Here is a 56,985-nt window from a genome sequence, read left to right on the forward strand (position 1 = left end):
TACGACCCGGCGTTCTCCTACGAGATCGCGCACATCGTCAAGGACGGGCTGCGCCGGATGTACGGCGGCACCGACGGCGTGGACGGGTTCGGCGGCGAGGACATCTTCTACTACATCACCCTCTACAACGAGCCCTACTCCCAACCCGCCGAACCCGCCGACCTCAACGTCGAGGGCCTGCTCAAGGGCATGTACCTGTTCAAGAAGTCGCAGGCATCGGGCCCGAAGGCGCAGATCCTGGTCTCCGGTGTCACCATGCCCGAGGGGCTGCGGGCGCAGCAGCTGCTCGCCGACGAGTGGGGGGTGGCCGCCGACCTGTGGTCGGTCACCTCCTGGGGTGAGCTGCGCCGCGACGGCATCGAATCGGAGCGGCAGGCCCTGCGCGACCCCGGCACCGACGCCCCGCTGCCCTATGTCACGCAGGCGTTGTCCGACGCCGCCGGCCCGTTCGTGGCGGCCTCGGACTGGATGCGCGCGGTGGCCGATCAGATCCGGCAGTGGGTCCCCGGCTCGTACACCACCCTGGGCACCGACGGGTTCGGCTTCTCCGACACCCGCCCCGCCGCCCGCCGGTACTTCAACGTCGACGCCGAATCCATCGTCGTCGCCGTCCTGTCCGCCCTCGCCGGCGAAGGCACCCTCGACCGCTCCAAGGCCGTCGAGGCCGCCAACCGGTACCGCATCGACGACGTCCGCGCCGCGGCCGTCTCGTACACGGATACCGGTAGCGCGTAACGCGGAGATCCTCACCCACCGCCGCCCGTGTGTCCGTCGGACAACACGGGCGGCGGTGGGCGTAGGTTCTTGACTATGGTCGAGCAGAGTCCGTTGGTCTCCCGCAGACGACAAACCCGGGATCCGTTGCCCGACGCACTGTTGCGTCGCGTCAAACAGTTTTCCGGTCGCCTCTCGACCGAGGCCGTCACGACGATGCAGGATCAGCTGCCGTTCTTCGACGACCTCGACGCCGCTCAACGCTCCAACGTGCAGTTGCTGGTTCAGACGGCGGTCGTCAACTTCCTCGAGTGGCTCAAGAACCCGGACAGTGACATCCGGTTCAGCCTGGACGCGTTCCAGGTGATTCCGCAGGATCTCGCGCGCAGGCTCACCCTCAGCCAGACGGTGGACATGGTCCGCGTGGCGATGGAGTTCTTCGAGCAGTGGCTCCCGGCGCTCGCCCGCAACGACCAGCAGCTGATCGCCCTCACCGAGGCCGTCCTCCGTTACGGTCGCGAACTGGGTTTCGCGGCCGCCTCGGTGTACGCGAGTGCCGCGGAGTCCCGCGGTGCGTGGGACACCCGGCTCGAGGCACTGGTTGTCGACGCCGTGGTCCGTGGTGACACGGGTTCCGACATGTTGTCGCGGGCGGCGACCCTCAATTGGGACGCCACCGCTCCCGCCACCGTCATCGTCGGCACTCCCCCCGAGGACGAACGGGTCTCCGTCGTCGGCACGGTCCACACCATCGCGCAGAAGCACGGGCGCGCCGCCCTCGCCGTGGTACAGGGTTCCCGGCTCGTGATGGTCGTCAGCGGCGAGCTCCAGGAGGGGTCGGGGCACTCGAGTTTCATGACCGACCTGCTCGGCAAGTTCTCGGACGAGCCGGTGATCATCGGACCGACCACGCCGACGCTGGGCGCGGCTCACTTCAGTGCCGTCGAGGCGCTCGCCGCGATGCAGGCGGTCGCCGGCTGGCGGGGCGCCCCTCGGCCCGTCCACGCCGCCGAGTTGCTACCCGAGCGCGCACTGCTCGGGGACAACGCCGCAGTCACCGCTCTGAACGACCATCTGGTCGCGCCGCTGGCGGCCGCCGGAGGTGTTCTCACCGACACTTTGGACGCATATCTCGACTGTGGAGGTGCGGTTGAGACTTGTGCCCGGCAGCTGTTTGTTCATCCAAATACTGTGCGGTATCGACTCAAGAGAATCGCCGAAGTCACCGGTCGCGATCCGACGAATCCGCGGGATGCGTATGTACTCAGAGTGGCCGCCACGGTGGGTCGATTGACACATTCCCATAACGAACCCATATCACGTTTAACACCAGTCACACCCTTCCCATTCGGAGAAGCAGGGCTGTAACGAACGTCTGTCCAGATTCGATGCGAGGACCCCACGTGCAATTTTGTGGGAACCCAACAAATCCGCCGACAAAGGTTCATCCGCAACGACATCTCGCAGCACCCGGTTGACGGTGTTCTCTTGAAGAGTGATTTCGTTGCTCGCCCCGGGTCAGGGCTCTCAGACTCCCGGCATGCTCATCCCTTGGTTGGAGCTGCCGGGTTCTCATGACCGTGTCGCACTGTGGTCGAAGGCTGCCGGCCTCGACCTCGTCCGCCTCGGTACCACCGCGACAGCGGAGGAGATCACCGATACGTCGGTGACGCAGCCTCTCGTCGTGGTCGCCGCACTCCTCGCCTTCGAGGAACTCGACGCGCGTGGCCTGGTTCCCGCAGACACCGTCGCGGCCGGGCACTCGGTCGGTGAACTCGCCGCAGCCGCTGTCGCCGGAGTCCTCTCCGCCGACGACGCCGTCGCCCTCGCCGCCGTCCGCGGCGCGGAGATGGCCAAGGCCTGCGCACTCGAGCCGACCGGCATGTCCGCGATCCTCGGGGGCGACGAGGCCGAGGTGCTCGCCCGCCTCGACGAACTGGGCCTCGAACCGGCCAACCGCAACGCGGCGGGCCAGATCGTCGCGGCAGGTCTGCTGTCGGCGCTCGAGGAACTCGCGGCCAACCCGCCGGAGAAGGCGCGGGTTCGCGCTCTTCCCGTCGCAGGCGCGTTCCACACTCGGTTCATGGCTCCCGCGCAGGAGGCCGTCACCGAGGCTGCGTCCAAGATCACACCGGGTGAACCCACCCGCACTCTGCTCTCCAACGCCGACGGCGCACCGGTCGCATCCGGAGCCGACGCACTGACTAAACTAGCCGCGCAGGTAACCCGACCTGTGCGTTGGGACCTGTGTACCGCAAGCCTGCGGACCGCTCAGGTCTCCGCGATCGCGGAACTTCCACCAGCCGGAACCCTCGTCGGTATCGCCAAGCGTGAAATGCGCGGCACGCCGACTCTGGCTCTCAAGACCCCGGGGGATATCTCCGCGCTAGCCGAACTGACAGAACTCGGCTAGTTTGCTGCGCGCACCTCGGTGCGTGCAGGGCCCGCAGGCGCGGCCGATGGGGACGTGCCTGCACAACTCCAGATACATCTACACCGAATCAGAAGGGAGCCACTCAGTGGCCGCCACCCAGGAAGACATCATCGCCGGACTCGCGGAGATCATCGAGGAGGTCACCGGTATTGAGCCGTCCGAGGTGACCATCGAAAAGTCTTTCGTCGACGACCTCGACATCGACTCCCTCTCCATGGTTGAGATCGCCGTCCAGACCGAGGACAAGTATGGCGTGAAGATCCCCGACGAGGATCTCGCCGGACTGCGCACCGTCGGTGACGCCGTGTCCTACATCCAGAAGCTCGAAGCAGAAGGTGGCGCCGACGCGGACGCTGTGAAGGCGAAGCTCGAAGCTGCCAAGAACGACGAGGAGTGAGCTCAGCCGTGACTTCCGCCTCGACCAACGGGAAGCAGTTCCCCAACATCGTCGTCACGAGCCTCGCGGCCACGACGTCGATCGCTGGTGACGTGGATGCCACGTGGAAGGGCCTGTTGGCCGGCGAGAGCGGCATCGATACCATCCGGGAAGCCTTCGTCACGGAGAACGACCTTCCGGTGACGATCGGCGGCAAGCTCAAGGTGTCGCCCGACGAGTCGCTGTCCCGGGTCGAGATCCGCCGGATGAGCTTCGTCGAGCGGCTGGCGCTCGTCCTGGGCCGTCAGGTCTGGGAGAACGCCGGCAGCCCGGAGGTCGACAAGGATCGCCTCGGCGTCGTGATCGGCACCGGACTGGGCGGCGGCGAAGCTCTGATCGACGCCGTCGAGAAGATGAAGGCCGGTGGGTACCGCAAGGTGTCGCCGTTCGCCGTCCAGATGGTGATGCCCAACGGCCCGTCGGCCACCGTCGGACTCGAGCTCGGGGCCCGCGCCGGAGTGATCACTCCCGTGTCGGCGTGCTCTTCGGGTTCGGAGGCCATCGCCCATGCGTACCGCATGCTGGTGATGGGCGACGCGGACATCATCGTCGCCGGTGGTGTGGAGGGTTACCTCGACGCCGTGCCGATCGCGAGCTTCGCGATGATGCGCGCGCTGAGCACCCGCAACGACGATCCGAAGGCGGCTTCGCGGCCGTTCGACAAGGATCGTGACGGCTTCGTGTTCGGTGAGGCCGGAGCGATGATGGTCCTCGAAACCGAGGAGCACGCCAAGGCTCGTGGTGCCACCATCCACGCCCGTCTGCTGGGCGCGGGAATCACCTCCGACGGGTTCCACATCGTCGCTCCCGATCCTTCGGGTTCGGGCGCTGCGCGGGCCATGACGAGGGCGATCGAGACTGCTGGATTGACGAAGTCGGACATCCAGCACATCAACGCGCACGCCACGGCCACGCCGATCGGTGACACGGCAGAGGCGAACGCCATCAAGGCTGCCGTCGGCAACCATGCTGCGGTGTACGCACCGAAGTCCGCGTTGGGGCACTCGATCGGCGCCGTCGGTGCGCTCGAGGCGGTGCTCACGGTCCTGAGTCTGCGTGACGGAGTAATTCCGCCCACGCTGAATCTCGAGAATCAGGATCCAGAGATCGACCTGGATGTCGTCAAGGGCGAAGCCCGTTACGGCGAGATCGATTTCGCGATCAACAACTCGTTTGGTTTCGGTGGGCACAACGTCGCGCTCGCCTTCGGCCGGGCCTGACAGCCGGTCCTGCTAGATCGCGGGTGGAGACCCCTTCTCTGAAGGGGTCTCCACCCATCGACAGCCCACCCGGGCCCGCCACAAGGAGGACGCGATGACAATCTTGGCACCCGCGACGAAGTCCGATGCGTCGATCGATCCGCGCGATCCCCTTGCGCGCCTGGAGAAGCTGTTCGACGCCGGGACGGTCGTCCCACTCCATCCGCGTGACAAGTCCGGTGTTCTGGCCGCGTCCGGCAACATCGACGGTGTCCGCACCATCGCCTACTGCTCCGATGCCACCGTCATGGGCGGTGCCATGGGTGTCGAAGGCTGCAAGCACATCGTGACGGCGATCGACACCGCCCTCGAGGAAGACGCCCCGATCGTGGGTCTCTGGCACTCGGGTGGCGCGCGTCTCGCCGAGGGTGTCGAGGCCCTGCACGCCGTCGGACTGGTCTTCGAGGCCATGGTCCGCGCGTCCGGCCGCGTCCCACAGATTTCCGTCGTCCTCGGCTTCGCAGCCGGCGGTGCGGCGTACGGTCCCGCGCTGACCGACATCGTCATCATGGCGCCGGAGGCCCGCGTCTTCGTCACCGGACCGGACGTGGTCCGCAGTGTCACCGGTGAGCAGGTCGACATGGTGTCCCTCGGTGGTCCCGACACGCACACGAAGAAGTCGGGTGTCGCGCACATCGCCGCCCACGACGAGGGCGACGCCCTGCACCGGGCACGCCGCCTGGTGTCGATGTTCTGCGAGCAGGGCGAGTTCGATCAGGCCGCGGCCGCGCACGGCGACACCGATCTCCGCGCGCTCATGCCCGAGTCGGCGAAGCGCGCCTACGACGTCCGCCCGATCGTTCACGAACTTCTCGACAACGTCGAGGGTGAGTCGAGTTTCGAGGAACTGCAGGGCAATTACGCCCGCAGCATCGTGACCGGTCTCGGACGCCTCGGTGGCCGCACCGTCGGTGTCATCGCCAACAATCCGCTCCGCCTGGGTGGCTGCCTGAATTCGGAGAGCGCCGAGAAGTCGGCTCGTTTCGTCCGGCTGTGCAACGCATTCGGCATCCCGCTCGTCGTGGTCGTGGACGTTCCCGGATACCTCCCCGGCGTGAGCATGGAATGGGAAGGCGTCGTGCGCCGCGGCGCCAAGCTGCTGCACGCATTCGCCGAAGCCACCGTTCCCCGCGTGACTGTCGTGACCCGCAAGATCTACGGCGGCGCCTACATCGCCATGAACTCCCGCGCGCTCGGCGCCACCGCCGTCTACGCGTGGCCCGATGCCGAGGTCGCCGTCATGGGCGCCAAGGCCGCCGTCGGCATCCTGCACAAGCGCGCCCTGGCGGCAGCGCCGGAAGAAGAGCGCGAGGCCCTGCACGAGCGTCTGGCTGTCGAGCACGAGAGCATCGCCGGTGGCGTCGACCGCGCCGTCGCGATCGGTGTGGTGGACGAGGAGATCGACCCTGCCAAGACGCGCAGTGTCATCACCGCCGCCCTGGCCGCCGCTCCACCCGGCCGCGGTGACCACAAGAACATCCCGCTGTGATCTGAGCTCTGTTCGAGAGAAGGCCCCCGCCGTTGTTGTGGCGGGGGCCTTTTCGCGTCCGTGAGCGGGGTGTCAGCCGACGTCGCGGCGTAGCCAGGTGACCTCGGCGCCTTCTCCGCCGCTGCGGAACGGCTCGAGAGCCTCGTCCCAGGCGGTTCCGAGCGCGTAGTCCAGTTCGGCGGCGATGTCGCCCCCCGCTTGCATCAGTGCCCGCAGGCGCATCTCCCCCACGACGACATCGCCGTTCGCGCTGGTGGACCCGTGCCACAGGCCCATGCCGGGCACGTGGCTGTACCGTTCGCCGTCCACGCCCTCACTGGCGTCCTCGGTGACCTCGAACCGCAGCATCGGCCAGGCGCGGAGCGCGTTGACCAGCCGTGAGGCGGTGCCGACGGGCCCCACCCAGCTGGTGGTCGCGCGCAGAACGCCGTTGGAGGCCGGCTGCGAGGTCCATTTCAGGTTGGCTCGGCAGTCGAGGGTCGCGGTCAACGCCCACTCGATATGGGGGCACAACGCGGCGGGCGACGAGTGTATGTAGACAACACCATCCGTCGCGTCCGCGAACTGATTCAATGCGCGCACTCGAGCCTCCTGCTTCGACGAGGGACGTCTTCCCCAACGGCCTCAGTCGGTGTGTGCAGCACGCTCGGTTGACCAGTGTGCCTTGTGATGCCTGTGTTGCGCCAGTGATTCGAGCAATCGGTGTGTCATCACCTTCTGCGTTCCGAGAGGATACCGTCGCTCAGCTCAGTCCACAGGGGCTTGGCCCAGTCGCCGAAATCCCGGTCCGTCAACGCGACGCACGCCAGTCCGGCGGCCGGATCGACCCACAGGAAAGTGCCGGACTGACCGAAGTGGCCGAACGTCTGCGGCGAGTTGCTCGCGCCCGTCCAGTGCGGGCTCTTGCCCGAACGGATCTCGAATCCCAGACCCCAGTCGTTGGGCCGCTGTGAGCCGTATCCGGGCAGAATTCCGTCCAGCCCGGGAAACTGCACGGATGTGGCGTCCGCGAACGTCTGAGGCGAAATGAGGGCCGGGCGGAACAGTTCTGCTGCGAACCGGCCGAGATCGCCCGCCGACGCCTGCGCTCCGTGCCCGGCAGGCCCGACGAGCGCGGACGTGCCCATCGACAGCGGGGCGAAGACGGATTCCGCGACGTAGTCGGCGAAATCGATCGAGGTCTCGGCGGTGAGGAAGTCGGCGAGCACCTCGTAGCCGGCGCTCGAGTAGATCCGCTTGCGCTCCGGTGCCGTCTGCACACGGTTCGCGTCGAACGCGAGACCCGACGCGTGCGCCAGCAGATGACGCACGGTCGAGCCCTCCGGGCCTGCGGGCTGGTCGAGTTCGACGGCCCCCTCCTCGGTGGCCACCAGGACTGCGTACGCGCAGAGCAGTTTGGTCACCGAGGCCAGGGGGAAGACGCGCTGCTGGTCGCCGCACTCGCCGATCACCCCTTCGTCGCGCGACAGGACCACCGCCGCAGCGTTGTCCACGGGCCATCGGGCAATCTGATCGAGACTCTGCACCCGGTCAGCCTACGAGAGCGGCCCGCGGTCAGCCGCGGCGAGCCGTCACCAATCGGCTTCGGTGTACCGGATGACGCCGCGAATGTTCTTGCCGTCGAGCATGTCCTGATACCCGTCGTTGACACCTTCGAGGGTGTAGGTGCGGGTGATCATGTCGTCGAGGTTCAGCTGCCCCGACTTGTACATGGCCAGCAGGTTCGGGATCTCGACCCGGGCGTTTCCGCCGCCGAAGATGGTGCCCTTCAGGTCCTTCTGCAGCATCGAGAAGAGGAACAGGTTCAGCTTCACGTCCATGTCGGTCATCGCGCCCATGGCCGTGACGACGCACGTGCCGAACTTGCTGGTGAGCAACAGGGCTTCCTCGACGTATTCGCCGTGCATCTCCCCGACCGTGATGATCGTCTTCTGCGCCATCAATCCGTTGGTGAGCGCGATGATCGGCTCGATTGCGGCCGCGGCACTCTCGAACGCGTGGGTGGCCCCGAACTTCAGCGCCTGTTCCCGTTTCCACGGCACCGGGTCGATGGCGAAGATCTGACGCGCTCCGGACGCCACCGCGCCCTGCAGTGCGCTCATGCCGACGCCGCCGACACCCATGATGACGACGGATTCGCCCGGCTTCACCTCAGCCATCCGCGTCGCCGAACCCCACCCGGTGGGAACGCCGCAGCCGACGAGGGCGGCGACGTCGAAGGGAATGTCCTTGTCGATCTTCACGACCGACGTCTCGTGCACGACCATGTAGGGCGAGAACGTCCCGAGGAGACACATCGGGATGACGTTCTCGCCGCGCGCGTGGATGCGGAAGGTGCCGTCACTGATCGCCAACCCGCTCAGGAGCCCCATTCCGAGGTCACAGAGATTCTGATGTCCCGCCGAGCACGCCGGACAGCGTCCACACGCAGGCACGAACGAGAGCACCACGTGGTCGCCGACTTCGAGGTCCTTCACCTCCGGGCCCAACTTGGTGATGACGCCGGACCCTTCGTGGCCGCCCATCACCGGGAAGGACGCCATCGGCATCGAACCGGTGACGATGTGATGGTCGGAGTGGCACATTCCGGCGGCTTCCATGCGAATCTGCACCTCGCCCGCAACCGGATCGCCGATCTCGATCTCCTCGACCGACCACGGCTCGTTCAGGCCCCACAGGATCGCACCCTTGGTCTTCATGTGACTCCCAACCCTTCATTCATGTCTGCGCATCTGCTGATGTGACGATAGACACAAACGGGCCGAATTGGAACACGTTCTACCGAATCGGGTCCGGGAATCCGAAACTGTTACCCCGACACGTCGTGGAGGTGGTGGATCGGATCGTGGACGAAGTATTTGGCCAGCGACTCCACCGTGAACGACGCGCCGTCGCTCCGCCGTCCGGTCCGCACCCGCAATTCCGGCGCGACGGCCTCGAAGTCGTCCGCCACCGCCGCGCCTGCCGCACGCAGTTCGGCGTCGACGACGGCCGGATCCTGCTCGTTGTAGCGCTCGGCGACCGCGGTCTCGTCCTGATCCCAGTTCGGGAACAGTGGATCCGTCTCGTCGAGCACGATCCGGAGCCGGACGTCGAAGATCCGGAACACGTCGCGAACGTGTGCGGCGTACTCGAGTGCCGACCACGTCTGTTCGTCCGGCCGGACCGTCACGTCGGGGCGAGTGAGGACCGGCGACCAGGCCTCCACGTTCGCCCGGACCAGGGCCGGAATGTCCTCGTACCGGGTTGCCGCCGAGTCGAACCCGCAGTCGGGGCATGCCCGGTCGAGGACCCAGGTCCAGTTCTTCGTGTCGGGAGTGATCGCCATGGCGGTCATCGTAGAACGGCCACACGATCCCGCCGTCAGAGTGCCGCCCACCGGTACGGTCGCGAGCATGCACGCCACCTTCCTCGGTGTTTCCACGATCCTGTTGTCCGACGGCGAGACGTCGCTGATGACGGACGGGTTCTTCTCCAGACCTTCGCTGCTGCGATCGGTACTCCGGCCGCTGCGCCCCGACGGTGCCGCCGTCGACCGGGCCTCACGCGAACCCGAACCGACCGCCTGGCCGCCGTCCTCGTCGCGCACTCGCACTACGACCACGCGATGGACTCGCCGACGGTGGCGGAGCGCACCGGCGCGGAACTCGCCGGTTCGCCGTCGACGCGTCACATCGCCGAGAGTTACGGGTTCGCGATGGACCGGTTCCGGACGATCCAGGTGCGGACTCCCCTGAGGTACGGCGCATTCGAGGTGACGGCGCTGCCCGCCGAGCACAGCCCCCGAGCGAAGTTCCCGGGCACGATCGAACATGCGGTGCACCCGCCAGCGTCGATCGGCGAATACGCGCAGGGCGACTGCTTCTCGTTCCATTTCGCGCACCCCGACGGCCGCGTCCTCGTCCACGCCAGCGCGAACTTCGTTCCCGGAGCGCTCGACGGATACGACGCCGATACCGTCTATCTCGGCATCGGCACGCTCGGCAAGCAGTCCGACCGGTTCCGCCGCGACTACTGGGACGCACTCGTGACCCGGACCGGAGCACGTCGCGTGATCCCGATCCACTGGGACAATTTCTGGAAGCCGCTCGACCGGCCGCTGACGCCGCTCCCCCGCTTCGCCGACAACTTCCGGCGGTCCCTGCGGTTCCTCACCGAGAAGGGCCGGGCCGAGGGTGTCGACGTGCGACTCCCGGTTGCCTGGGAACGCATCGATCCGCTGGCCTAGTCCGGGCTCCGCCCACTCATAGCTTGTAACCGATCGTCCGGAGCAACGCCTTACGGTCGGCGACGTCGGCATCGGCCTCGACGCCGGCAGGCGGGCGGCCGTCGATCACGCCGGCGATGCCCCGGCCGAGTTCCGTCTCGGCCACGATGATTTCGAGGGGGTTGGCGGTGGCGCAGAAGATGCCGCACACCTCCGGCACCTGCTTCAGCGTGTTCAGGACGTTCACCGGGTAGCCGTCCTCCACGAACACGAAGAACGAGTGTCCCGCTCCGACCGCGACGGCGTTGCGGGTGGCCAACTCGACGAGACGGTCGTCGTTGCCGGAACAGCGCACGAGGCGAGGCCCCGAGGCTTCGCAGAACGCGATACCGAACCGGAGGTGGGGGCTCACTCCCACCAGCGCCTCGTGCACGTCCTCGACGGTCTTGATGAAGTGGGACTGACCGACGATCACGTTCATGTCGTCGGGCTTGTCGATCGCCACGATCTGCAGCTCCACGATGGCCTCCTCGGATGACCTTTCAGTCTGCCCCGCTGCGGCGCGGAGAACAACGACGGAGCGGGCGTTCGACCACCTGGGATCCGCGGAAAACGGTGGGGCGGGCGGGGCTCGAACCCGCGACCAATGGATTATGAGTCCACGGCTCTAACCGACTGAGCTACCGCCCCATCGCCGCACTATTCGCGATCGCGGCGTGCCGATGTTACCGTGCGCCCGCCGTGGGCGCGTAGCCGGGACGAAGCCCGCCCTGACAGGACTTTTCGTGGTCGGCGGACCGAATCGTGTCCCGACGTGGACACTGCCCCGTCGCCGTGTGTGCGAACGCGTCTTCCGGGGTACGCGTGTGATCCGCACTGCGGAGGATCACGAGACGGGAGCACAGGATGAGCGTCGAACGACCAGGACCGGAACCGGACGATGCACCGGCGCTCGACGACGGAGGGGGCGTTCAGCCGGGTGACACGCCACCGGATGCCGGCCAGACCTCGGGGTTGTCGCATCCGCAGCCGATGCCGGGCCGGACGGTGCCGATCCTCGCGTTCATCGTGGTGGGGCTACTCGTCCTCGCGGTCGCGGCCTTCTTCGTCGCCCGCGTGTTTGCGTTGTTCGACTGAGGTGACCGGCGCCGATGCGTCTGCGACCAGTTCGTATCGTCGCCCGTACGTTTCGACGAGGGCCTGGATCGCGGCGACCACCGGCACCGACACCAGGGCGCCGACCGGGCCGAACAGCGAGGCGCCCACGATCACCGACCCGAACGCGACCGCGGGGTGGATCGAGACCGTCGCGGACGTGATGCGCGGGTGCAGGACGTAGTTCTCGATCTGCTGGTAGACGGTCCCGAACACGATCACCCACACACCGTCCATCGGCTGGGACGCCGCCGCGATGATCGCTGGGAGGGCGATCGCGAGGTAGGTGCCCAGGGTGGGGACGAACTGCGAGACGATGCCGGTCCACAGTGCCAGCGGCAGCCAGTAGGGCACACCGATCACCACGAGGAAGATGCCGGTGGCCACCGAACTCACGGCAGCGAGGATCAGCCGCGACACCACGTATCCGCCGGCCTTCTCGACCGAGATCTCCCAGACCACCGAGATGACCCGCTGTTGCCGCGCCGGAAACCAGCTCGAGATCGTGCGGCGAAGCGCCGGCCCCTGCGCGGACATGTAGAACACGAACAGCAGCAGCGTCAGCATCTGGAACACGACGCCGAGCAGCGAGGACAACACACCCAGAACTCCCGGCGTGAACCGCTCGGCGAGGTCTCGGATGGTCTCGGGCGTGAGGTGGATCAGAGCCTCGCCGGTCGCGAAGTCGGTGTCGAACACACGATTGGACCAGTCGGTGACCGAGGACAACGCGCCCGGCAGGGCCTTGAGGAGCTGGGCGAGTTGCTGGGCGAGCAGTGTCCCGAAGAGTGCCAGGAATCCGATGGCGAAGACGAACAGCGCCAACAGCACGAGTCCGGTGGCGGCGCCGCGCCGCAGCCCCCGGCGCTCGAGCCAGTCGACGACCGGTTCGATGGTGATACTGAACAACCACGCGAGGAACAGCAACCCCAGAAAGCTCCGCAGGTTGACGAACAGCCAACCCGACAACTGGTAGGCGGCGACGGCCAGCAGAACGTAGAGGATCGAGGGCGCCAGCCACCGCGGGGCGTCGCTCGTGCCGAAGCGCCCGATCGACCGTGCCCGCTCGGTTTCGCCGCCGTCCTCGCTCATCGCTCACCCCGCGGTCGATTGCTGCCGATACAGCCGGAATGTACTCGCCCGCGAGTGTGCACCGATCCGAATTGGCCGGGCGCAGCAGAAAACCCCGCCCGGATGAACCGGACGGGGTTTCGATGCTCCCCCGGCTGGACTCGAACCAGCAACCGTCCGATTAACAGTCGGAAGCTCTGCCAATTGAGCTACAGGGGATTATTCTGCTGTGCTTCGCCGTTCCCGGCGATGCGAGAGAAACTGTAGCGCATAGCCCCACCCCAGTACCAAATCGCCTGCCTGTCGACGCATCAGGCAGGATGGGTGCAGGTCGTTGTGCGTCGGGAGGAAGCGGGAATGATGCGGTTGTTGATCGGTATCGCTGCGGGGTACGTGCTGGGTACGCGAGCAGGACGTGCGCGCTACGAACAGATCAGCCGGGCCACCAAGGCCGTGGCCACCAGCCCGGCCACGAAGAAGGTGTTGCAGATGTCGCGGCAGAAGCTGTCCGACTCCCTGAACACTCAGCCGAAGCTCGAGCCCATGAAGCCACTCGACGAGGAAACGACCATCCTGGTTCCCCAGGATCAGCTCAAGAAGAAGTAGCCGGCAGTGGCCGGTTCAGCCGGCCATCCCGTCCCGGTTGGTGTCACCGATCGCCTGATCGAGCAGGCTGCGGCGGTACTGCTCCAGGGCGACGAGGTCGCCGAGCAGCGAGTGGAACTCGTCCGACGCCGTCGCCGGCGAGATGCGCTGCAGCTTGGATTTCAGTTCCGCCACCTGCTCTCCCACCCACACCTCCTGCAGGCGTGCGATCACTCCGGAAATGTATCTCGGCACGGTGTCCTCTTCGGCGGGCAACGGCTCGACGGCGAGTTCCGACACGAGGGACGCCGCGGTGACGTCGTCGACACCGCGGCTGACCGCGTCGACCCACTCGCCGCCGCCGAGGCCCGCGCTGGTGCCGCCGGACGCGATCATCGACTCGCGGATCACGACGTACGTCGGATGCGTGAACGTCTCCACCGGCAGCGAGTCGAACACGGTGCCCGCGATCGACGGGTACTGCAACGCGCCCTTCAGCGCCTCCCGCTGCGCCCACAGCGTCGGATCGTTCGGCCGGGGCCGGGTGAGCCCGACCGGCAACTGTGGGGTGTCCTGGTCCTCGCCCCGGGAGGCCTTCTTCTTCAGCGGCGCAGGCAGCGACCCGCGGGTGGACGCCCGTTTGCGCGCCTCGTCCCGCACCCGCTGCCGGACGGCGGCGATGTCGTCCCAGCCCACCCAGCCCGACAACTGGACGGCGTAGCTGTCACGCAGCGTCGCTTCCTTGATCTGCGCGACCACCGGCACGGTGCGCCGCAGCGCCTCGACCCGGCCCTCGGCGGTCTCGAGGTCGTGCTCGGTGAGGATCGACTTGACCACGAACTCGAACATCGGTGTGCGACGCGCCACCAGGTCGCGGACGGCGGCGTCACCGGACTTCTGCCGCAGCTCGCACGGGTCCATGCCCTCGGGTGCCACGGCGACGAACGTCTGCCCGGCCATCTTCTGGTCGCCCTCGAACGCCTTCATCGCCGCGGCCTGGCCGGCGGCGTCCCCGTCGAACGTGTAGATGATCTCGCCGCGAAAGTAGCTGTCGTCCATCAGCAGTCGCCGCAGCATCGCGAGGTGGTCCTCACCGAACGCGGTGCCGCAGGCGGCGACGGCGGTCTTGACCCCGGCCACGTGCATCGCCATGACGTCGGTGTATCCCTCGACCACCACGGCCTGATGTCCTTTGGCGATGTCACGCTTGGCGAGGTCGAGCCCGAACAGCACCTGAGACTTCTTGTACAGCATGGTTTCCGGCGTGTTGACGTATTTGCCGGGCATGGTGTCGTCGTCGAACAACTTGCGGGCGCCGAACCCGATGACGTCGCCGGACAGGTTCCGGATGGGCCAGAGCAGGCGCCGGTGGAAGCGGTCGATGTGACCACGCCGCCCGGCTTTCGACAGGCCCGCGGCCTCGAGTTCCTTGACGTCGAAGCCCTTGCCCAGCAAGTGCTTCGTGAGGATGTCCCAGCCGTCGGGTGCATACCCGCACCCGAACTGCTGCGCGACCTGCGCGTCGAAGTTCCGTTCCGTCAGGTAGTCGCGGGCCGCCTGCGCGTCGGGTTCCTGCAAGCGCGCCGAGTAGAACTCCTGCGCGGCCGCGTTGGCCGCGACCAACCGGGAGCGGGTGCCGCGGTCGCGTTGCACCGAGGTGCCGCCACCCTCGTACGAAATGGTGTAGTTCAACCGGTCGGCGAGCTGCTCGACGGCCTCGACGAAACTGATGTGGTCGATCTTCTGGAGGAACGAGTAGACGTCGCCGCCCTCGCCGCACCCGAAGCAGTGGTAGTGCCCGTGGTTGGGGCGGACGTGGAACGACGGCGACTTCTCGTCGTGGAACGGGCACAGCCCCTTCATGGAGTCGCCGCCCGCGCGCTTGAGGGAGACGTACTCCCCCACGATGTCCTCGATCCGTGTGCGCTCGCGAATGGCCGCAACGTCACGATCAGGGATTCTGCCAGCCACGAACGACAGTCTAGGCGCTCCGCCGCAGCCCGAACTTCCGCCTCTGGGTCAGCAGTTCGACGGGGCGGGAATCCCGGCGAATCGGTCGCCGAGATAGCCGAATGCGGGACCGGCACCGAGCATGGTGGCGGTGCCGTGGTCGGCGCCCGGGATCACGTCGAACTGCACGCGCGCACCCTGTGAGCAGTACCGGGCGACGGTGTTCTGCACCGGCCCGATGGCGACGAGAGGGTCCGCGCTGCCGTGCCAGACGAACATCGGCGTCCTCGGGACTCCCGGATACAGTTCGACGCTGTTCTCGTCCATCACCGCGCGGCCGGACGGGTCGGCGAGGATCCCGGGACCGTTGGTCAGGTCGGGCAGCGACTTCCCCGCACCGGCGCCGAGGATCGAATCGGTGCACATGTTGCTCATCTGTGTCCGCAGGGCGAGTCCGTCGCCGTTGAGGCCGTCCCCCAGCGGTGAACGCGTCGGGTATTCACGCTCGAGACCGATGGCGGCCGCGAAACCCAGGCCGAACGCCTGCGAGCGCGTGCTACCCAAACGGTCGGCCAGTTCACCGATGTTGACCGGTGTGCCGCCCTCGGCGGCGCCCACGATGTTCAGTTCCGGGGCGTAGGTGGGTGCGAGTGCCGCGGCCCAGTTGGTCGCCATGGCACCGCCCGAGTAGCCGGCCAGCCCGACCGGACTGCCACCGAGACCCGCTTCCGGGAGCCGCTGCGCGGCGCGGACGCCGTCGAGCACGAGCCGGCCGCCGAGTTTCGCGGCCCCGTATGCGCTGGTCGGTCCGAGGTGGTCGGGCACGGCGACGGCCCACCCCCGCGCGAGCAGGGCGTTGAGGGCGGGCCCCTCCTGAATTCCGCCGTTGAACAGCTGATGCGATGGCGCGCACTCGAGCCCGAGCGCGTTGACGAACGGCTGATAGGACACCAGCGGCCGGTTCGCGGGAGTGCCGCGGGGTACCAGCACCGTGGTGACCGCGGCGATGGGCGCTCCGGCGGAGTTGGTCGACCTGTACTTCACCTGCCAGGCGTCGGCGGTGGGGAAACCGGTGGCGGCGACCGGTCGGCTCGCCAGCACGTCACCGTCGGCGCGTGCCCCGACGTCGGCGGGCGCACCGTAGAACGGGTCGGAGTCCGCGAACGGATACGCGGGCGCGGCCTGCGCCGCGGGTGGGGCCAGCAGGGCGGCACCGACCGCCACCGCCAGCGCTGCGGACGTCGAACCGATGACCTTGCGCACTGCAGACTTCATCCGGTCTCCCTGACCATTGGGTGCGAGCTGTCTGTAGACCTATTCGTAGCACCGCGGCGGCCGGATGGGTCCGACTTCCGGCTTTGTCAGCCCCAGCTCGCCTGGGCTCCGAGACTGGACTTGTCGACGCGTTCGAGCCGGCTCTCGGTGTAGGAGGCGATCTGGTCGACAACGACCCGGACCCGTGCGGGGTCGTCGGCCGCGGCGTTCCAGGCGGGAACCAGGATGGGGTCGAGACCGGCGGGTGCGGTCACGAGTAGCCATTCGGCGACGCGGTGGACGCGGTCACGCTGGCGTGCCTGCCGTGCCCGGTGGCCGGCATCCGACATCACGTAGTTCAGTGCGAACGTCTTGAGCAGCGCCACCTCCGCCGCGACCACCGGCGGGACCACCAGGTCGGCGTCGTACCGGGCGACCGGCTTGTCGCCGTGGACGTCGCGGGTCCCGATGATCGCGGCGGTCGCGAACCGGCCGACCAGTTCACTGGTGAGATTCTTCAGGGCGACCGAACTGGTGAGCGTGCCGTCGTAGCTGCCCACCTCGACGACGACGGGCAGAAGGCTCAACCGCGTCGCGGCCTCGACCAGTTCCTCGACGTCGAGTCCCGGGAACTCCGACGCTCCGAACTCGGCGAGCGCCCGCTGATCCACCGGATCGGCCAGCGAACGTAGATCGATGCGCCCGTCGATCACGCCGTCCTCGACGTCGTGCACGGAGTAGGCGACGTCGTCGGCCCAATCCATGACCTGCGCTTCGAGACACTGGTGGCCGTCGGGGGCCCCCTCGCGGATCCACGCGAGCACGTCGGCGTCGTCGTCGTAGGCCCCGAACTTCGCGCCGGGTCGCGGCCGGGTCCACGGATACTTGATCGCCGCGTCCAGCGACGCGCGGGTCAGGTTGAGCCCGGCACTGCTTCCGTCGGGGTACAGCACCTTCGGTTCGAGGCTCGTGAGGATGCGCAGATTCTGGGCGTTGCCCTCGAACCCACCGCAGCTTTCGGCGACCTCGTCGAGGGCCTTCTCCCCGTTGTGGCCGTACGGCGGGTGACCGATGTCGTGCGCGAGGCCGGCGAGGTCCACCAGATCGGGATCGCAGCCGAGACCGTCGGCGATCCCGCGGCCGATCTGCGCCACCTCGATCGAGTGCGTCAACCGCGTGCGCGGGGTGTCGCCGTCCCGGGGGCCGACCACCTGGGTCTTGTCGGCGAGTCTGCGGAGCGCGGCCGAGTGCTGGACGCGGGCGCGGTCGCGGGAGAAGACGGATCGGTGTTGCGCGGCCGCGATCTGGCTGCCCGGGATTCCCGCCCGTTTCGGTGCCTCGCGGACCCGGCGGGCGACGTCGTGCGCGGAGTACACGTCGCCGAGGGGTGTCGTGTGTGCTGTCATCGATGTCTACTGTCCCGCCGTGTAAGGGAAGTCGGCCGAGAAGTGGGTGAGCTGGTACCAGATCAGCGCCCCTGTCTCCCGGGCGATTCCGTGCAGCTGGGATTCGCGGGTGAACACGGCGGGCCCCTGCCGGGTGGGCGCCGTCCAGACGTCGAGACCGGCGTCACGTGCCATCGTCCGGGTCCGCAGCGAATGCCAGGGGTCGCTGACGAGGACCGCCGAATCGATGCCCTGCTCCCCCATCGCCTCACTCACCGCCTCGATGCTGAGCAGGGTGTCGGACCCTTCCTCGACCGCGGTGATGCTGTCGGCGGGGACGCCGCGCGAGATCAGATAGTTCTTGCCGGACGCCGCCTCGGTGTACTCGTCGCCCTCCTGCTTGCCGCCGACCGTGATGACCTCGGGGGCCACCCCCCGCTCGTACAGCTTGTATGCCTGCTCGAGCCGGGCCTCGAACACCGACGACGGGGTTCCCGAATACTGGGCGGCGCCGAGCACGACGATCGCGTCGGCGGCGGACGTGTCGTCGATCCGCGCGACCTGCCACACCCGGACCGCGGTGCCGAGCACCAGCGCTGCGGCGAGGAGGACGACGCCGGCGATGATCCGGCGGGTCCACCGGGCCAGCGTGCCGGCGAACCCCAGGCGCGCAGAACGGCGCGGGAGGTCGTGGCGTTCACGGCTCGGTGCAGAATTCACTCCCTGATTCTGCCAGCTGTCGCCGAACTGTCCCGATGACGACTCGCCACACCCGATAGATTTGCTGCCATGCCACTCGCAGCGCGCCTCGAGCAGACGCCGTCGTCCCGCCCCCGACTTCCCCGTGCTCGGCGGTTCGCCGCCCTCGGCGCCGTCTCCGCACTCCTGACTCTCGTGGCAATCCTGTTCTCTCCCGCGATCGCGTCGGCGGACGCACCGTTCCGTCTTCCCGGCCAGATCACGGACACCGTCGGCGTGCTCGACGCCGACCAGCAGAGCGACGTCCAGGCCGCGATCGACCAGCTCTACGACGAGCACAAGGTGCGGTTGTGGGTGGTGTACGTTCCCGACTTCAACGGGCTCGGCGCCGGTCCATGGGCGGATCAGACGGCGCAGGCCTCCTCGCTCGGCGACCGCGACGCCCTGCTCGCGGTCGCGACCGTCGACCGCGAGTACGCCCTCATCGCACCGGACGGACTGTCGGAGATCACCAGCGACGAGGCCGAGTCGATCCGCGTCGATGCGGTGGAACCCGCCCTGCGCGAGGAGGATTGGGCCGGCGGCGCGATCGCCGCGGCAGGCGGCCTTGGCGACGCGATGAGTCCGGGCGAAGGAATGTCCGTGCGCACACTGCTGATCGGCGGAGGTGTGGTAGTCGTGGGTGCGGGTGGCCTCGTGCTGTATTCGCGGAAGAAGAAGCACGACCGCTCCCGGGCCGGGGTCGAGGCGGCGCGCAGCATCAGCCCCGAGGACACCGCCGCGCTGACGGCGCTCCCGCTGCCGACCCTGGACGAGCGCGCCAAGGAGGTGCTCGTCGAGACCGACGACGCGCTGCGCACGAGCCAGGAGGAACTCGAACTGGCCCGCGGCGAGTTCGGCGAGCAGGCCACGGCGTCGTTCACGGCGGCGTTCGACACGGCGAAGGCGACACTCGCGGCCGCGTTCACCGTCCGTCAGCGACTCGACGACGCGATCCCCGAGACCCCAGGGCAGCAGCGGGAGATGCTCATCGACATCATCACCTCGTGCGGGCGCGCCGACCGCGAACTCAACGAGAGGGTTCAGGAGTTCGACGGGCTCCGGGACCTGCTGATCAACGCCCCCGACCGACTCGACGCGCTCACCCGGGACATGGTCGCGCTGACCGTGCGCATCCCCGATTCCACGCAGACCCTCGCCACCCTGCAGACCGAATTCCCGGCCGCCGCACTCGCTTCCGTCGCCCACAACGTGACGATGGCGGAGGAGCGGCTCGCGTTCGCGGAACGGGCCGTGGCCGACGGCAGGGACGCGATCGCGCTGCCGCCCGGGAAGCAGGGGCCGGCGGTGTCGGCGATCCGCGGAGCCGAGGGCGCCCTCGAACAGGCCCGGACGCTACTCGACGCCGTCGACCACGCCGCGGAGGACATCCGGCACGCCATCGCCACGCTGCCGGCCGCGATCACCGACGTGGAGGCCGGGATCGCGGCCGCGGGCCAGTTCACCGAGCAGGGTGGGGACCGGCTCGCGTCGGCCCGCGCCGCGGCCGAGGCAGCACTGGCGGCGGCCCGGACCGCCGCGGACACCGACCCGCTCGGCAGCTTCACCCAGATCGTCAAGGCCGACGCGGAACTCGACGCCGTCCTCGCCGAGGCGCAGGAATCCCGGCAGCAGGCCGAGCGTGCGCAGCAGCGCCTCGAGCAGGACCTCATGGCCGCGCAGTCGCAGGTCACGGCGGCGTCGGACTTCATCGGCACCCGACGCGGCGCGGTGGGAGCGGACGCCCGGACCCGCCTGACCGAGGCGCAGCGGCACCTGGCGGGCGCGCAGCAACTGCGCGCCACCGACGCCTCCCGCGCGCTTCAGCACGCTCAGGCGGCGGCCGGCCTGGCGGCCGACGCACTGCGCCTGGCGCAGAACGACGTGAGCCGCTGGGAGTCCCGCCGGCGCCCCGGGCCCGGAAGCGGTGGCGGGAATGCCACCGGAGCGATCCTCGGCGGCATTCTGATCGACAGCATCCTGCGCGGCGGTTTCAGCGGCGGCGGCAACTGGGGAAGCCGGGGCTCCGGCGGCGGTCGCAGCAGCGGCCCGCGGTCCTTCGGCGGGCCGAGCAGCTCCGGCCGGATCAGTGGGGGCGGCCGATTCTGACGTCCTCCCCAGTCTTCGTCGCACTCGCCTGCGTCGCGGCCGCTGGCTGCGGCGCCCTGTCGGGCTGCGCGGGCGGGGACCCGCCCGCGGACGACGCGATCCCGCTGTCGGCGGAGGCCTATCGCAGCCGGGAGGACGACGCGGCGGGCGGGCGGATTCACGTGCGGATAGCGAACACCGGCGATGCGCCCGTCGCCGTGACCTCCGTGGCATTGGACAGTCCCGGTTTCGAGGCGGCGCCCGAGACCCGGCGCGAGGTCGAACTCGGCCCCGGCAACCGGATCGATGTCGAGGCCGAGTACGGCCCGGTTCGCTGCGACACTCCCCCGGAGCCGGCGTACGCCCTGATCGGTGTGGCCGGCGCGTCACCGGTGCGGGTGCCGCTCGCCACCCCATACGACGTCCTCGGCCGTATCCACGACGGCGACTGCGCCGCAGAGGATCTGGCGCGGGCCGTACCGGTGACACTGATCCCGGCGGCGGGACCGCCCGAGCCGACCGCACCCCTGCCCGCCCAGCTCGTCGTGAGCCGGGGAACGGCGTCGGGTGACATCCGGCTGGACGAGATCGGCGGCAGCGTCCTGTACGCGCTGCACGGCGCACTGCCCGCCACCATGCGGGCGGACGAGGACCGGCTGAGCGTGGACATCACGATCGACGCGGCGCGCTGCGACCCTCATGCCCTCACGGAAGCGAAGAAGCCCTTCGTCTTTCCGCTGTGGATCGCCGTCGGCTCCTCGGAACCGGAATACTCGCGCATTCCGGTCTCCGAGGAGAGCCGGCGAATCCTGACGAACTATCTGACCGCCACCTGCGACGCGCGCAGGTGACGGCGGATCAGGAACCGATGAGGCGCTGCGCCAGGTAACCCTCGACCTGGTCGAGCGCGACCCGCTCCTGAGCCATGGAGTCGCGCTCACGCACGGTCACGGCGTGGTCTTCGAGCGTGTCGAAGTCCACGGTGATGCAGAACGGGGTGCCGATCTCGTCCTGACGGCGGTAGCGGCGGCCGATCGCGCCGGCGTCGTCGAACTCGACGTTCCAGTGCTGACGGAGCGTCGCGGCGAGATCCTTGGCCTTGGGCGTCAGGTCCGCGTTACGCGACAGCGGCAACACCGCTGCCTTCACCGGAGCAAGACGACGGTCCAGACGCAGAACGGTGCGCTTGTCGACGCCACCCTTCGCGTTCGGCGCCTCGTCCTCGGTGTACGCGTCGACGAGGAACGCCATCAGCGAACGCGTGAGACCGGCTGCCGGTTCGATGACGTACGGCGTGTACCGCTCCCCGGTGGCCTGGTCGTAGTAGTTGAGGTCGGTGCCCGAGTGCTTCGAGTGGGTCGACAGGTCGAAGTCGGTGCGGTTGGCCACACCCTCGAGCTCGCCCCACTCACTGCCCTGGAAGTGGAAGCGGTACTCGATGTCGACGGTGCGCTTGGAGTAATGCGACAGCTTGTCCTGTGCGTGCTCGTACAGGCGCAGGTTGTCCTTGTTGATGCCGAGACCGGTGTACCAGTCCATGCGGTAGTCGATCCAGTACTGGTGCCACTCTTCGTCCTCGCCGGGCTTGACGAAGAATTCCATCTCCATCTGCTCGAACTCGCGGGTGCGGAAGATGAAGTTTCCGGGCGTGATCTCGTTGCGGAAGCTCTTGCCGATCTGGCCGATGCCGAACGGCGGCTTCTTGCGCGACGTGGTGAGCACGTTGGCGAAGTTCACGAAGATGCCCTGCGCCGTCTCCGGGCGAAGGTAGTGCATGCCCTCTTCGCTCTCGACCGGGCCGAGGTACGTCTTGAGCATCATGTTGAAGTCACGGGGCTCGGTCCACTGACCGACCGTGCCGCAGTCGGGGCAGCCCACGACGTCCATCGGGACGTCGTCCGGGTTGTCGAGGCCCTTCTTCTCCGCGTACGCCTCCTGCAGGTGGTCCTGACGGTGACGCTTGTGACAGTTGAGGCACTCGACGAGCGGGTCGTTGAACACGCCGACGTGACCGGACGCCACCCACACCTCGCGGGGCAGGATGACCGAGGAGTCGAGGCCGACGACGTCCTCGCGGCTGGTGACCATGTTGCGCCACCACTGCTTCTTGATGTTCTCCTTGAGCTCGACACCCAAGGGGCCGTAGTCCCAGGCCGACTTCGTGCCTCCGTAGATCTCACCGCACGGGTAGACCAGGCCACGACGCTTGGCGAGATTGACGACGGTTTCGACTTTGGACTTCGGTGCCACTCGGGTGCTCTCCATCTGGGTAATAGATGCATGGTTCACGTGCGCTTTTCGGAGCCCAGCCTATCTGCCCGATCACAGTCGGTTCACCCACCCGGTTGACATGCGTATTCGTGCATATCAAAATGGAATCGATTTGCAATAAGGTGAGGGTGATCCTCACGGGGCCGACGGCCTCGCGGCCACGGTCCCGTCCATTGTCCGGCACACCGAAGGAGATCACTGGTGAGCGTCATCGATCCCGGGGATCTGCATCCGTTCGAGGCGGCGGCGCCCGCTCCCGTGCCGTCGAAGGAGACGCTGGCAGCGGCCGGCGACATCCTGCGCGCCCTCGCGGCCCCCGTCCGGATCGCGATCGTCCTCCAGCTCCGCGAATCGGAACGGTGCGTGCACGAACTCGTCGGCGCACTCGGAGTCACCCAGCCACTGATCAGCCAGCATCTTCGCGTGCTCAAGGCCGCGGGAGTCGTGCGCGGCGAACGCACCGGACGTGAGGTCCTCTACCGCCTGGTGGACGACCACCTCGCCCACATCGTCGTGGACGCCGTCGCGCACGCCGAGGAAGGATAGAAGCCTTGACCCAGAACACCGGCCAGCGCAAACCCGTCGTCGTTGGAGTACGCGCGACCAAGCAGCGCAGCGCCATCTCCGCGCTCCTCGACGACATCGAGGAGTTCCGGTCGGCGCAGGAACTGCACGACGAACTCCGCAAGCGCGGCGAGGGCATCGGGCTGACCACCGTCTACCGCACCCTGCAGACGCTCGCCGACGCCGGAACGGTTGACGTCCTGCGCACCGACACCGGCGAATCCGTGTACCGGCGCTGCTCGTCCGGACATCACCATCACCTCGTCTGCCGTGCCTGCGGTTACACCGTCGAGGTCGAGGGACCGACCGTCGAGCAGTGGTCGCAGTCGATCGCCGACGCCCACAGCTTCTCCGACGTCAGCCACACCATCGAGATCTTCGGTCTCTGCAAGGACTGCACCGCGACGCAGTGAGCGTCAGGGGATCAGTCCCTGCCGGGCGGTGTCCGCGCCGCTCAACGCGAGAAGCAGCATCGTGGTCAGCGCCTCGTCCTGGAGCCCGGCCGCCGGGAATGTGTACCGCAGGATGACGTCCGCGAGCCGGCCGTGACCGAACACCGCGATCGAACCGAACTGCAGTGCGCTGTTCCGCTCCGCGACCTTCTTGTGCAGCGACGCGCTGACCGGGCGATCCCAGGCCAGCACGCACGTCATCGACAGCACATCGAGGCCCTCGGTGAGGGTCATCGCACTGATCGAGCACAGCGCCCCGGCGTACTCGAAACTCAGCGATCCGTCCTCCGCCCGGGCGACGGTGGCGAAGTGCTCGAGCGCGTCCGCCGCCCGTCCGAGCAGCGCGGGCGCCCCGTCGACGGTCATTTCACCCCACCGAACCGACGGTCACGCGACGCGTACTCGACACACGCCGCCCACAGGTCCCGGCGGTCGAAATCAGGAAACAGCTTCTCCTGGTACACCATCTCGGCGTAGGCCGACTGCCAGATCAGGAAGTTGGACGTACGCTGCTCGCCGGACGGCCGGAGGAACAGGTCGACGTCCGGCATGTCCGGCTCGTCGAGGTACCGGGCCACGGTCGCCTCGGTGATCTTCTCCGGGTCCAGTAGCCCCGCCGCGACCCGCCTGCCGATCTCCTTCGCCGCGTCGGCGATCTCCGCGCGCCCGCCGTAGTTGACGCACATGGTCAGGTTCATGACCGTGTTGTGCTTCGTCAGCTCCTCGGCGATCTCGAGTTCCTTGATGACGCTGCGCCACAGCTTGGGACGGCGACCCGCCCACCGCACGCGCACCCCCATCTCGTGCATCTCGTCGCGGCGACGCCGGATCACGTCGCGGTTGAATCCCATCAGGAAGCGGACCTCCTCGGGGCTGCGTTTCCAGTTCTCGGTGGAGAACGCGTAGGCCGACAACCATTCGACGCCCATCTCGATGCACCCGCAGACGGCGTCCATCAGCACGGCCTCGCCGCGTTCGTGGCCCGCGGTCCGGGGAAGTCCCCGCTCCTGCGCCCAGCGGCCGTTGCCGTCCATCACCAGCGCGATGTGCCGGGGAACGAGTTCGGTTTGCAGGCCGGGCGGGCGGGCGCCCGAGGGGTGCGGGTCCGGCGGCCGGATCTGGCGCTCGGCCCCGGAATTATGCGGGGCTCGAGGTTCGCGTCGTCGAATCACGGTCCCCATCCTGCCTGACCGAATCCTCCACCCGTACCGCCGCATGCGGTCGTGCTCGTTCGATCAGCGGGAGAGTGCGGAGTTGCCGTTCGAGGTGCCACTGCAGATGCGCCGCGACGAGACCGCTGGCCTGCCCCCGCAACGACTCGGGCACTTCCTCCGTGCTCGCCCAGTCGCCGCGAAACAGCGCATCCATCAGGTCGAGGACCCCCGGTGACGGCGTGGCGGCGCCCGGCGGCCGGCAATGGACGCACACCGCTCCCCCGGCCGCCACGTGGAATGCCCGGTGCGGCCCGGGTGCGCTGCATCGCGCACAGTCGTCGAGGGCGGGAGCCCACCCCGCAAAACCCATGGCCCGCAACAGGAAGGCGTCGAGGATCAGCTCGCACGGGCGGTGGTGCTCGGCGACGGCCCGCAGCGCCCCGACCGTCAGGCGATGCAGTTGCGGCGCCGGGGCCCGTTCCTCACCGGCGAGCCGCTCGGCGGTTTCGAGGATCGCGCACGCCGTCGTGTACCGGGAGTAGTCGTCGACGATGTCGGTCGCGAACGCATCGACGGTCTGGACCTGGGTGACGATGTCGAGGTTGCGGCCCGGGTAGAGCTGCACGTCGATGTGCGCGAACGGCTCGAGCCGGGCACCGAACTTGGACTTCGTGCGTCGCACCCCCTTGGCGACCGCGCGCACCAGACCGTGCTGCCGGGTGAGGAGTGTGACGATACGGTCGGCCTCGCCCAGCTTGTGCTGGCGCAGGACCACCGCAGTGTCTCGATACAACCTCACCGGTCCAGTCTCCCACGTCGAGGCGACCACATTCCGCAGGCCGAGCCGCGGGCGACGGTCAAGGCTGGGTGCGCCCGTCGCGCACAGCGTCGACGACGTCGCGGACCCCGTCGATGACGAGTTGGGGCTGTTCGATGTTGATGTTGTGGCCGCTGTTCGTGTTCGTGACATGTGTGGCACCCGGAACGAGTTGGGCCAGATCCTCCTGCGCCTTCGGCTGCACGGCGTCGAGGGCCGGGCCGTAGCCGGGATCGATGTCGGCGGGGAGACTTCCGTTCGCGATGCCCTCCGCGATCTGCGGCGCCACCGAGCGGTCGGCGGAGAGGACGACGAGCGGCTGGGGCCGGATCGGTTCGGCGGCGCGGATCTCGTCGAAACTGCGGACGAAGTCGACGCGCTCGAGGTCCGGGTATTCGTCGAGACTGTCCTGCTGCGGGGTGTTGAGCCGCAGGAACTCCTGGAACTGCTCCGGGGGCAGGAGTGTCTGCAACTCCTCCGACTGCGCGTCGATCAGCACCAGGCCCGCCACCTCGTCGGGATGGGTACCGGCGAAGAGTCTCGCGATCTGACCGCCGTAGGAGTGGGCGGCCAGAACGTAGGGACCGGACCCGACCTCATCAGCGGCGCCCAGCAGCGACTGGAGGTCGGCGACCGCGTCCGCGGTGGTGATCGGCTGCGGGACCGGGTCGCTGCGGCTCAATGCGTCCCCGCCCAGCACGACTCCCGGCCGATCGTAGGAGCAGACCCGCGTGAACTCGGCGACTCCGTCGAAGGCCGAGGTGCTCGCCGGATCGGCCGTCGTCGTCCACTGATCGGCACCGAACCGAAGACCGGAGACGAACACGACGGTCGGTGTGCCTGTGCCCGCACACTCGAGATAGATGTTCCGGCCCCCGCCGATGTCGACGGTGCCGGCGAAATTCTCGCTCGTGTTGCCGTCGTCGCCCGTTCCGCACGCGGCGACGAGCACCACGACCCCCAGAGTCGTGAGCCACCCCGACAATCGCGGCCACATCGGCACGACGCACCTCGAAACCCGTCCGGAAACGCAGACCGCTTCCGGGTGATCCGTACCCCGCTCTCACCGGATCAAACCCCGGACGCCGCCCACGTCAGCTGAAACGCTGCTCGAGGTGCACCGTCACCTCCACTCCGGCACCGTCCTTACCGATCAGCTTGCACAGTGCGATCTTCAGGGGAAGCCAGTGCGGACCATCACCCGAGGGCATCAGGGTGGCAGTGAACGGGTGGCCGTCGATCGTCCCGCCAACCTTCACCGGCCGCCTCGTTCCGAGAAGTTCGGCGGAGTCCGGCACGGTCACGTACGTCGCGAACGCCCCGTCCTTCTGGATCGGCGCCGTAAAGGTATGCGCGAGCGGTTGTGGGGTCTTCGGTGCCGGCATTCGTGGCTCCTCCGGTCGAGTGTGATGCTGCGGTCGAAGGTAGGACTCCCGGGGCGGGCCGGAATCATCGGTCGTGAGCAGGATCACCTCCCCCGGTCACACCTGGAACCGGTACCCCATCCCGGCCTCGGTGATGAGGTGACGCGGATTGGACGGGTCGTCCTCGAGTTTGCGTCTCAGCTGCGCCAGATACACCCGCAGGTAGTGGGTCTCGGTGGCGTACGCCGGGCCCCACACCTCCCGCAGCAGTTCCTTCTGCCCCACCAGCTTGCCCTTGTTCCGCACGAGCATCTCGAGCATCCCCCACTCGGTCGGCGTCAGGTGCACCTCGGCCCCCGCCCGCCGCACCGTCTTCGCCGCCAGGTCGACCGTGAACGAATCCGTCTCCACCACAGGTTCACTCGTGTCGACGGCCGTCGTCGCCCGGCGGGCGGCCGCACGCACCCGGGCCAGGAACTCGTCCATCCCGAACGGCTTGGTGACGTAGTCGTCGGCGCCGGCGTCGAGGGCCTCCACCTTGTCCGCGGAGTCGGTCCGCGCGGACAGCACGATCACCGGTGCGGGGCACCACCCGCGGAGGCCGGCGAGCACTTCGGTCCCGTCCATGTCGGGTAGCCCGAGGTCGAGCACGATCACGTCCGGCGGTCGCTCGGCCGCGGCGCGCAGGGCGGCGGCCCCGGACGCGGCCGTCACCACGTCGTATCCGCGCACACTCAGATTGATCCGCAGGGCGCGGAGAATCTGCGGTTCGTCGTCGACGACGAGAACTCTCGTCATGGATGCTCCCCTCTCGCCCCGGCCAGTTCCACCACCATCGTCAGACCACCGCCGGGGGTGTCGGTGGCGCTGATGGTCCCGCCCATCGCGTCGACGAATCCGCGGACGACGGACAGCCCGAGCCCGACTCCCGTGGTCGTGTCGCGGTCCCCCAGTCGCTGGAACGGGGCGAACATCTCGTCTGCCCGCCCGCGCGGAATTCCCGGCCCGGTGTCGGCGACGGTGACGACAGCGCGGTCTCCCACCGCCGCGGCACCGACCCGGATCACGGAGTCCTCACCGTAGCGGAGTGCGTTGTCGATCAGATTCGCGAGCACCCGCTCGAGCAGGCCCGAATCCGCCATCGCTGTGACCGCCCCGACGTCGACTTCCACCCTTTCCCGGGCCCGGGTCCCGGTCCGGCCGCCGATTCCCAGACCCACCAGCGCCCGGTGCACCACCTCGTCGAGATACACCGGCCGCAGCGTCGGGGTCACCACTCCCGCCGCGAGCCGGGAGGAGTCGAGCAGGTTGCCGACGAGAGAGGTGAGGACGTCGGCCGATTCCTCGATGGTCGCGAGCAGTTCGGCGGTGTCCTCCGGGGAGAAGTCGACGTCGTCGCTGCGCAGGCTGGACGCGGCGGCCTTGACCGCGGCCAGCGGGGTCCGGAGGTCGTGGCTGACGGCGGACAGCAACGACCGCCGCAGCCGGTCGGCCTCGGCCAGGGCCTGCGCCTGCCCCGCCTCCTGCGCGAGCTCGGTCTGGCGGATCATGCCCACTGCCTGGTTGGCGACGGCGAGCAGCACGCGACGGTCCCGGGCGTGCAGTTCGCTGCCGCGCAGTGCGAGCGCGTATTCCCCTTCCCCCACCTCGCAGACGGTGTCGGCGTCGTCGACGCTCACCGGTGGGTGCTGCCCGACGGACCCCACCGGACCGAGGTCCCGGTGCAGCACGCTGACCGAATCCTGGCCGTAGGTCTCGCGCACCTTCTCGAGCAGGGTGTCGAGGTCGGCACCGCGCAGCACCGATCCGGCGAACAGCGCCAGCAACTCGGCTTCCTGCGACGCCCGGCGCGCTTCCCGTGACCGCTTGGCGGCCGCGTCGACCAGGACCGCGACGGCGACCGCGACCACGAGCAGCACGACCGTGGTGATGAAGTTGTCCGGCTCGGCGATGGTGAAGCTGCGCACCGGCGGCGTGAAGAAGTAGTTGAGGAACAGACCCGAGATCAGCGCGGAGAACGCCGCAGGGGCGACACCGCCGAGCAGCGAGACGAGCAGCACCACGATGAAGAACAGGGCTCCCTCGCCGACCAATCCGAGCCACCGGTCGACGGCACTCATCACCACGGTGGCCACCGACGGTACGAGGACCGCGGCGATCCAGGCGATCACCGTGCGCGAACGGGATCCCACCGGCGACAACCGCCGCGGGCGATGGGACTCGCCGTGCGTCACCATGTGCACGTCGATCGACCCGGACTGGTGCAGCACGCTCGCACCGATTCCCTCGTCGAAGATCCGCGCCCACCGTGAGCGTCTCGACGTGCCCAGCACCAACTGTGTGGCGTTCGCGGTCCGGGCGAAGTCGAGCAGCGTGGTCGGGACGTCGTCGCCGACGACGCTGTGCAGGCTCGCCCCGATGCTCGCGGCGAGCGTGCGCACCTTACCCATCTCCGGAGCCGAGACACCGGCGAGGCCGTCGCCGCGCACCACGTGCACGACGATGAGCTCGGCGCTGGATCTCGACGCGATCCGGCCGGCGCGCCGAACCAGCGTCTCCGATTCCGCACCGCCCGTCACCGCGACCACCACCCGTTCCCGGGCCTCCCACGTGTCGGTGATCTTGTTCTCCGCACGATATTTCGCGAGTGCGGCATCCACCTGGTCGGCCACCCACAGCAGGGCGAGTTCGCGGAGTGCGGTGAGGTTCCCTTTCCGGAAGTAGTTGCTCAGCGCCGCGTCGACTTTGTCCGCGGCATAGATGTTGCCGTGGGACAGTCTGCGGCGCAAAGCCTCCGGAGTGATGTCGACCAATTCGACCTGGGTGGCGGCGCGCACCACCTCGTCGGGGACCGTTTCCTGCTGCACCACGCCGGTGATCCGCTGGACCACGTCGTTGAGGCTTTCGAGGTGCTGAACGTTGAGCGTCGAGAGGACGTCGATCCCCGAGCCGAGGAGGATCTCCACGTCCTGCCAGCGTTTCTCGTGGACGCTGCCCGGTGTGTTCGTGTGCGCGAGCTCGTCGACGAGGACCAGCGCCGGCCTGCGGGCCAGCACCGCCTCGACGTCGAGTTCCCGGCCGAGCGTGCCCCGGTAGGCGATCAGCTTGGGCGGAATCAGTTCGAGGTCACCGAGCTGCGCCGCCGTGCGGTCGCGGCCGTGGGTCTCCACCACGGCCGCGACCACGTCGCACCCCCGCTCCCGGCGGCGGTGCGCCTCACCGAGCATCGCGAACGTCTTGCCGACGCCCGGTGCGGCACCGAGATAGATGCGCAGTTCACCGCGTCGGCGTTCGACGTCCCGGCGCGCGCCGTCGGTTCCGGTACCACTCACCTCGCCATCATCCACCAGCGGTGGGGGCCGTGCACTCAGGAGCGGTCAGGCCGAGGGCCAGATTCAGTTCGAGGACGTTCACCCGTTCCTCACCGAGGAAGCCGAGTTGTCTTCCCTCGGTGTTCTCGTCTACCAGTTGACGTACCCGGGTCTCGCCGAGGCCGTTCACCGCCGCCACCCTCGGCACCTGCAACGCCGCGTACGCGGGGCTGATGTGCGGGTCGATGCCCGAGCCGGATCCGGTGACCGCGTCCACCGGTACCGCGGAGGGGTCCACCCCTTCACGCGCGGCGATCGTCGCCCGCCGGTCGGCGACGAACGTCGCCAGGATCTCGCTGCTCGGCCCCTGGTTGGTGGGCAGGGCAGTAGCGGGGTCGCCCGGCGCGAACGGATCCTGTTCGGCCACCGACCCGGTGACCCGGTTGTGGAAGAACGGATCCGGCTCCCCCGCCGGCACCTGCGGGTCGACACCGACCCACCGGCTCCCGACGACGCACCCGGTGGTGTCGCGCATCGGGGAGCCCTCGGCCGCTCCGGCGCCGATCCTGCTCACCCCCCACACGGCGGCGGGATAGAGCACACCGAGGACTGCCGTGAGTGCCAGCAGGACGAGTAGTCCGGCCCAGGTCTGCCGGAGCAGACCGATGAGAAATCGCATGCGGGATCACCCAATTCCGGGAATGAGACGGACGACGAGGTCGATGAGCCAGATACCGGCGAACGGCGTGATCACGCCGCCGAGGCCGTAGATCAGCAGGTTGCGGCCAAGCAGCTTCGACGCCGAGGACGGACGGTAACGAACGCCTTTCAGCGACAACGGGATCAGCGCGACGATCACGACGGCATTGAAGATCACCGCCGACAGGATGGCCGATTCCGGGGTGGCCAGCCGCATGATGTTCAGCGTGTTCAGCTGCGGATAGATGCCGCTGAACAGGGCAGGGAGAATCGCGAAGTACTTGGCCAGGTCGTTGGCGAGCGAGAACGTGGTGAGCGCCCCGCGCGTGATGAGCAGTTGCTTGCCGATCTCCACCACCTCGATGAGCTTGGTGGGATCCGAATCGAGATCCACCATGTTCCCGGCTTCCTTCGCCGCCGACGTGCCGGTGTTCATCGCCACCCCGACATCCGCCTGGGCCAGCGCCGGGGCGTCGTTGGTGCCGTCCCCGGTCATCGCGACGAGCCGGCCGCCCTCCTGCTCCCTCCGGATCAGCGCGAGCTTGTCCTCGGGTGTCGCCTCGGCCATGAAGTCGTCGACTCCGGCCTCGGCCGCGATGGCCTTTGCCGTCAACGGGTTGTCGCCGGTGATCATCACCGTGCGAATCCCCATGGCCCGCAGTTCCGCGAACCTCTCGGCGATGCCCGGTTTCACCACGTCCGACAGCGCGATCACGCCGAGCACGGTCGCTGTGTCTCCGCGGACGGCGGCGACCACCAACGGCGTTCCCCCGGCCTGCGCGATCTGGTTCACACTGTCGGTGACCGCAGGCGCCGCCTGCCCGCCCAGCGCCTGCACCCAGGTCAGCACCGCGTCGCTCGCGCCCTTGCGGATCCGGGCGCCGTCGATGTCGAGTCCGCTCATCCGGGTCTGCGCCGTGAACGGCACGAACTCGGCCGCTCTCTCCGCCTCGGACGGCGCCGGGTCCAACCCGAAGTCGCGGGCACACAGGTCCACGATGCTGCGGCCCTCGGGGGTGCCGTCCGCGAGGCTGGACAACCGTGCGGCCGTGGCCAACTCGATCGCGGAAACCCCCGGGGCGGGATGCAAGGCCGTGGCCTGCCGGTTGCCGAACGTGATGGTGCCGGTCTTGTCCATCAGCAGTGTGTCGATGTCGCCGGCGGCCTCCACCGCCCGCCCCGACATCGCCAGGACGTTCCGCTGCACCAGCCGGTCCATCCCGGCGATACCGATGGCCGACAGCAGGGCCCCGATAGTGGTGGGGATCAGGCACACCAGCAGAGCGATCAGCTTGATCGGATCCTGCTCCTGGCCCGCGTACAGACCCATCGGACCGATCGCGACGACGGCCAGCAGGAAGATGATCGTCAGCGACGCCAGCAGGATGTTCAGCGCGATCTCGTTCGGCGTCTTCTGCCGCGCCGCTCCCTCCACGAGGGCGATCATCCGGTCCACGAACGACTGTCCGGGGGCCGCGGTGATGCGCACGACGATCCGGTCGGAGAGCACGGTCGTGCCACCGGTGACGGCACACCGGTCACCGCCGGATTCGCGGACGACAGGCGCCGACTCGCCGGTGATGGCCGACTCGTCCACGGTCGCAATGCCGTCGACGACGTCACCGTCCCCGGGTATCACCTCTCCCGCCTCGACGACGACCCTGTCGCCGACGGTCAGTGCGGTCCCCGCGACCGACTCCACCCCGCCGCTCGCCGTGATTCGGTGGGCGACCGTGTCCTGCTTCACCTTCCGCAGGCTCGCCGCCTGCGCCTTGCCCCGGCCCTCCGCGACCGACTCGGCCAGATTCGCGAACAACACGGTGAACCACAGCCAGGCGACGACAGCCCAGGAAAACACCGACGGGTCGACGAGGGCCATGACGGTGGTGACGACGGAACCGACGAACACCACGAACATCACCGGGTTGCGGGCGAGGTGCCGGGGGTCGAGTTTGCGCAGGGCGCCCGGTAGCGCCGTCACCAGCTGAGCGGGGCTGAAGATTCCCGCCTTCACGGGCGCCGGGCCGTGGCCGCCTTCCGGCGTGGTGGTCGCCGCCCCGGTTTCCGGACGACTGGTCACGTTCACACTCACTGCAGAGCCTCCGCGATCGGTCCCAGCGCGAGGGCCGGGAAGAATGTCAACGCCGCGACGAGCACGACGGTGCCGGTGAGGAGCCCGGTGAACATCGGGCCCGCCGTCGGCAGGGTTCCGGCGCCCGCTGCCGTCTTCTTCTGCGACGCCAGGGATCCGGCGAGCGCGAGGACGAAGATGATCGGAAGGAACCGGCCGAACAGCATGCACAGGCCGAGCGCGGTCTGGAACCAGTCGCTCGTCACCGTCAGCCCGCCGAACGCACTGCCGTTGTTGTTCGAGGCCGACGCGAACGCGTACAGCACTTCCGAGAATCCGTGGATGGATCCGGGACTTCCCGGGTCGCCACCGTTGCCCTGGTAACCGGTGGTCGAGGACAGGATCACGGTGATTCCGGTCCCGATCAGGACGAGCGCCGGCATCACCAGCACGGACAGGGCGGCGAGTGTGATCTCCCGCTGCCGCAGCTTCTTGCCGAGGTATTCGGGTGTGCGGCCGACGAGGAGTCCACCGACGAAGACGGCGATCAGGGCGAGGACGAGAATTCCGTAGAGCCCGGTGCCGACACCGCCGGGCGCGATCTCGCCGAGCAGCATGTTGAGCAGAGCGGCTCCGCCGCCGAGCGGCGACAGGCTGTCGTGGGCCGAATTCACCGCGCCCGTGGACGTTCCGGTGGTGCTCACGGCGAACAGCGCCGTACCGGGGATTCCGAAACGAACCTCCTTGCCCTCCATCATCGCGCCCGCGGCGGTGGCGGCGACGCCGCGCCGACCCGACTCCGCGGCGAGCGTGACCGCGAGGAGCGATCCCCACAGGATGCCCATCACGGCGAGCAGGGTCAGACCCTGGCGGTGCCCGGACACCTCGCTCGCTCGGTCGTGAGGGTCGCCGACCATGGTGCCGAACGTGCGGGTGAGGGAGACCGGGATCAGCAGGATCGCGAGGATCTCGACGATGTTGCTGACCGGCGTCGGGTTCTCGAACGGGTGCGCCGAGTTGGCGGCGAGGATCCCGCCGCCGTTGGTGCCGAGTTCCTTGATCGCTTCCTGCGAGGCGACGGGCGCGAGTGCGTTGCTGACGGAGTTGCCGTCCAGACCGGTGGACGCGAAGCCCGGGTGGAAGGACTGGATCACGCCCTGGCTCAGCAGGATCAGCGCGATGACGAAGGAGAACGGCAGCAGAATACGCAGGCTGCCCCGGGTGAGGTCCACCCAGAAGTTGCCGATCTCACCGCCGCGCGACACCCGGACGAACCCGCGGATCAGCGCCACCGCGACGGCCATGCCCACGGCTGCGGACACGAAGTTCTGCACGGCGAGCCCGACCGGCTGGGTCAGGTTGCTCATCGTGGTCTCGGGCGCGTACGACTGCCAGTTGGTGTTGGTCACGAACGACACGGCCGTGTTGAACGCCACCGCAGGACTGACCCCGGAGAGGTCCCCGGACAGCGGCAGCACCCCCTGGATGCGCTGCAGGGCGTAGAGGAACAGCACGCTCGCCGCGGAGAATCCCAGCACGCTGCCCGCGTAGCCGTACCAGGTCTGCTCGGTGTGCGGGTTGATGCGGCACAGGCGGTACATCACGGATTCGACCCGCAGGTGACGGCGTGATTCGTACACGTGCGCCATGTAGTCGCCCACCGGCACGTACGCGACCGCGAGTACCGCGAGGACGAAGGCGACCTGCAGTCCGGCCGCCAGGGCAGGCGTCATCAGAACCGCTCCGGGTCGGTGAGCGCGATCAGGAGGTACACGACGAGCGCGGCGGCGATCGCGACGAGCGCGACCGCGAGTATCCCGGCACCCGTCATTTCACGCGTCCGGTCTGCAGGGCACGGAGAACGAGCGCGCAACAGGCGAATCCGCCGAGGACGAGCGCGACGTAGGCCACATCGGCCATGTGAGGATCCCTCTTCGTACTGATCCTGCGGTTCAGCGCAGGCATGACACCCCACGGTTGCGGGGTGTCATGCCAGCATCACGCCGGATCTCGGCGAAAGAGGCGGCGCTGACGAAGCGCTTACGGGACTCCTACGGCTCTTGACGCTTTCCTTACGCGGTCCGGGTCAGCCGCGACACGGATGCGGGTACGGGCGTGCCGCTCGCCACCCACGGTGCCGGGACGGGCGCACCGGCGACCGACCGAACGGGGACCACCCCGGCCCAGGCGCTGCTGGTTTCGGTGGGTTCACCCGGCGGTGCGTCCCGCACCTTGACGGTCCATTGGCCGGGTGTGATCGGGAGGGCGAGGGCCAGTGTCGCGGCGAGTTCCTTGCGCCGGTGCCCCCGGACCTCCGTGCTGCGGCCGGGGATCAGCACGTCCGACAGCGCGTTCAGGGCGTCGGCGGATTCGTCTGCGCCGAGGGTGACGAGGTTGCCCCGCACCACCGCCGAACGGTAGTTGGCGGACGAGTCGAACAGGGTGTCCGCGACGACGATTCCGTCGAGCATCGCGACGCACAGCACCGCCGGTGCGCCCGCCGCCACCTGCCGCAGCGCACCGGCCCCGGTGGAGCCGTGCAGCAGGATCCTGTCGCCGTCGCGGGCGTACAGCATCGGCACGGCCCACGGCAGCCCGTCGACGACGGTGGCGAGGGTGCCCATCGGCGCGGCGTCGAGGACGGCGTCGAGTTGCGCTCGTTCGGTGCGGGCACGGTCCGGGTATCTCATGATCTTGTCCACGACATCATCCTCACCCCCATGTGGATCACCTTCCAGATCCACAATCACCAATATCGGCAGACCAGTATTATAGGGACATGCCCCGGATCAGCCCCGAACTACACCTGACGTTGCGGCTCCCCGATACCGACGCGCCGCTGCGGCACCGCATCGCGGAGTCGGTCCTCGACGAGATCCGCGTGGGTCGCCTGCGGCCCGGCGACCCTCTGCCGTCCACGCGGGCGCTGGCCGAACACCTGACGGTCGCGCGGGCGTCGGTGGTCGATGCCTACGACGAACTCTGCTCGTCCGGGTATGCGCATGCCCGCGCCGGTTCCGGCACGCGGATCGCACCGGGCGCCGACGTGGCGGCCCGCGCGCACGTCGCCTCACACCCGGTCACCCGAACCTCGGAGCGGGCCTCCTCTGCAGCCCCCGCGAACCCGGAGGCGCTGTGGGATCTCACTCCGGGTCACCCCGATCCCGCCCTGATCTCCACCACCGACTGGCGCCGGGCGTGGCGGTCGGCCGCGACCGCGGCCGTGACCTCGGACGTCCCGGGCCCCGACGCGCACCCGGAGTTGCGACGGTCCCTCGCGGAGCATCTACGCCGCACCCGGGGGATCGCAGCGCGCCCCGACGAGCTGGTGATCGTCCCCGGAGTGGGCGCCGCGCTCCGCACCCTCGTCGCCGCTGCGGGACTCGGCGGCCGGGACGTGGTGTTCGAGGAGCCCGGCTACAGCCGGGCCCGCACCGTCCTCGACGGTGCGGGGGTGCGGACGCGCTGCGTATCCGTGGACGGCGACGGCCTCGACTCCGCACTGCTGCGGGCGACCGATGCCGCGGTCTACTGCACGCCTGCTCATCAGTATCCGATGGGTGCCCGGATGCCGGTAGGCCGCAGAGCCCGGCTCGTGGCCGACGCCGCGGCGTCCGGAACGGTGATCATCGAGGACGACTACGACGGCGAGTTCCGCTACGACGTGTCGGCACTGCCCGCTCTGCGCAGCATCGACCGCGGGTCCGAATGCGTGGCGTACGTGGGCACGGCGTCGAAGATCCTCACTCCCTCGATCCGGGTGGCGTGGGTGATCGCCCCTCCGGCCCTGCGGCCGAAACTCGTCCGGGCCCTCGACGCCAGCGGTGAGGCGTGCTGCGCGATCACTGCCCTCGCGCTGGCGCATTTCATCGCCTCGGGTGCGCTGTCACGGCACCTCGCCCGCGCCTCCCGCACCTACTCGGCCCGCCGGGCGGCCTTCGTCACCGCACTGCAGCAGCAACTGTCCGCGGTCGACACGGACGGTGTCGGGCTCGCGGGCATCGAGGCCGGTCTCCACGTCGTCCTGACGCTGCCCGGTTCCGTCGACGACGACGCCTTGTCTGCTGAGCTGCAGGATCACGGGGTGACGGTCCCGAGCCTCGCCGACTACCGCACCACACCGGGCGGACCGCGGGGGCTGGTCTGCGGGTACGCCCGGCTGCCCGAATCGCGGGCTCGCGGGGCGGCCGAGGCGATCGGCGGGGTAGTCCGGCGACATCTCGGCTGATACTGTTCGTTCGAACGAACAGTCACGGGGAGGGGCGACATGAGCGCGGGACAACTGGACGATCGACGGCAACGCGACGACGACGGGGATCGGTCCCCGGGACTCGTCGAGCAGGTGCAGGCGCTGGCCTCCGGCGCCACCACCTCGGTCGCGGCCACCCGCGCCGCCCTCGACCGCATCGATGCGAGCCAGCCGACGCTCAACGCGTTCAAGGTGATCCGCCGGACCAAGGCACTCGCCGAAGCCGCCGAGGCCGACCGCCGGATCGCCGCCGGTGAGCGCCTGCCGCTGCTCGGGGTCCCGATCGCCGTGAAAGACGACGTCGACGTGGCCGGCGAGCCGACCGCGTTCGGGTGCCCGGGCGACTTCCCACCCGCGGCGCGGGACTCCGAGATGGTGCGACGACTGCGCGCCGCCGGTGCCGTCGTCGTGGGCAAGACCAACAGTCCCGAGCTCGGACAGTGGCCGCTCACCGGCGGACCCGCCTTCGGGTACACCCGCAATCCCTGGAACGGTGACCACACCCCCGGAGGGTCGTCCGGCGGCGCCGCGGCGGCCGTGTCCGCCGGTGTGGTGTCCGCGGCGATCGGTTCGGACGGCGCCGGCTCCATCCGCATCCCCGCCGCCTGGACCAACCTCGTCGGGATCAAGCCTCAACGCGGCCGAATCTCCACCTGGCCGGCAGCCGAGGCGTTCCACGGCCTCACCGTCAACGGCCCGCTGGCCCGGACGGTCGCCGACGCGGCCCTGCTCCTCGACGTCGCATCGGGTCCGCACGAGGGCGACCTGCACACACCTGCACCGGTCACCGTCAGCGACGCCGTCGGCCGCGACCCCGGACCGCTGCGCATCGCACTGTCGCTGCGGATCCCGTTCACCGCGACCCCCACGACGCTGCATCCCGAGGTCCGCCAGGGCGTCGCACGGATCGCCGAGGCGCTGCGCAGGCTCGGCCATCGCGTCGTGGTGGACGACCCCGACTACGGGGTCATGTTCGGGCTCGGCTTCCTCCCGCGGTCGATGGCCGGCATCGACGACTGGGTGCGGAAGATCCCGGACCCGTCACTCGTCGACCCCCGCACGAGGGGCAACGCCAAGACCGGACGACTGTTGCGTGGGGCACCGCTACGGGCCGCCCGCGCAGCCGAGCCTAGGATGCAGCGACGGGTCGGGGCGATCTTCGACAAGTACGACCTCGTCCTCGCCCCGACCACCGCGACTCCCCCACCGAAAGTCGAGGGGATCGACGGCATCAGCTCGTGGGCCACCGACAAGGTGATCACCGCGGTCTGCCCATACGCGTGGCCGTGGAACGTGCTGGGCTGGCCGAGCGTGAACGTCCCGGCCGGGTTCACGTCCGGCAACCTGCCGACCGGAGCCCAGCTGATGGGACACGACGGCACCGAGCCGCTGCTGGTGTCGGTTGCGGCCCAACTCGAGTCGGTGCTGCGGTGGGACCTGGAACGTCCCGAGAAGTGGTGGTGACCGATGGCTTCGACGGACGTTCGTGACCGCATCCTCGCGGCGGCGTTGCACATCGTCGGCACGGAAGGCATTCCCGGCGTGACCAATCGGCGGATCGCCGCGCAGGCCGGCGTGTCGCTCGGCTCCATCACGTACCACTTCCCGACACAGACGGACCTGTTGCGCGCCGCATTGTCCGGGTTCGTGACGGAGGAGACGCAGCGTCTGTCGGAGCTGGCGGAGGGGTACCGGGACAAGGGGCTGAGTCTCGAGGACGCCGCGGCACTCACCGGGAAGGTCGCGAAGGATCTGGCGTTCTCCGCCGAGCGGATCGCCCCGTTCGAGCTGTACATCCAGGCGGGACGCGACCACGAGCTGCGTCAGGCCGCCGCCGAATGTTTCGCCGCGTACGACGATTTGACGGTGACGATCCTCACCGCCCTCGGCGTCCCCGACGCGGCGTCCGTCGCGCCGACCATCGTCGCCACCATTGCCGGTCTGCAGCTCAGGAGACTCGCGACCGGAAGTGACGGCGATCACGACTTCGCGACATCGGTGCTCCTTCTTCTCAGGGGCGCCGGCCCCCCCGCCTAGAACCCCAGGCGGCCCAGCTGTTTCGGGTCGCGCTGCCAGTCCTTGGCCACCTTGACGTGCAGTTCGAGGAAGATCCTGGTGCCGAGCAGCTTCTCGATCTGCAGCCGGGCCTTGGTCCCCACCTCGCGGAGTCGGGCGCCGCCCTTGCCGATCACGATGCCCTTCTGGGACGGGCGTTCGACGTAGAGCAGGGCATGGACGTCGAGCAGTTCGCCCTGCTTCTCGGTGCGTCCCTCGCGAGGGATGATCTCCTCGATGACCACGGCCAGGGAGTGCGGCAGTTCGTCGCCGAGGCCCTCGAGCGCGGCCTCGCGAATGAGTTCGGCCATCAGCGTCTCTTCGGGTTCGTCGGTGAGTTCGCCGTCCGGGTAGAACGCCGGCCCTTCCTCCATCTTCGACGCGAGGACGTCGACGAGCACCTCCACCTGCTCGCCGGAGGCGGCGGACACCGGCACGACATCCGACTCGGGACCGAGGAGCTTGGACACGGCCAGCAACTGCTGCCCGATCATGTCCTTGCTGACCTTGTCGATCTTCGTGACGATGCCGATGAGTGTGGTCTTCGGCGCGATGTGACGGACCTGCTGCACGATCCACCGGTCGCCGGGGCCGATCTTCTCGTCCGCCGGGATGCACAGGCAGATCACGTCGACCTCGGAGTAGGTGTCGCGCACGAGGTCGTTGAGGCGCTGGCCGAGGAGCGTCCGGGGACGGTGCAGACCCGGGGTGTCGACGAGGATCAGCTGCGCATGGTCGCGGTGCACGATCCCGCGGATCGTGTGTCGGGTGGTCTGCGGACGCGAGGACGTGATCGCGATCTTGCTGCCCACCAGCGCGTTGGTCAGCGTGGACTTGCCCGTGTTGGGCCGTCCGACGAAACAGACGAATCCGGAACGGAATTCGGTTTTACTCATGTTGCTCCTCGATCACGGATCCATCGGTTCGCGCAAAGACGAGGGCCGCCTGCGCACTGACTTCGTGTAGGGCGGCGACGCCCGGGTCTTCCGGGTTCCCGCCGATCACGACTGCGGCCTCGAAACCCTCGGCGCCACTGGACACCGCCGCCGCGACGGCCGCCTGCAGCGCGGTCAGCGACAGCGACGTCAGCGAGACCGCGCCCGCCGAGTAGGTACGGCCGTCGAGATCGCGGACGGCGGCACCCTGACCACTTCCGGTGCGGCCGAACGCTCCTCGCGCGAGCACGACCAGTTTGGCGTCTTCGTCGCCCAGGTCAGTCATCGTGATCCTCCCGGTCGCCGTCGCCACCGTCGTCGTCGATCGGCGCGCGTTGCACGAAGACCGTGCTGATGCGCACCCGTCCGCGCACGTCGGGTGAGCCCTCGCCGCGGAGGACGAGACCGTGCGACACGACCTCCGATCCCGGGAGCGGGACCCTGCCGAGTTCGTATCCGATGAGCCCACCGACTGTTTCGACCTCGTCGTTCTCCACCTCGATGCCGAACAGTTCACCGAGATCCTCGATCGGCAGGCGCGCGGAGACCCGGTACATGCCGTCGCCGAGATCCTCCACCGGCGGTGTCTCGTCCTGGTCGTATTCGTCAGCGATCTCACCGACGATCTCCTCGATGACGTCCTCGATGGTGACGAGCCCGGCGATTCCGCCGTATTCGTCCACCAGAACGGCCATGTGGTTGCGGTCGCGCTGCATCTCGGCGAGCAGACTGTCGAGGGGCTTGGAATCGGGCACGAACACGGCGGGCCGCATCACGTCGCCGACGCGGACGCTGCGTCCGCCGTCGCGCGAGTGGTACGTCTCCTGCACGAGATCCTTGAGGTAGACGACGCCGAGCACGTCGTCGACGTTCTCCCCGATCACGGGGATCCGCGAATGTCCGCTGCGGACAGCCAGCGACGTCGCCTGTCCGGCGCTCTTGTCGTTCTCGATCCACACCATTTCGGTGCGCGGCACCATCACCTCGCGGGCCGAGGTGTCGCCGAGTTCGAACACCGACTGGATCATCCGGCGTTCCTCGTCGGCCACCACGCCGCGTTCCTGCGCCATGTCGACGAGTTCGCGCAGTTCGATCTCGGAGGCGAAGGGGCCGTTGCGAAATCCCTTACCCGGGGTGATGGCGTTACCGATCAGGATCAGGAGGCGACTGATCGGGCCGAGCAGAGTTCCGATGACCTGCAGGGGTACCGACGTGATCAACGCGATCGAGTACGCGTGCTGGCGACCGAGCGTCCGGGGGCCGACCCCGATCACCACGTAGTCGACGAGCACCATGATGATCGCGGTGAACGTGAGCGCCCACACGGGTTCGAGGAGATCGGACAGGCCACCGACGAGCACCACCGTCGCCGTGATCTCGCACAGGATGCGCAGCAGCACCATGAGATTCACGTAGCGGGGGCGATCCGACAGGATGCGGAGCACGCGGGTGGCGCCGGGGCGATCCTCCTTCGCCATCTCCTCGATGCGCGCGGACGAGATCGTGTTGAGTGCGGAATCGACGGCGGCGAAGACACCACCGAGCGGGACGAGGACGATCGCGAGGACGATCAGCGCGATGGCGCTACTCACAGAAGACCCTTCACGTGGCGGTTACTGGTCCGGTGAGTCGAAGAAGCCGGCCTTGCCGAGCAGCTTCTGGTCCCGGGCAGCGAGTGCCGCGTCGCGTTCGGCCCTGCGCAGATCCTCGTACCAGTCGTCGAGCAATTGGTTCTGCAGGCCGAACATCTCCTTCTCCTCCTCCGGTTCGGCATGGTCGTAGCCGAGGAGGTGGAGCACACCGTGCACGGTGAGCAGAGCGAGTTCGTGTGCGAGCGGGTGACCGGCCTTGTCGGCCTGGTCCGCGGCGAAGGACGGGCACAGCACGATGTCACCGAGCATCGACGGTCCGGGTTCGGGCGAGTCCGGGCGACCGCCGGGCTCGAGTTCGTCCATCGGGAACGACATCACGTCGGTGGGACCGGGCAGGTCCATCCACCGCATGTGGAGGTCGGCCATGGTGGCCGAGTCCACGAGGACCATCGACAACTCGGCCGCGGGGTGCACGTCCAACCTCGCGATCACGAAGCGGGCAACGCTGATCAGCTCCTCCTCGGAGACGTCCATGCCCGATTCGTTCGAGACTTCGATGCTCATGTGTGTCGCTTCCTCCTGGTTCCGGCGACACTCACCCTACCGTCGTGGAGAACGCGAGTGCGCCGCTCTCCGCTGTGCGCGGTTCCCGAGCTCGACCTTGCCGTCCCGGTCCGCCTCGAACCGCTCGTACGCGTCGACGATGTCGGACACCAGCCGGTGCCGGACCACGTCGCTGCTGTTGAGTTCGGCGAAGTAGATGTCGTCGATGTCGCCGAGGATCTCGGCGGCCGCGCGCAGACCCGACCGGGCACCACCGGGAAGGTCGACCTGCGTGACGTCACCGGTGACGACGACCTTGGATCCGAAGCCCAGGCGGGTGAGGAACATCTTCATCTGCTCGGCGGTGGTGTTCTGCGCCTCGTCGAGGATGATGAACGCGTCGTTGAGTGTGCGACCACGCATGTATGCCAGCGGCGCCACCTCGATGACCCCCGACTGCATCAGCTTCGGGATGGCCTCGGGGTCCATCATGTCGTGCAGCGCGTCGTGCAGCGGCCGCAGATACGGATCAATCTTCTCGTGCAGCGTGCCGGGCAGGAACCCGAGCCGCTCCCCCGCCTCGACCGCGGGGCGGGTGAGGATGATCCGCGACACCTGCTTGGTCTGCAGGGCCTGCACCGCCTTCGCCATGGCGAGGTAGGTCTTGCCGGTACCGGCGGGCCCGATGCCGAACACGATGGTGTTGGCGTCGATCGCGTCGACGTACCGCTTCTGGTTCAGCGTCTTCGGCCGGATCGTCTTGCCGCGCCGCGACAGGATGTCGAGGGTCAGGACCTCGGCGGGCGATTCGCTCAGCCCCTGCGTGAGCATGCCGACCGTGCGACGCACCGCGTCGGGGGTCAGCGGTTGCCCGCGACCGACGATGGAGCCCAGTTCGGCGATGACCCGTTCGGCCAGGGCGACGTCGCCCGGCCGTCCCGTCAGCGTGACGGCGTTGCCGCGTACATGGATGTCTGCGTCCAGGACCCGTTCGAGAGCGCGCAGATTCTCGTCGGAAGAACCGAGGAGAGGCGGGACCGTTTCGGGTGGGAGATCGATACTCGAACGCACGGTGCGTTCCGCCGGACGCGTGGCGCCGAACGTCTCGCCGTTCTGGTCTTGTTCGCTCACGTGAGGAATATGGCCTTCTTCCCGGTTCCTGGTCGGTCACGACGGTCGTCGTGATGAGGGAAGTCTATCGCTCGCAGGTCACACCGCCCACCCGATTACGGGACGCCGTCACGACTTCGGGACGTCCGGATGCTCGCGCAACCATTGCCGCGCCTCGTCCACGACGCGGGCGCCGTCGGCCGGTGACAGCCCGAGCACCGCGAGGTACGCGACCGCGAACGACTCCCCCGAATCCTGCACTTCGCCGGAATTCGCCTGGTCCAGCAGGGTCATCGTCATCGATTCCGCGAGCGCCACGAGCACCGGCGGCGACAGGTACGACGAGAACACCCCGGATCGCTGCCCGTGCTCGACGACCCGCACGTCCCGGTCGCGCACCACCCCGAGGAGGTCGTGGATGCGCTGCTCGCCGAGTTCGCGGCGGGCGAACGACAACAGCATGCGGAACCGGTCGCCGATCGGCCACGTCCGCAGCGCCATCGCCGCGACCGCGAGGTCGGGGCGCTCCGGCTGCTGCGCCTCGTCTCCCATCGCGGCCACCAGGGCGCTGGAGGCCTCGTCCGCGATGCCCTCGACGAGCGCCTCCCGGCTGGGGAAGTGTGCGTAGACGGTGCGGCGCACGACCCCGGCGGCGCGGGCGACGTCGTCCATGCTCGCGTCCGGGTCCGCGATGAAGGCGGTGACTGCGGCGTCGAGGATCCGCGCACGGTTGGCGCGCGCGTGACTTCGGCGGGTCTTCCCGGGGTCACCGGGCGACTTCGTCGGGACCGACACAGGCGGAACTCCCTCGCTGGGTGGTGTGATCTACGCCAATCTTACTTGCACACCGGTGTGCAAGTAACTAACTTACACATTACTGTGCAACTAACTGTTCAGGCCTGATCGAGCACAACTCCGAGGAGCGTCGACATGACCACTGTGATGAACACACCGGTCGCCCGGATGGACGGGCCGCACCCCCGGCGCTGGGCCGCGCTCGGCGTGCTGTGCCTGAGCCTGCTGATCGTCGTGATGGCGAACACCGCCCTGATCGTCGCGGCCCCCGACATGACCCGCGACCTCGCCCTGAGCAGCGCCGACCTGCAGTGGGTGATCGACGGATACACCGTCCCCTACGCCGCGCTGATGCTGCTGTTCGGCGTGATCGGCGACAAGTACAGCCGGCGCGGAGCGCTGCTCACCGGACTGCTCGTGTTCGGCGGCGGCGCCGTCGTCGGCAGCCTCGCCGACACCACCACGGCCGTCGTCACCGCGCGCATGATCATGGGCGTCGGAGCGGCGATCATCATGCCCGCCACGCTCTCGCTCCTCGTGGCGACGTTCCCGCGTGAGGAACGGGCCCGGGCCATCGCCGCCTGGGCCGCGACGTCCGGCCTCGCCATCGCCCTCGGCCCGCTGCTCGCCGGCTGGTTGCTGGAGAGCCACTCGTGGAGCGCCACTTTCCTCATCAACGTGCCGATCGCCGCCGTCGCGTCGGTCGCGGCGCTGATGCTCGTCCCGCCGTCGAAGGCCGACGCCGGCGGTCCGATCGACTGGCTGGGCGGGCTGCTGTCGGTGGTGACCATCGGATCGCTCGTGTACGCGATCATCGACGGATTCCACTTCGGCTGGGGCGCAGGCGCTGTCGGCGCCGCCATCACCGCGGCCGTGGGTCTCGGCCTGTTTGTCGCATGGGAGCTCCGCCATCCGCAGCCGCTGCTCGACGTCCGCAGGCTGGGCCGGCGCGAGGTGGGCGGCTCCACCCTGGCCGTGCTTCTGCTGTTCCTCGCGGCGTTCGGGTCGATCTACTACGTGTCGCAGGATTTCCAGTTCGTCCTGGGACTCAGCCCCCTCGCCACCGGCGTCCACCTGCTGCCGCTCGCCGCTGCGGTGTCGGTCGGCTCGGTGCTCAGCGGGCGCGTCCACCCGAGGCTCGGCACCCGGGGCACCGTCGTCGCCGGCATGGTGATCGCGGCGGCTGGTGTGCTGCTGATGACGACCGTCGACGGCGGTTCGGAGTACCTCGACTTCCTCGCGCCGCTGGTCCTGCTCGGTATCGGAATCGGCCTGAGCGTGTCCCCCGCCACCGACGCCATCATGGGCAACTTCCCCGAGAGCGACCTCGGCGCCGCGGGCGGTCTCAACGACACCGCGATCGAACTGGGCGGATCGCTCGGGATCGCGATTCTCGGATCGGTCCTCGCGTCGGCGTACAAAAACGACATCGCCGGCTTCCTCGGCACGCTGCCCGTCGGTCAGCTGTCCGGCGAGCAGGCCGCGCAGGCCGCTCAGGCCGTGGACGTCGCGGGAGACTCGATCGGCGGGGCGTCGGTCGTGGCCAGGGAACTGAGTGCCGACCCGCTGCTCGCGTCACAGTCCCAGGCACTCCTGGACGCCGCGGGTGCGGCGTTCGGGAACGCCATCTCCCAGGCCAGCCTGGCCGGCGGACTCGCACTGGGCATCGGGGCCGTGCTCGTGGCCCTCGTTCTGCCCGGACGCACGGTGACGCCCGAATCCGGGGTCCGCAGTTCAGAACTCGCCGGCGTCGGACAGTAGGGCGTCCCGCGAGATCTTCCAGCAGTCGGTCTCGGGATTCAGGAAGGCGTAGTGGTCTTCGCCCTCGACGACATGCAGCGCGACCGGATCCCCGGCCGCCCGCGCGGCCTCGCTGTACCGCACACTCACCTTCGCCGGAACCTGCGCATCTTCCGTGCCGTGCACGCACACCACCGGCACCCCGGTGGGGATGCGGTGCAGTGGGGACGCGGCGCGGTACCGATCGGGGTCTTCGTCGAAGGGGACTCCCAGCAGATCCTCGATGTAGCCGATCCGCCGGCCACGCTCCCCCGCAGACGCGAGGTCGAGGGCGCCCGCCTGGGACACGATCCGCTCCGGCCGGACCGCCGTCTGCTTCGCCCCGGCGAGCCACACCGCGAGCTGTCCACCGGCAGAGTGGCCGACGACCCGGACCTTCGACAGGTCGAACGGGACGGGCGACTGTTCGGCGACCGGACCGGCGATCGCGTCGAGCGCGGCGAGAACGTCGGCGGACATCTCGTCCCACCGGCCGCCCGCACCGAGCCTGCGGTATTCGATGTTCCAGACGGCGACGCCGTGGCGCGCCAGATCGACCGCGAAACTCGTGCCCAGGTTCAGGTGGTACTTCCCGCTCCAGAAACCGCCGTGGACGACCATCACCACCGGGACCGCGGCGGCCACCGGCTCCTCGGGCGGGTAGAAGTGCCCGAACTGCTGCGGTTCGGTTCCGTAGGCGATGCGAATGCGGTCCACGGACAGTCAGGCTAGCGGGGCCGCGCCCCAGCGGTCCGTGAGGACACCGATGGCGCCCAGCGCGACGGCCGCGGCGGTCGAGGTCCGCAGAACGTGCGGACCGAGCAGCACCGGGACGGCGCCGGCGTCCGTCAGCGCGGCGATCTCCTCCTCGGAGATACCGCCCTCGGGACCGACGACCAGCACTATCTCGGCCGCCGAGCGCAGCGGAAGCTCGGCGAGGCCCTGGGTGGCCGCCTCGTGCAGCACGGCGACGACGCCGCCCCGGCCGACCACCTCACGAACGACGGCGAGCATCCCGGCGGTGCGGTGCAGTTCCGACACTTCGGGGACGATCGCCCGTCGGGACTGCTTGGCGGCGGCGAGAGCCGCGCTACGCCAGCGAGCGACACCCTTCGCGACCTTGGGGCCCTCCCACCGCGCCACACACCGCGACGACTGCCACGGCACGATCGCGTCGACCCCGGCCTCGGTGGCCAGCTCGACCGCCAGCTCGGACCGCTCCGCCTTCGGAAGCGCTTGCACCACAGTCACACTCGGCGACGGCGCCGACACCTGACGACGCTCGTGAACCGTGAGTTCGAGCCGGTCCTTCCCGGCCGCCGTCACCTCGGTGTCGGCGAGACCACCCCGTCCGTCGGCCAGCACGATCCGCTCCCCGACACCGATCCGGCGCACCGTCGCGGCATGTCTGCCCTCCGGGCCGTCCAGGACCGCGGTGCTCCCCACCTCGGGCAGCGGGTCGAGGAAGAAGACCGTCGCCGCCACGGTCAGCGACCGCTGAACGCTTCACGCAGGCGTGAGAACAATCCGCCGCTGTGCTGCGACTGGGTGGAGACGACCTCGGCGACGTCGCGGTCACGCAGGTCCTTGAGTTCGCGGAGAAGCTTCGTCTCCTTGTGGTCGAGGCGCGACGGAACCACGACCTCGAGGTGGGCGTGCACGTCGCCGCGGATGCCGGAACGCAGCTTCGGCATGCCGTGCCCGCGCAGGACCGTCACCGATCCCGGCTGGGTTCCCGGCTCGATGGTGATCTCCTTGGGCCCGTCGATGATCGTGTCGATCGTCACGGTCGTGCCGAGGGCGGCGTCGATCATCGGCACCCGAATGGTGCAGTGCAGGTCTTCGCCATCGCGCACGAACACCTCGTGCGCCTGCTCGACCACCTCGACGTACAGGTCGCCTGCGTGCCCGCCACCGGGGCCGACCTCGCCCTGCGCGGCGAGCCGGATCCGCATTCCGCCTCCGACGCCTGCAGGGACCTTCACCGTGATGTCGCGGCGGGCGCGCACCCGGCCGTCGCCGCCACACTTGTGGCAGGGGTCGGGGATCGTCTCGCCGGCGCCGCGGCAGGTGGGGCACGGCCGCGACGTCATGACCTGACCGAGGAACGAACGCTGCACAGACTGGACCTCGCCCGCGCCGCCACACGTCTCACAGCGCACCGGCGCGGAGTCGCCGTTGGTGCCCGCACCGGTGCAGCTGTCGCACAGGATCGCCGTCTCGACGGTGACCTGCTTGCTCACGCCGGTCGCGCACTCCGCCAACGTCAGCCTGGTGCGCAGGAGTGAATCGGCGCCCGGCTGGACGCGGCCGCGCGGCCCGCGGCCTGCACCGCCTCCACCACCGAAGAACGCTTCGAACACGTCGCCGAGGCCGCCACCGAAACCGCCGCCGAAGCCGGCACCGCCTCCGCCGCCACCCGAGGAGAGGGGGTCGCCGCCGAGGTCGACGATGCGACGCTTCTCCGGATCGGACAGCACCTCGTAGGCCGTCGAGATGTCCCGGAACCGGGCCTGCGCGGCCTCGTCGGGGTTCACGTCGGGATGCAGTTCCCTCGCAAGCTTGCGGTACGCGCGCTTGAGCTCCTGATCGGTCGCCTTCTGATCGACGCCGAGCGTTGCGTAGTAATCCCGTGCCACGTTGAGTCTCTCGTCCTTCTCTACTTCGTTATCTCGCTACCGGTACGTGTGCTCGCCCCACGGCGGCGCTGTCGCCGGGGCCCGCCGTCACCGCTCGGCGAGCACCTGGCCGATGTATCTCGCAACGGCTGCCACCGATGCGATTGTTCCCGGATAGTCCATTCGGGTGGGTCCGAGCACGCCCATTCCGCCGAGCACGGTGCCTGCCGCACCGTAGCCGGTCGAGATGACGGAGGTGCCACGCATCTGCTCCACCTGGGTTTCCTCGCCGATCCGCACCGTCACCGTGCCCGCGTCCTGCGTGGCGGCCAGCAATTTGAGCACCACCACCTGCTCCTCGAGCGCCTCGAGGACCGCACGCAGCGAACCGGGGAATCCGCTGATTCCCGAGAAGTCGGCGGCGTTGCGGGTCAGGTTCGCGGTGCCGCCGAGGACCAGCCGCTCCTCGGGATGCTCGACGAGCGTCTCCACCAGCACGGTGGCCGAACGGATCACGGCGTCGCGCAGATCCTCCGGTGCCTCGTCGGCCAGTTCCGAGGCGGCGATGGACGCCGCCGCCAGCCGCTTGCCGTCGAGGGCGCCCCCGAGCAGTCCGCGCAGCCGCGCCAGGTCCTCGTCGTCGAGCACGTCGCCGAGTTCGACGATGCGCTGATCCACTCGGCCCGAATCGGTGATGAGCACGAGCAGCAGGCGGGCCGGCGTCAGAGCGACCACCTCCAGATGCCGGACCGACGACGCCGAGAGTGTGGGATATTGCACAACCGCGACCTGGCGTGTGAGTTGCGCGAGCAGGCGCACACCCCGCCGGAGAACGTCGTCCAGGTCCACCCCGGACTCGAGGAAATCGAGGATCGCGCGCCGCTCCGCCGTCGACAGCGGCTTCACGTCGGCGATGCGGTCGACGAACTGCCGGTAGCCCTTGTCCGTGGGAACACGGCCGGAACTCGTGTGCGGCTGGGCGATGTAGCCCTCGCTCTCGAGGAACGCCATGTCGTTGCGGACCGTCGCACTGGAAACACCCAGGCTGTGCCGCTCGACCAGCGCCTTCGATCCCACCGGCTCCTGGGTCGAGACGTAGTCGGCGACGATGGCGCGGAGAACCTCGAACCGTCTGTCGTCCGTACTCGACATCGCCGTCCACCTCCAGTTCTCGATCATCACGAGCAGCGGCGTCACCGAACCTTCGTTCGGATCGGCCGCCACATCCCCTGCGCTACGTGCAGATGCACGTGCATCTCGGCTCGGTCCAGTCTAATCGTCGCGGCGCCGGTACCGGTTCAGGCCTTACTGTGGTGACCGGAGACGAGCAGATGCAGCGACCACGGGCGGATGACGAGCGATGATTTTCAAAGGTGTCATGGACGGCAAGCCGTACCCGGACCACGGGTTGTCGCTGCGCGACTGGTCCAAGATCCCACCCCGGCAGGTGCGGCTCGACGAGATCGTCACCACGACCAAGGTTCTCGAACTCGACCGGCTGCTGTCGGAGGACTCGACGTTCTACGGCGACCTGTTCCCGCACGCGGTCCAGTGGCACGGGGTGCTCTACCTCGAGGACGGGCTGCACCGGGCCGTGCGCTCGGCGCTGCGGAACCGCGTCGTGCTGCACGCCCGCGTCTTCGACTACGACGAGATGCCCGGCATCGTCACGGCCTGAGCTGTCGAAGGCTGAGCGTCAGCGCAGCACCGTCCTGACCACGGCGTCGGCAAGGAGCCGCCCACGGTCGGTCAGCACCAGGTGCTCGCCCTCGCGCACCAGAAGTCCGTCGGCCACCACCGTCTCGGCTGCGCGCTGCTCCGCGGCATCCAGCTCCGCCACCGGAAGCCCCGTGCGCAGCCGCGCCGTCAGCATCACCCGCTCGACGTGGACGTCCTCCACGGTCAGCTGTTCGCTCCCACCGACGGGCAGGCTTCCCGCCGCCAGCTGGTCCGCGTAGCGCGCCGGGTGCTTGACGTTCCACCAGCGCACTCCGCCGACGTGGCTGTGTGCGCCCGGCCCGGCGCCCCACCAGTCCCCGCCGTCCCAGTACCCCAGGTTGTGCCGGCAGCGCGATTCGCTCTTCGTGTCACCCGCCCCGGCGCCGTTGTCCTGGCTGGCCCAGTTCGACACCTCGTACCAGGTCAGACCCGCGTCGGCGAGCCGCGCGTCGATCCGCTCGTACCGCGACGCCAGGACGTCGTCGTCGGGCGCGGGCAGTTCCCCGCGGCGTACCTTCCTCGCCAGTGCGGTCCCGTCCTCGACGATCAGCGCGTAGGCGGACACGTGGTCCACCCGGGCGGAGAGCACCGCGTCCAACGAGAGGTCGAGGTCCTCGTCGCGCTCCCCCGGAGTGCCGTAGATGAGATCGAGATTGACGTGCTCGAACCCGGCGGCCCGCGCCTCCTGCGCCGCCGCCACGGCACGTCCCGGTGTGTGGGTTCGGTCGAGCACCTTCAGGACGTGCTGCGCCGCCGACTGCATGCCCAGCGAGATCCGCGTGAATCCGCCGGCGAGCAACCTGTCGAAGAACTCCGGCGACGTGGACTCCGGGTTCGATTCGGTAGTCACTTCGGCGCCCTTCGCGAGGCCGAAACTCGACCGGACCGCATCGAGGACGTCCGACAGTCCGTCGCCGCCGAGAAGTGACGGCGTGCCGCCGCCGACGAACACCGTGTCGACGGCCGGGGCGCCCGTCATCTGCGCGGCGAGGTCGAGTTCGCGGCGCAACCCCTCCATCCACGACTGCGGCGACGCCGACGTCCCCAGCTCGCCTGCCGTGTACGTGTTGAAATCGCAGTATCCGCAGCGTGTGGCACAGAAAGGTACGTGCACGTAGATCCCGAACGGGCGGCTCCCCACACCTTGCAGGGCACTCCCGGGCAGCACGAATGCCGCCGCCTCGTCGCGACCGACCGTGGTAGTGCTCGTTCCGTTCACCGTTCCAGTCTCCCAGGCTTCTCGACCCACGGTCCCCACCCGACCGTCGCGGGCCCTCCCCGTGATATTTCCCGCAAAAATGGTGGAAATCGGTGCCCGGCTCTGCGTGGGCGATCTGACGTGGCACAATGGTCGGCATGACCGGACCCGGAGTGCGACTTGTGGCGCGTCGTCACGTCGATCTCAAGCGCGTCTGCAGCTGTTGTTGTCTGCCCTGTATCGCGCAGTAATTCAGCCTGTCAGCCCGTTCATCTTTCTTCTCGACTTCCGGCCGGATTCGAATGCCCCGAGCGAGGACCAGCCCTCCTCCTCGGCCTCAGCCGGTGCATCTTGAGATTCAGGAGTGCTCCATGACGTCGACCACCGACGCCTCCCCCGCTGCCGTCGACGCAGCACCCGCGCGCACGGCGAAGCCGGCTCGGCGACGCGCCGAAGGCCAGTGGGCCCTCGGCTACCGCGAGCCCCTCAATGCCAACGAGCAGGCCAAGAAGGACGACAACCCGCTCAACGTCCGGGCCCGTATCGAGAACATCTACTCGAAGCAGGGCTTCGACAGCATCGACAAGGGTGACCTGCGTGGCCGTATGCGCTGGTGGGGTCTCTACACCCAGCGCGAGCAGGGGTACGACGGCACCTTCACCGGTGACGAGAACATCGACCTGCTCGAGGCCGAGTACTTCATGATGCGGGTCCGCTGCGACGCCGGCGCCCTGAACGTCGAGCAGCTCCGCACCATCGCCGGGATCTCCACCGAGTTCGCGCGCGACACCGCCGACCTCTCGGACCGCGAGAACGTCCAGTACCACTGGATCGAGGTCGAGAACGTCCCGGAGATCTGGAAGCGCCTCGAAGGCGTCGGTCTCAAGACCACCGAGGCGTGCGGCGACTGCCCCCGCGTCGTCCTGGGTTCACCGCTGGCAGGCGAGTCACTGACCGAGGTCCTCGACCCCACTCCCGCGATCGACGAGATCGTCCGCCGCTACATCGGCAAGCCCGAGTACTCCAACCTGCCGCGCAAGTTCAAGACCGCAATCTCCGGTCAGCAGGACGTGGTGCACGAGATCAACGACGTCGCGTTCGTCGGGGTCAACCACCCCGAGCACGGTCCCGGTCTCGACCTGTGGGTCGGCGGCGGGCTGTCCACCAACCCGATGCTGGCGCAGCGGGTCGGCGTCTGGGTGCCGCTCGACGAGGTTCCCGACGTGTGGGAGGCCGTCGTGTCGATCTTCCGCGACTACGGCTACCGCCGGCTGCGGAACAAGGCCCGCCTGAAGTTCCTGATCAAGGACTGGGGCGTCGAGAGGTTCCGCGAGGTTCTCGAAACCGAGTACCTGAAGCGCAAACTCATCGACGGCCCCGCGCCGGAGAAGCCCACCCGGCCGATCGACCACGTCGGTGTGCAGAAGACCCGCAACGGTTTCAACGCCGTCGGCGTCGCCCCCATCGCGGGCCGCGTGTCGGGCACGATCCTGGCCAAGGTCGCGGATGCCGCGGAGCGGGCGGGCAGCGACAAGATCCGCTTCACGCCGTACCAGAAGCTGATCATTCTCGACGTCGCCGACGACAAGCTCGAGCAGCTGATCGCCGACCTGGACGAGGTGGGCCTGCCCGCGCGTCCCTCGCACTGGCGCAAGAACCTGATGGCGTGCTCGGGCATCGAGTTCTGCAAGCTGTCGTTCGCGGAGACGCGTAAGCGCTCGCAGGTGCTCGTCCCCGAACTCGAGCAGCGGCTCGCCGACATCAATGCGCAGCTCGACGTGCCGATCACGATCAACATCAACGGCTGCCCGAACTCCTGCGCCCGCTCGCAGGTCGCCGACATCGGGTTCAAGGGGATGCTCGTCGACGACGGCGAGGGCAACCAGGTGGAGGGCTTCCAGGTTCACCTCGGCGGCAGCCTCGGATTCGATTCGGCCTTCGGCCGGAAGCTTCGCCAGCACAAGGTCACCAGCACCGAACTCGGTGACTACATCGATCGCGTCGTCCGCCACTTCGTGAAGCACCGCAACGAGGGTGAACGCTTCGCGGAGTGGGTCGTGCGCGCAGACGAAGGAGACTTGCGTTGAATCTCGCCACAGCCACACAGGACGACCTTCGGCTCCTTGCCGCGCAGGGTGCGGCAAGTCTCGAGGGTGCCTCCGCGCACGAACTGCTGCGGTGGACGGAAGAGACGTTCGGCAGCGACTACATCGTCGCCTCGAACATGCAGGACGGCGTTCTGGTCCACCTCGCAGCCCAGGTCCATCCCGGCGTCGACGTGCTGTTCCTCGACACCGGCTACCACTTCGCGGAGACCATCGGCACCCGCGACGCCGTCGAGCAGGTGTACGGCGTCAACATCGTCAACGCGCGGGCCGAGGCGAGCGTCGCCGAACAGGATGCGGCGGAAGGCAAGGATCTGTTCGCCCGCGAACCCAACCGGTGCTGCGCACTGCGGAAAGTCGCCCCGCTGAAGAAGACCCTGTCCGGCTACAAGGCGTGGGTCACCGGCATCCGGCGAGTCGAGGCGCCCACCCGCGCCAACGCCCCCCTGATCTCGTTCGACGACGCGTTCGGTCTGGTGAAGATCAACCCGATCGCCGCGTGGTCCGACGAAGACATGCAGTCCTACATCGACGAGCACTCGATTCTGGTGAATCCGCTCGTCGACGAGGGCTATCCGTCCATCGGGTGCGCTCCGTGCACCAGCAAGCCAGCCCCCGGCAGCGATCCGCGCAGCGGCCGCTGGGCCGGTCAGGCCAAGACAGAATGCGGGTTGCACGCCTCATGACCATCGACATCTCCAATTCCCTCGCCGAATCCGCCGTGCGGCCGCAGTTGGACGGGTCGCAGTTCGACACGCTCGACGCACTCGAGTCGGAGGCCATCCACATCTTCCGTGAGGTCGCGGGCGAGTTCGAACGCCCCGTGATCCTGTTCTCCGGCGGCAAGGACTCCACGGTGCTGCTGCACCTGGCGATCAAGGCGTTCTGGCCTGCACCGCTGCCGTTCGCGCTGCTGCACGTCGACACCGGACACAACCTGCAGGAAGTCCTCGACTTCCGCGATCACGTCGTGTCCAAGTACAACCTGCGCCTGCACGTGGCGAAGGTCGAGGACTACCTGGCAGACGGCCGGCTCACCGAGCGCCCCGACGGGATCCGCAACCCTCTCCAGACCGTTCCCCTGCTCGACGCCATCGCCGAGAACCGTTTCGACGCGGTCTTCGGTGGCGCTCGACGCGACGAGGAGCGCGCCCGGGCCAAGGAGCGCATCTTCTCGCTGCGCAACGCATTCGGCCAGTGGGACCCGAAGAAGCAGCGCCCCGAGCTGTGGAACCTGTACAACGGCAAGCACTCCCCCGGTGAGCAGGTCCGCGTCTTCCCGCTCAGCAACTTCACCGAACTCGACATCTGGCGGTACATCGCCCGTGACAACGTCGAACTGGCCAGCATCTACTACGCGCACCAGCGCGAGGTGTACCAGCGCGACGGCATGTGGATGACGCCCGGCGTGTGGGGCGGACCGTCCGAGGGTGAGGATCTGCAGACGCTGTCGGTGCGGTACCGCACCGTCGGCGACGGATCCACCACGGGCGCAGTCCTTTCCGAGGCCGACGACAACGCGGCGATCCTCGCCGAGGTCGCAGCGTCCCGGCTGACCGAGCGCGGCGCAACCCGTGGCGACGACCGAGTTTCCGAAGCGGCCATGGAAGACCGCAAGCGAGAGGGCTATTTCTGATCATGAGCGATCTTCTGAGGCTTGCCACCGCCGGCAGTGTGGACGACGGCAAGTCGACCCTCGTCGGCCGTCTGCTGTACGACACGAAATCGGTTCTCGCCGACCAGATCGACGCCGTCACCCGGGCGTCAGTCGACAAAGGGCTGTCCACGCCCGACCTGTCCCTGCTGGTCGACGGCCTGCGCGCGGAGCGTGAACAGGGCATCACGATCGACGTGGCGTACCGGTACTTCGCGACCCCCCGCCGCTCGTTCGTCCTCGCCGACACTCCCGGGCACGTGCAGTACACCCGGAACACGGTGTCGGGCGCGTCCACCGCGCAGATGGTCATCCTGCTGGTCGACGCCCGCAAGGGTGTCATCTCCCAGACGCGCAAGCACGCAGCCGTTCTCGCGCTGCTCGGCGTCCCCAAGCTGGTGCTGGCCGTCAACAAGATCGACCTCGTCGAGGATCCGGCCACCGTGTTCGCGAACATTTCGGCGGAGTTCAACTCGCTGACCAATTCGCTCGGCTGGGCGTCCGAGGACGTCGTCGAGATCCCGGTGTCGGCCCTGCACGGCGACAACGTCGCGGTGCGTTCGGAGAACACCCCGTACTACGACGGCCCCACGCTCATCGAGCACCTCGAGTCGGTGCCCGTCGACGCCGAACCCCACCGGGTCGGCCTCCGTTTCCCCGTCCAGTACGTGATCCGTCCGCGGACGGCGGAGTTCCCGGACTACCGCGGGTACGCCGGGCAGGTCGCCGCGGGTGAGGTGACCCCGGGCGACGAGGTCGTGATCCTGCCGTCCGGTGTCCGCACCACGGTCACCCGAATCGACACCGCGGACGGCGAACTCGACAGCGCCCACGCCGGCCGCAGCGTCACACTCGTGCTGGCCGACGACGTCGACGTCTCCCGCGGCGACGTCATCGCCTCCCCCGCCGACGCCCCGGAGCCGCTCGGCGAGTTCGACGCGACGGTCTGCTGGCTGGCCGAGAAGCCGCTGCGGCCCGGCGCGCGCCTGCTGCTCAAGCACGGCACCCGCACCACGCAGGCCATCGTCGGCACGCTCGTCGAGCGTTTCAACGAGCAGGAGCTCATTTCGGAGCCCAGTCCGGAGTCGTTGGAACTCAACGAGATCGGCAAGATCTCGGTGCGTGTCGCCGAGCCGATCGTGGCGGACGACTACACCGTGAACCG

The 56,985-nt window shown here is 68.6% G+C and carries 56 protein-coding genes, 2 tRNA genes and 1 pseudogene (1 of these 59 only partly in view); 23 read left to right on the forward strand and 36 right to left on the reverse strand.

Translation table 11 applies throughout. The features are described 5' to 3' along the window. The 6 genes and pseudogenes from ACFWAY_RS15170 to ACFWAY_RS15195 form a co-directional block, all read left to right on the forward strand. Positions 1 to 735, forward strand: a pseudogene (locus ACFWAY_RS15170) (pyruvate dehydrogenase (acetyl-transferring), homodimeric type); the annotation flags it as partial. A 75-nt stretch (positions 736 to 810) separates the two neighbouring features. Continuing rightward, positions 811 to 2,082, forward strand: coding sequence for a CdaR family transcriptional regulator (locus tag ACFWAY_RS15175; RefSeq protein ID WP_005261202.1), 1,272 nt, complete (start codon positions 811 to 813; stop codon positions 2,080 to 2,082). 127 nt (positions 2,083 to 2,209) lie between these two features. After that, complete coding sequence (locus ACFWAY_RS15180) at positions 2,210 to 3,127, forward strand: ACP S-malonyltransferase (protein ID WP_378511117.1); 918 nt, start codon at positions 2,210 to 2,212, stop codon at positions 3,125 to 3,127. 106 nt (positions 3,128 to 3,233) lie between these two features. After that, positions 3,234 to 3,545, forward strand: coding sequence for a meromycolate extension acyl carrier protein AcpM (gene acpM / locus ACFWAY_RS15185; protein WP_378456119.1), 312 nt, complete (start codon positions 3,234 to 3,236; stop codon positions 3,543 to 3,545). 8 nt (positions 3,546 to 3,553) lie between these two features. Continuing rightward, positions 3,554 to 4,804, forward strand: a complete 1,251-nt coding sequence (locus tag ACFWAY_RS15190; protein ID WP_005571522.1) for a KasA/KasB family beta-ketoacyl-ACP synthase — start codon at positions 3,554 to 3,556, stop codon at positions 4,802 to 4,804. A 94-nt stretch (positions 4,805 to 4,898) separates the two neighbouring features. Next, complete coding sequence (locus ACFWAY_RS15195; RefSeq protein WP_378511118.1) at positions 4,899 to 6,332, forward strand: acyl-CoA carboxylase subunit beta; 1,434 nt, start codon at positions 4,899 to 4,901, stop codon at positions 6,330 to 6,332. Positions 6,333 to 6,404: 72 nt separating this feature from the next. On the opposite strand, the gene ACFWAY_RS15200 is transcribed toward ACFWAY_RS15195, so the two are convergent. From ACFWAY_RS15200 to ACFWAY_RS15215, 4 genes are all read right to left on the reverse strand, one after another. Continuing rightward, on the reverse strand, positions 6,405 to 6,914 hold the full coding sequence (locus ACFWAY_RS15200) for a DUF3145 domain-containing protein (protein ID WP_378456121.1): 510 nt from the start codon (positions 6,912 to 6,914) through the stop codon (positions 6,405 to 6,407). A 128-nt stretch (positions 6,915 to 7,042) separates the two neighbouring features. Beyond that, on the reverse strand, positions 7,043 to 7,858 hold the full coding sequence (locus ACFWAY_RS15205; RefSeq protein WP_378456122.1) for a serine hydrolase domain-containing protein: 816 nt from the start codon (positions 7,856 to 7,858) through the stop codon (positions 7,043 to 7,045). A 45-nt stretch (positions 7,859 to 7,903) separates the two neighbouring features. Next, positions 7,904 to 9,031: an NDMA-dependent alcohol dehydrogenase gene (locus tag ACFWAY_RS15210; protein WP_005247847.1), complete on the reverse strand. Its 1,128-nt coding sequence runs from the start codon at positions 9,029 to 9,031 to the stop codon at positions 7,904 to 7,906. A 110-nt stretch (positions 9,032 to 9,141) separates the two neighbouring features. After that, positions 9,142 to 9,660: a DinB family protein gene (locus tag ACFWAY_RS15215; RefSeq protein WP_378456123.1), complete on the reverse strand. Its 519-nt coding sequence runs from the start codon at positions 9,658 to 9,660 to the stop codon at positions 9,142 to 9,144. Between the two features lie 237 nt (positions 9,661 to 9,897). Between ACFWAY_RS15215 and ACFWAY_RS15220 the strand changes: the two genes are divergently transcribed. Beyond that, positions 9,898 to 10,560, forward strand: coding sequence for an MBL fold metallo-hydrolase (locus ACFWAY_RS15220; protein WP_378511169.1), 663 nt, complete (start codon positions 9,898 to 9,900; stop codon positions 10,558 to 10,560). 16 nt (positions 10,561 to 10,576) lie between these two features. Here ACFWAY_RS15220 and ACFWAY_RS15225 read toward each other — a convergent pair whose 3' ends face one another. Together ACFWAY_RS15225 and ACFWAY_RS15230 are read right to left on the reverse strand one after the other, a co-directional pair. Continuing rightward, positions 10,577 to 11,059 (reverse strand): adenosine-specific kinase, encoded by a 483-nt coding sequence (locus ACFWAY_RS15225; protein WP_378456125.1) that lies wholly within the window; start codon positions 11,057 to 11,059, stop codon positions 10,577 to 10,579. Between the two features lie 96 nt (positions 11,060 to 11,155). After that, positions 11,156 to 11,229: transfer RNA gene (locus ACFWAY_RS15230), tRNA-Ile, on the reverse strand. Positions 11,230 to 11,445: 216 nt separating this feature from the next. Between ACFWAY_RS15230 and ACFWAY_RS15235 the strand changes: the two genes are divergently transcribed. After that, positions 11,446 to 11,676, forward strand: a complete 231-nt coding sequence (locus tag ACFWAY_RS15235) for a DUF6480 family protein (RefSeq protein WP_082324995.1) — start codon at positions 11,446 to 11,448, stop codon at positions 11,674 to 11,676. On the opposite strand, the gene ACFWAY_RS15240 is transcribed toward ACFWAY_RS15235, so the two are convergent. Both ACFWAY_RS15240 and ACFWAY_RS15245 read right to left on the reverse strand, forming a co-directional pair. Continuing rightward, positions 11,617 to 12,786 (reverse strand): AI-2E family transporter, encoded by a 1,170-nt coding sequence (locus ACFWAY_RS15240; protein ID WP_378511119.1) that lies wholly within the window; start codon positions 12,784 to 12,786, stop codon positions 11,617 to 11,619. The genes ACFWAY_RS15235 and ACFWAY_RS15240 overlap by 60 nt on opposite strands. A gap of 125 nt (positions 12,787 to 12,911) precedes the next feature. Further along, positions 12,912 to 12,984: transfer RNA gene (locus ACFWAY_RS15245), tRNA-Asn, on the reverse strand. A 138-nt stretch (positions 12,985 to 13,122) separates the two neighbouring features. Between ACFWAY_RS15245 and ACFWAY_RS15250 the strand changes: the two genes are divergently transcribed. Further along, positions 13,123 to 13,371, forward strand: a complete 249-nt coding sequence (locus ACFWAY_RS15250; RefSeq protein WP_005570860.1) for a hypothetical protein — start codon at positions 13,123 to 13,125, stop codon at positions 13,369 to 13,371. A gap of 15 nt (positions 13,372 to 13,386) precedes the next feature. On the opposite strand, the gene dnaG is transcribed toward ACFWAY_RS15250, so the two are convergent. The 4 genes from dnaG to ACFWAY_RS15270 all read right to left on the reverse strand — a co-directional run bounded on the left by dnaG (position 13,387) and on the right by ACFWAY_RS15270 (position 18,659). Then, positions 13,387 to 15,321: a DNA primase gene (dnaG, locus tag ACFWAY_RS15255; protein WP_378511120.1), complete on the reverse strand. Its 1,935-nt coding sequence runs from the start codon at positions 15,319 to 15,321 to the stop codon at positions 13,387 to 13,389. Positions 15,322 to 15,369: 48 nt separating this feature from the next. Beyond that, positions 15,370 to 16,575, reverse strand: a complete 1,206-nt coding sequence (locus ACFWAY_RS15260) for a lipase family protein (RefSeq protein ID WP_378511121.1) — start codon at positions 16,573 to 16,575, stop codon at positions 15,370 to 15,372. An 86-nt stretch (positions 16,576 to 16,661) separates the two neighbouring features. After that, positions 16,662 to 17,960, reverse strand: a complete 1,299-nt coding sequence (locus tag ACFWAY_RS15265; RefSeq protein ID WP_378511122.1) for a deoxyguanosinetriphosphate triphosphohydrolase — start codon at positions 17,958 to 17,960, stop codon at positions 16,662 to 16,664. Between the two features lie 6 nt (positions 17,961 to 17,966). Continuing rightward, complete coding sequence (locus tag ACFWAY_RS15270) at positions 17,967 to 18,659, reverse strand: YdcF family protein (protein ID WP_378511123.1); 693 nt, start codon at positions 18,657 to 18,659, stop codon at positions 17,967 to 17,969. A 69-nt stretch (positions 18,660 to 18,728) separates the two neighbouring features. Here ACFWAY_RS15270 and ACFWAY_RS15275 point away from each other — a divergent pair, with 69 nt between their 5' ends. Together ACFWAY_RS15275 and ACFWAY_RS15280 are read left to right on the forward strand one after the other, a co-directional pair. Further along, positions 18,729 to 20,786 (forward strand): TPM domain-containing protein, encoded by a 2,058-nt coding sequence (locus ACFWAY_RS15275; protein ID WP_378511124.1) that lies wholly within the window; start codon positions 18,729 to 18,731, stop codon positions 20,784 to 20,786. Between the two features lie 161 nt (positions 20,787 to 20,947). Next, entirely contained in the window at positions 20,948 to 21,616 is a 669-nt protein-coding gene (locus tag ACFWAY_RS15280; RefSeq protein ID WP_378511125.1) for a hypothetical protein, read from the forward strand. A 7-nt stretch (positions 21,617 to 21,623) separates the two neighbouring features. Here the strand turns inward: ACFWAY_RS15280 and ACFWAY_RS15285 are convergent, their stop codons facing one another. Further along, entirely contained in the window at positions 21,624 to 23,015 is a 1,392-nt protein-coding gene (locus tag ACFWAY_RS15285) for a glycine--tRNA ligase (RefSeq protein WP_005247885.1), read from the reverse strand. A 222-nt stretch (positions 23,016 to 23,237) separates the two neighbouring features. Between ACFWAY_RS15285 and ACFWAY_RS15290 the strand changes: the two genes are divergently transcribed. Beyond that, positions 23,238 to 23,582 carry a helix-turn-helix transcriptional regulator gene (locus tag ACFWAY_RS15290; RefSeq protein WP_016879990.1) on the forward strand — a complete coding sequence of 115 codons (345 nt, stop codon included), beginning with the start codon at positions 23,238 to 23,240 and terminating at the stop codon, positions 23,580 to 23,582. 5 nt (positions 23,583 to 23,587) lie between these two features. Continuing rightward, positions 23,588 to 24,013, forward strand: coding sequence for a Fur family transcriptional regulator (locus ACFWAY_RS15295; RefSeq protein WP_073364421.1), 426 nt, complete (start codon positions 23,588 to 23,590; stop codon positions 24,011 to 24,013). Positions 24,014 to 24,016: 3 nt separating this feature from the next. On the opposite strand, the gene ACFWAY_RS15300 is transcribed toward ACFWAY_RS15295, so the two are convergent. From ACFWAY_RS15300 to ACFWAY_RS15355, 12 genes are all read right to left on the reverse strand, one after another. Next, positions 24,017 to 24,418, reverse strand: coding sequence for a hypothetical protein (locus tag ACFWAY_RS15300; protein WP_073364420.1), 402 nt, complete (start codon positions 24,416 to 24,418; stop codon positions 24,017 to 24,019). Beyond that, a complete protein-coding gene (locus ACFWAY_RS15305) occupies positions 24,415 to 25,224 on the reverse strand; it encodes an isoprenyl transferase (RefSeq protein WP_378456133.1) in 810 nt (269 codons plus the stop codon). The genes ACFWAY_RS15300 and ACFWAY_RS15305 overlap by 4 nt, the downstream gene beginning before the upstream one ends. Beyond that, a complete protein-coding gene (recO, locus tag ACFWAY_RS15310) occupies positions 25,190 to 26,005 on the reverse strand; it encodes a DNA repair protein RecO (protein WP_378456134.1) in 816 nt (271 codons plus the stop codon). Before recO ends, ACFWAY_RS15305 begins: the two co-directional genes overlap by 35 nt. A 58-nt stretch (positions 26,006 to 26,063) precedes the next feature. Next, positions 26,064 to 27,020, reverse strand: a complete 957-nt coding sequence (locus ACFWAY_RS15315) for an alpha/beta fold hydrolase (protein WP_378511170.1) — start codon at positions 27,018 to 27,020, stop codon at positions 26,064 to 26,066. Positions 27,021 to 27,117: 97 nt separating this feature from the next. Further along, entirely contained in the window at positions 27,118 to 27,408 is a 291-nt protein-coding gene (locus ACFWAY_RS15320) for a DUF1905 domain-containing protein (protein WP_378456135.1), read from the reverse strand. A 96-nt stretch (positions 27,409 to 27,504) separates the two neighbouring features. Continuing rightward, complete coding sequence (locus tag ACFWAY_RS15325; RefSeq protein WP_378511126.1) at positions 27,505 to 28,185, reverse strand: response regulator; 681 nt, start codon at positions 28,183 to 28,185, stop codon at positions 27,505 to 27,507. After that, a complete protein-coding gene (locus ACFWAY_RS15330) occupies positions 28,182 to 30,719 on the reverse strand; it encodes a DUF4118 domain-containing protein (protein WP_378511127.1) in 2,538 nt (845 codons plus the stop codon). Before ACFWAY_RS15330 ends, ACFWAY_RS15325 begins: the two co-directional genes overlap by 4 nt. A gap of 7 nt (positions 30,720 to 30,726) precedes the next feature. Continuing rightward, entirely contained in the window at positions 30,727 to 31,377 is a 651-nt protein-coding gene (locus ACFWAY_RS15335; protein ID WP_378511128.1) for a potassium-transporting ATPase subunit C, read from the reverse strand. A 6-nt stretch (positions 31,378 to 31,383) separates the two neighbouring features. Further along, complete coding sequence (gene kdpB, locus ACFWAY_RS15340; protein WP_378511129.1) at positions 31,384 to 33,489, reverse strand: potassium-transporting ATPase subunit KdpB; 2,106 nt, start codon at positions 33,487 to 33,489, stop codon at positions 31,384 to 31,386. After that, entirely contained in the window at positions 33,486 to 35,201 is a 1,716-nt protein-coding gene (gene kdpA / locus ACFWAY_RS15345; protein WP_378511130.1) for a potassium-transporting ATPase subunit KdpA, read from the reverse strand. Before kdpA ends, kdpB begins: the two co-directional genes overlap by 4 nt. After that, on the reverse strand, positions 35,201 to 35,299 hold the full coding sequence (locus tag ACFWAY_RS15350; RefSeq protein ID WP_378456140.1) for a potassium-transporting ATPase subunit F: 99 nt from the start codon (positions 35,297 to 35,299) through the stop codon (positions 35,201 to 35,203). Before ACFWAY_RS15350 ends, kdpA begins: the two co-directional genes overlap by 1 nt. A 241-nt stretch (positions 35,300 to 35,540) precedes the next feature. Continuing rightward, entirely contained in the window at positions 35,541 to 36,170 is a 630-nt protein-coding gene (locus tag ACFWAY_RS15355; protein WP_378456141.1) for a pyridoxamine 5'-phosphate oxidase family protein, read from the reverse strand. A gap of 77 nt (positions 36,171 to 36,247) precedes the next feature. On the opposite strand from ACFWAY_RS15355, the gene ACFWAY_RS15360 reads away from it, so the two are divergent. From ACFWAY_RS15360 to ACFWAY_RS15370, 3 genes are read left to right on the forward strand one after another with little or no spacing between them, the layout of a single operon-like run. Next, positions 36,248 to 37,696 (forward strand): PLP-dependent aminotransferase family protein, encoded by a 1,449-nt coding sequence (locus ACFWAY_RS15360; protein WP_378511131.1) that lies wholly within the window; start codon positions 36,248 to 36,250, stop codon positions 37,694 to 37,696. Between the two features lie 39 nt (positions 37,697 to 37,735). After that, positions 37,736 to 39,181, forward strand: a complete 1,446-nt coding sequence (locus ACFWAY_RS15365) for an amidase (RefSeq protein ID WP_378511132.1) — start codon at positions 37,736 to 37,738, stop codon at positions 39,179 to 39,181. Positions 39,182 to 39,184: 3 nt separating this feature from the next. Next, entirely contained in the window at positions 39,185 to 39,754 is a 570-nt protein-coding gene (locus tag ACFWAY_RS15370) for a TetR/AcrR family transcriptional regulator (protein ID WP_378511133.1), read from the forward strand. On the opposite strand, the gene era is transcribed toward ACFWAY_RS15370, so the two are convergent. From era to ACFWAY_RS15400, 6 genes are all read right to left on the reverse strand, one after another. After that, on the reverse strand, positions 39,751 to 40,668 hold the full coding sequence (era, locus tag ACFWAY_RS15375; protein ID WP_378456145.1) for a GTPase Era: 918 nt from the start codon (positions 40,666 to 40,668) through the stop codon (positions 39,751 to 39,753). The genes ACFWAY_RS15370 and era overlap by 4 nt on opposite strands. Further along, positions 40,661 to 40,993 (reverse strand): cytidine deaminase, encoded by a 333-nt coding sequence (locus tag ACFWAY_RS15380; RefSeq protein WP_378511134.1) that lies wholly within the window; start codon positions 40,991 to 40,993, stop codon positions 40,661 to 40,663. Before ACFWAY_RS15380 ends, era begins: the two co-directional genes overlap by 8 nt. Further along, positions 40,986 to 42,299: a hemolysin family protein gene (locus ACFWAY_RS15385; RefSeq protein WP_378456147.1), complete on the reverse strand. Its 1,314-nt coding sequence runs from the start codon at positions 42,297 to 42,299 to the stop codon at positions 40,986 to 40,988. Before ACFWAY_RS15385 ends, ACFWAY_RS15380 begins: the two co-directional genes overlap by 8 nt. 21 nt (positions 42,300 to 42,320) lie before the next feature. Further along, positions 42,321 to 42,863, reverse strand: coding sequence for an rRNA maturation RNase YbeY (gene ybeY / locus ACFWAY_RS15390; protein ID WP_378456148.1), 543 nt, complete (start codon positions 42,861 to 42,863; stop codon positions 42,321 to 42,323). 36 nt (positions 42,864 to 42,899) lie between these two features. After that, the gene (locus ACFWAY_RS15395) at positions 42,900 to 43,973 is read right to left on the reverse strand and encodes a PhoH family protein (protein WP_378456149.1); all 1,074 of its coding nucleotides are present in this window, start codon (positions 43,971 to 43,973) and stop codon (positions 42,900 to 42,902) included. Between the two features lie 108 nt (positions 43,974 to 44,081). Beyond that, the gene (locus ACFWAY_RS15400; protein WP_378511135.1) at positions 44,082 to 44,747 is read right to left on the reverse strand and encodes a TetR/AcrR family transcriptional regulator; all 666 of its coding nucleotides are present in this window, start codon (positions 44,745 to 44,747) and stop codon (positions 44,082 to 44,084) included. Positions 44,748 to 44,882: 135 nt separating this feature from the next. Between ACFWAY_RS15400 and ACFWAY_RS15405 the strand changes: the two genes are divergently transcribed. After that, positions 44,883 to 46,508, forward strand: a complete 1,626-nt coding sequence (locus ACFWAY_RS15405; RefSeq protein WP_378511136.1) for an MFS transporter — start codon at positions 44,883 to 44,885, stop codon at positions 46,506 to 46,508. Here the strand turns inward: ACFWAY_RS15405 and ACFWAY_RS15410 are convergent. The 4 genes from ACFWAY_RS15410 to hrcA form a co-directional block, all read right to left on the reverse strand. After that, positions 46,482 to 47,243 carry an alpha/beta hydrolase family protein gene (locus tag ACFWAY_RS15410; RefSeq protein ID WP_378456152.1) on the reverse strand — a complete coding sequence of 254 codons (762 nt, stop codon included), beginning with the start codon at positions 47,241 to 47,243 and terminating at the stop codon, positions 46,482 to 46,484. The two genes, ACFWAY_RS15405 and ACFWAY_RS15410, sit on opposite strands and share 27 nt — an antisense overlap. 6 nt (positions 47,244 to 47,249) lie before the next feature. Then, positions 47,250 to 48,011, reverse strand: coding sequence for a 16S rRNA (uracil(1498)-N(3))-methyltransferase (locus ACFWAY_RS15415; protein ID WP_378511137.1), 762 nt, complete (start codon positions 48,009 to 48,011; stop codon positions 47,250 to 47,252). Positions 48,012 to 48,013: 2 nt separating this feature from the next. After that, positions 48,014 to 49,165, reverse strand: coding sequence for a molecular chaperone DnaJ (gene dnaJ / locus ACFWAY_RS15420; RefSeq protein WP_378511138.1), 1,152 nt, complete (start codon positions 49,163 to 49,165; stop codon positions 48,014 to 48,016). A gap of 87 nt (positions 49,166 to 49,252) precedes the next feature. Next, complete coding sequence (gene hrcA / locus ACFWAY_RS15425; protein ID WP_378456155.1) at positions 49,253 to 50,296, reverse strand: heat-inducible transcriptional repressor HrcA; 1,044 nt, start codon at positions 50,294 to 50,296, stop codon at positions 49,253 to 49,255. 208 nt (positions 50,297 to 50,504) lie between these two features. Here hrcA and ACFWAY_RS15430 point away from each other — a divergent pair, with 208 nt between their 5' ends. Further along, positions 50,505 to 50,822 carry a type II toxin-antitoxin system VapB family antitoxin gene (locus ACFWAY_RS15430; RefSeq protein WP_005261240.1) on the forward strand — a complete coding sequence of 106 codons (318 nt, stop codon included), beginning with the start codon at positions 50,505 to 50,507 and terminating at the stop codon, positions 50,820 to 50,822. Positions 50,823 to 50,840: 18 nt separating this feature from the next. Here ACFWAY_RS15430 and hemW read toward each other — a convergent pair whose 3' ends face one another. Next, a complete protein-coding gene (gene hemW, locus ACFWAY_RS15435; protein WP_378511139.1) occupies positions 50,841 to 52,082 on the reverse strand; it encodes a radical SAM family heme chaperone HemW in 1,242 nt (413 codons plus the stop codon). Positions 52,083 to 52,219: 137 nt separating this feature from the next. Between hemW and ACFWAY_RS15440 the strand changes: the two genes are divergently transcribed. The 5 genes from ACFWAY_RS15440 to ACFWAY_RS15460 all read left to right on the forward strand — a co-directional run. After that, positions 52,220 to 52,312, forward strand: coding sequence for an Ms4527A family Cys-rich leader peptide (locus ACFWAY_RS15440; protein ID WP_368681498.1), 93 nt, complete (start codon positions 52,220 to 52,222; stop codon positions 52,310 to 52,312). A 120-nt stretch (positions 52,313 to 52,432) separates the two neighbouring features. Further along, on the forward strand, positions 52,433 to 54,148 hold the full coding sequence (locus tag ACFWAY_RS15445) for a nitrite/sulfite reductase (RefSeq protein WP_378511140.1): 1,716 nt from the start codon (positions 52,433 to 52,435) through the stop codon (positions 54,146 to 54,148). Next, positions 54,145 to 54,852, forward strand: a complete 708-nt coding sequence (locus tag ACFWAY_RS15450) for a phosphoadenylyl-sulfate reductase (RefSeq protein WP_378456158.1) — start codon at positions 54,145 to 54,147, stop codon at positions 54,850 to 54,852. Before ACFWAY_RS15445 ends, ACFWAY_RS15450 begins: the two co-directional genes overlap by 4 nt. Continuing rightward, positions 54,849 to 55,802 carry a sulfate adenylyltransferase subunit CysD gene (cysD, locus tag ACFWAY_RS15455; RefSeq protein ID WP_378456159.1) on the forward strand — a complete coding sequence of 318 codons (954 nt, stop codon included), beginning with the start codon at positions 54,849 to 54,851 and terminating at the stop codon, positions 55,800 to 55,802. Before ACFWAY_RS15450 ends, cysD begins: the two co-directional genes overlap by 4 nt. Before the next feature lie 2 nt (positions 55,803 to 55,804). Then, a protein-coding gene (locus ACFWAY_RS15460; protein WP_378456160.1) for a sulfate adenylyltransferase subunit 1 crosses the window boundary here: on the forward strand, positions 55,805 to 56,985 show its 5' portion. 106 nt of this gene lie beyond the right edge of the window; only the first 1,181 of its 1,287 coding nucleotides appear in the window; it begins with the start codon at positions 55,805 to 55,807; its stop codon lies beyond the right edge, outside the window.

Source organism: Rhodococcus sp. NPDC059968 (assembly GCF_042738615.1).
Lineage (GTDB): Bacteria > Actinomycetota > Actinomycetes > Mycobacteriales > Mycobacteriaceae > Rhodococcus_F.

Coding starts and splice junctions, on each gene's coding strand:
- ACFWAY_RS15440 (WP_368681498.1), top strand. CDS start 52,220: ATGACCGGACCCGGAGTGCGACTTGTGGCGCGTCGTCACGTCGATCTC.
- era (WP_378456145.1), bottom strand. CDS start 40,668: ATGAGTAAAACCGAATTCCGTTCCGGATTCGTCTGTTTCGTCGGACGG.
- ACFWAY_RS15405 (WP_378511136.1), top strand. CDS start 44,883: ATGACCACTGTGATGAACACACCGGTCGCCCGGATGGACGGGCCGCAC.
- ACFWAY_RS15175 (WP_005261202.1), top strand. CDS start 811: ATGGTCGAGCAGAGTCCGTTGGTCTCCCGCAGACGACAAACCCGGGAT.
- ybeY (WP_378456148.1), bottom strand. CDS start 42,863: ATGAGCATCGAAGTCTCGAACGAATCGGGCATGGACGTCTCCGAGGAG.
- ACFWAY_RS15250 (WP_005570860.1), top strand. CDS start 13,123: ATGATGCGGTTGTTGATCGGTATCGCTGCGGGGTACGTGCTGGGTACG.
- ACFWAY_RS15265 (WP_378511122.1), bottom strand. CDS start 17,960: ATGACAGCACACACGACACCCCTCGGCGACGTGTACTCCGCGCACGAC.
- hrcA (WP_378456155.1), bottom strand. CDS start 50,296: ATGTCGAGTACGGACGACAGACGGTTCGAGGTTCTCCGCGCCATCGTC.
- ACFWAY_RS15275 (WP_378511124.1), top strand. CDS start 18,729: ATGCCACTCGCAGCGCGCCTCGAGCAGACGCCGTCGTCCCGCCCCCGA.
- ACFWAY_RS15350 (WP_378456140.1), bottom strand. CDS start 35,299: ATGACGGGTGCCGGGATACTCGCGGTCGCGCTCGTCGCGATCGCCGCC.
- ACFWAY_RS15260 (WP_378511121.1), bottom strand. CDS start 16,575: ATGAAGTCTGCAGTGCGCAAGGTCATCGGTTCGACGTCCGCAGCGCTG.
- cysD (WP_378456159.1), top strand. CDS start 54,849: ATGACCATCGACATCTCCAATTCCCTCGCCGAATCCGCCGTGCGGCCG.
- ACFWAY_RS15325 (WP_378511126.1), bottom strand. CDS start 28,185: ATGACGAGAGTTCTCGTCGTCGACGACGAACCGCAGATTCTCCGCGCC.
- ACFWAY_RS15380 (WP_378511134.1), bottom strand. CDS start 40,993: ATGACTGACCTGGGCGACGAAGACGCCAAACTGGTCGTGCTCGCGCGA.
- ACFWAY_RS15210 (WP_005247847.1), bottom strand. CDS start 9,031: ATGAAGACCAAGGGTGCGATCCTGTGGGGCCTGAACGAGCCGTGGTCG.
- ACFWAY_RS15370 (WP_378511133.1), top strand. CDS start 39,185: ATGGCTTCGACGGACGTTCGTGACCGCATCCTCGCGGCGGCGTTGCAC.
- ACFWAY_RS15335 (WP_378511128.1), bottom strand. CDS start 31,377: ATGCGATTTCTCATCGGTCTGCTCCGGCAGACCTGGGCCGGACTACTC.
- ACFWAY_RS15315 (WP_378511170.1), bottom strand. CDS start 27,020: ATGTGGCCGCGATTGTCGGGGTGGCTCACGACTCTGGGGGTCGTGGTG.
- ACFWAY_RS15360 (WP_378511131.1), top strand. CDS start 36,248: ATGCCCCGGATCAGCCCCGAACTACACCTGACGTTGCGGCTCCCCGAT.
- ACFWAY_RS15445 (WP_378511140.1), top strand. CDS start 52,433: ATGACGTCGACCACCGACGCCTCCCCCGCTGCCGTCGACGCAGCACCC.
- ACFWAY_RS15320 (WP_378456135.1), bottom strand. CDS start 27,408: ATGCCGGCACCGAAGACCCCACAACCGCTCGCGCATACCTTTACGGCG.
- ACFWAY_RS15235 (WP_082324995.1), top strand. CDS start 11,446: ATGAGCGTCGAACGACCAGGACCGGAACCGGACGATGCACCGGCGCTC.
- kdpA (WP_378511130.1), bottom strand. CDS start 35,201: ATGACGCCTGCCCTGGCGGCCGGACTGCAGGTCGCCTTCGTCCTCGCG.
- ACFWAY_RS15195 (WP_378511118.1), top strand. CDS start 4,899: ATGACAATCTTGGCACCCGCGACGAAGTCCGATGCGTCGATCGATCCG.
- ACFWAY_RS15365 (WP_378511132.1), top strand. CDS start 37,736: ATGAGCGCGGGACAACTGGACGATCGACGGCAACGCGACGACGACGGG.
- ACFWAY_RS15300 (WP_073364420.1), bottom strand. CDS start 24,418: ATGACCGTCGACGGGGCGCCCGCGCTGCTCGGACGGGCGGCGGACGCG.
- ACFWAY_RS15215 (WP_378456123.1), bottom strand. CDS start 9,660: ATGGCGATCACTCCCGACACGAAGAACTGGACCTGGGTCCTCGACCGG.
- ACFWAY_RS15240 (WP_378511119.1), bottom strand. CDS start 12,786: ATGAGCGAGGACGGCGGCGAAACCGAGCGGGCACGGTCGATCGGGCGC.
- ACFWAY_RS15430 (WP_005261240.1), top strand. CDS start 50,505: ATGATTTTCAAAGGTGTCATGGACGGCAAGCCGTACCCGGACCACGGG.